The organism is Pseudoalteromonas piscicida (assembly GCF_002744175.1).
In the GTDB taxonomy this organism is placed as follows: domain Bacteria; phylum Pseudomonadota; class Gammaproteobacteria; order Enterobacterales; family Alteromonadaceae; genus Pseudoalteromonas; species Pseudoalteromonas piscicida_B.
In genome coordinates this window covers 1-57671 of the sequence record NZ_NKHF01000060.1, presented here as the reverse complement: position 1 = coordinate 57671, position 57671 = coordinate 1, and the positions used below count along the sequence as shown (strand labels likewise).

The window sequence follows — 57671 nt, the reverse complement described above, 5'->3', positions numbered from 1 at the left end:
CGCGAGCCACCAACACTTAAGAAGCACTGGCTGTATCAAAGTTTACGGATAAAAACCGAGTCCAACACAGCTGTTTTAGCAATAAAGCATAAAGGCGCGGAGGCGGTGGGAAAGCGTTTGCAAAAACTTTGGGTGTTACATCACGCTAAGCAATTACACAGTAAAGCCAATAAGATAGAACAGCTACTCAAACACAGGTATCTGAGTCAAAGTAATCAGCGTCTCGTTCAGTCAGCGAGTCAGGCGTTATGGTATGGTTGGCAACATGTTGCACAAGATGTGGTGCCTGTCCAACTAAAAGGAAAGCTTGCTACTGTGCGTGAGATTGCGCTGTGGGGCGAGAAGGATATCGCTGAATTTCAAGCTGCGTTTGTCGCGCACTATCTAACAAAAGATGCCGCTTACTTCGACAAAGTTGAATCGAACCCATTGACGCCTGCGCAAAGAAAGGCCTGTATTATCCAAGACGATAGACAGCTGTTGCTAGCGGCAGCGGGGACCGGAAAAACCAGCGTGATAAAAGCCAAGGTCGGTTACTTGCTACATCGAAAACTGGCAAGTGCAGAGGAAGTGCTATTGCTCGCATACGGTAACGATGCGGCGGAGGAAATGCGCCAGCGCTGCCATCAGGTTTCCACCACCTTAAATTGTTCAACTTTCCATTCGCTAGGGATGCAGATTATAGAACAAGCAACGGGAACAAGGCCGGCGATTTCTAGCTTGGCAACGGATAAAAAGCAGTTTAAACAGTTTATTACTGACACCATCCACACGCTTAAGCAAGAGCATTACTTTCAACGAGATTTTCAGCAGTTCTTGCAGGTGAACCACTTACAACAAGAAGCGCAGGCAGTTGAGCTGTTGTCACAAGTTTTGCCATTAATGAAACATGCGCAAATTTTGGGTAGATCTGAGCAGCTAACTCTGCAGTTTAGTACTCAAATGAGTGTGGTGTTACCTGTGCTTGCAGAATATCAATTGTATTTAGCAAATGAGGCTAGCGTAGATTTTGATGACATGTTGGAGCGGGCGATTTACTACGTAGAGTGTGGTCAATTTAGTTCACCTTGGCGCTATATTTTAGTGGATGAGTTTCAAGATATTTCTCGGGTTAGGGCCAAGTTAGTGCAAGCATTACTAAAGAGTAAACCCACAAGCCAACTATTTGCAGTAGGAGATGACTGGCAAGCTATCTACCGATTTAGTGGAGGTGATATTCGCCTGACCACTGAGTTTACTAAGTACTTTGGTCAGTCAACGACAACCTATTTGGACAAAACATTCCGTTATCCACAAACGATATTAGATACTGCAAGCGAATTTATTTGCCGCAACCCCGAACAAATCACCAAACACATTCAATCACATGTGGCGGGGGTTGCGGGACAAGGGATCGTCAAAGTACCAACGAGCGATGAATTATCAGAAGCCCAGCAATTATTGAACCTTATTGAGCAGCGTAGCGAAAGGAAAGCGTCGGTTGCATTGCTTGCAAGAAGTCACAAAGCCTTGCCTGATAGAGCGAAAGTAGCTGAGTGGCGGCAGCTTTACCCGCAACTGATGATGACTCTCAATACTTTCCATGGTGCTAAGGGAACAGAAGCTGATTTCACCATTATCTTTGGCCTTGACCAGCGAACTTTTCCGTCGCAAATGAAAACCCCTGAGCTTGTTGATGCTTTATTGCCGCAACAAGGTGGCTTTGCAGACGCTGAAGAGCGAAGGCTTTTTTATGTTGCCTTAACCCGTGCTAAAAAGCAGTGCTTTTTACTTGCGCCCAACGAGGCCCCGTCATATTTTCTAAAGGAGATTGCTTGAGTAATCTGGGTCGCAAAACGCTCTGGATAAATAAGGAAATAATTTAATATGATTTTAAAAATAATAAGTTAGCTCGTTTTTTATCCAAACTTCAGCTTGAATAATACTCGATTAAATTTCACTCGGCCTTGATCTTTGTGCCGCTGACACGCATACCATAAGTAGTGATATAAAATGATTGAGGTAAGGATGAGCACAGATTTACTCAAAGATGCATTGAAAAGGCTTAGTGCAATTGTAGAAAAAACAGGAATTAATCAGTCAACCTACCAAGCGTTAGCCCAGCCACAAAGGACCCTTTCAAGTAATATCTCTATTCGAAGGGATAAAGGCCAATTAGACTACTTTAAGGCGTATCGTTGTCAATATAACGACCTCTTAGGGCCAACCAAAGGCGGTATTCGCTTTCACCAAAGCGCAGATGTTAGTGAAGTACAAGCCCTAGCGTTATGGATGACACTAAAATGTGCCGCAGTGGGGGTGCCGTTCGGCGGTGCTAAAGGCGCTGTGACAGTTGACCCAAAATCACTGAGCCCAATGGAACTTGAACGTTTAGCTCGGGCATATATTCGTGCCAACGCTGATTTTATTGGCCCGGATCAAGACATTCCTGCCCCAGATGTATACACCAATGCGAGGATCATGGGCTGGATGATGGATGAATATGAAAAAATAGCGCGGCGGAAAAGCCCCGCTGTGATCACCGGTAAGCCGCTCATTTTTGGCGGCAGTGCTGGACGAGAGTCAGCGACTGGACGCGGTGCCTTTTTAATGATTGATAGGTTAAGCAAAAAGAATGACTGGGATAAATCCGATAAAACCGTCGCTATCCAAGGCTTTGGTAATGGCGGCTACCACTGCGCCAAGCTATTGCAACAAGCGGGCTTTAAGGTTGTCGCGGTGAGTGATTCAAAAGGCGGAATTTATTGTAAGGACGGCTTAGACATCGAAAGCGTCTATCAAGAAAAACAGCGAAGTAAATCGCTAAAGGCCGTGTATTGCAATGATTCAGTATGCGAAAGTGTCGAGCATCAAGTACTAACTAACGACGAATTATTGGCGTTAAATGTAGATATTCTGGTTCCAGCGGCATTATCCGGCGCCATTACGAGTGAAAATGCGCGCAGTGTATCGGCCAATTATATCGTGGAGATAGCCAATGGTCCGGTAGAAGCTGATGCCGATGCTATTTTGAACGAGCGCGGGGTTACTGTTATTCCAGATATTCTGGCCAATGCTGGTGGTGTGATCGTGAGTTATTTTGAGTGGTGTCAGAACCGTCAAGGTGAATCATGGGAAGAGCAGGTGGTTCACGATAAGCTGGCTAATTATTTGGAGTGTGCGTTTGATGCAGCTTGGCAGTTAAGCATTGACGAAGGGCTAGACATCAGAGATGCAGTTTACAAGCTGGCTTTACAAAGAATAGAGGCCGCGCTAGAAGCTCACGGAACCCAATCATATTTTGAAAATCGTGAATAATTTTTTAGATTGTGTCGATAAAATTTTTTCGCTGTACTGTTCTTGGGGGAGTCCACATAATCGCGCTTTTGTTTAGAGGGCGAAGATGCTTGGGTTTACTTGAGTGTTTTCATACTGGCTAGCTGGCAAGTAACTGCCCTCACACTAAGCTTTTCAAGGGGCAATTTGTATGCGCGGTTGGATCATTTATAAAGACTCTGCCAGTTTATTAAAACCTGAAATCTATGAGATAGACAGGCTAATGGCGGTGGCGAAGGAAGAGGGGATTGACCTTCAAGTTTATTCGCCAGATCAGTTCGATCTGTTGGTTACCAGAGAAGACGAAGAGAGTATCTTAATTGATGGTCAACCTGTGGCTTTGCCTGATTTTGTATTGCCACGTATGGGGGCAGGCACGACATACTTTACACTGGCTATTATTCGTCACCTTGAGCGCTTAGGTGTGCATTGTTTTAATTCCTCGCAGTCGATTGAGACGGTGAAAGATAAGTTATATGCTCAGCAAATTTTAGCAGAGCAAAACTTACCTACGCCAAAAACCATGTTGGTGAAGTTCCCGGTTAATATAGAACTGGTTGAGAAGCAAATCGGTTTTCCTGTGGTAATAAAGACGCTTTCTGGTTCGCAAGGGAGTGGCGTGTTTTTGTCTAAATCGCGCGGCGAATTCGATGACTTAATGCAACTTATTGAAGCCACCAACCCAAAAGCAAATATCATTCTGCAACGCTTTATAAAGTCGAGTCACGGTCGGGATCTGCGAGTACTAACAATCGGTGGCCGTGCTGTGGCTTGCATGGAGCGTAACTCTGGCGGTAAAAACTTTAAAGCCAATGTGAGCTTAGGTGCAACTGGTAGCCCACACCCAATTACACCGGAAATCGAATGGCTTGCAACACAAACGGCTAATATTTTGAACTTAGATGTGGCTGGCATTGATTTGCTGTTTGATGAAGAACATTTTAAGGTTTGTGAAGCCAATTCAAGTCCGGGCTTTGAGGGGTTGGAGCAGGCGGTAGATATTGATGTTGCCAGAGAAATCTTGCACTTTATTCGTATACGATTGGGTATTTTTAACCGTGCAGGGCAACCTAAAAAAAGCACCAACGGCATAAAGGCAGAGCCTGAACAAGCTGAATAATGACGTAAAGGAGCGGATTAGCTCCTTGTTACCGTATGAAAGGCGTAAGTGCGCCTTTTAGTGCTTCTAGTTGAATTGGCTTGGACAAAAAGTCATTCATGCCTGCGTGATAACAAGCCGTTTTGTCGGACTCTGAGGTATTCGCTGTCAATGCTATGATGTGAGGCACCTGTGAGTTGCTGACCGATAGTTTCCGAATGTTTTTGGTGGCTTCAAAGCCATCCATGGTGGGCATTACACAATCCATAAAGACGATATCAAATTGCTTTTCTTGGCACACCTTTACTGCTTGCTTGCCGTCGTATGCTTTATCAATTTGAGTCGCTCCAAATTGTGAGAGTAGCTTCTCCATTACCAGAACATTGATTTGGTTATCATCTACAAGCAAAATTTTACATGACTTTAGTGTGATATGCTGCTCTTCAATAGCAAAACTTGGGCTTTCAGTGGCTTGCTCGGCAAACTCCACGGGAAAGGTCACAATAAATGTGCTGCCTTTATCGGGCTCACTTTGGACCTCTACCTCACCGTTAAGCAGATTACAAAGCTCGAATACAATGGATAACCCAAGACCGGTACCGCCAAAACGACGGCTAACACTGGCATCTCCTTGACTAAAAGGTTGAAAAAGCAGGCTCTGGGTTGCTTTTGCTATGCCAATCCCTGTATCAGAGACACTTAGCTGCAAAGTCGGGGCGGTGTGATTGCCTAAGATCTTTGCGTCAAGGTTGATTTTACCACTTGGGGTGAATTTAATGGCATTGCTGACTAAGTTCGCTAAAATCTGTTTGACCCGAGTTGGGTCGGAATAAAGCCACTGTTTGAGCTGGTTATCAACATCAAAGCAAACTTCAAGACCTTTATCTTGGCATGCCGGACGGTATAACTCTATAACTTGAGCAATAAGCTGGTGAAGGTCAAAAGCAGTATTATCCAATTTTAAGTTGTTGCTGTTAAGTTTACTAAAGTCCAATACGTCATTGATCAGAGTGATCAACATGTCTGCACTGTTGACCGCAACCGTAAGGTTGTCTTTTATTTCAGCGATATCGGTTTCATTTTTACAAGCTTGAAGCATGCCAACTAAGCCGTTTAATGGGGTTCGTAATTCATGGCTTATTTTGGCGATAAAGTCACTACGTGTTTTGAGTAGTTGCTCCGCTTCGGCTCTCTTTTGCTCAAGTGCTAGGCGCATTTTAACTTGTTCATCAATGTCTTGAATTGCACCATATACACGGACACACTCGCCATTTTCATACTCACCTTGACCATGGGATGCTACCCATTTCTCGTTGCCGTTGGCATCAATGATAATAGATTCAATGTCCCATTTTGTTTTTGAGGTAATCGCGTTATCTATTGCTTGCTTGATATTCCCTTGATGAAAGCCTGGTTTATAAAAACTGATTGCATTGTCTAGGGTGGGGATAAAGTCATCCGTTACGCCGTGAATTGCCCGAGTTTGTTGACTCCAATACACTTTGTTCTTTTTGAAGTCGACTTCCCATGACCCGATATCGGCAAGGCGGCTCATGGCGGCTAAGGCTTCAGAGCGATGCTGTAGCTGTTTTAGCGATTTTTGTCGGGAAATTTCTACGCCAATCCATTGCCCCAACAAGCTAACATAGTCGAGGTGTTCTTGAGTAAAATCCTCAGCTTTTGCACCTGATGCCGAAAAGTTAACGGTGCCGTAGCGTTGACCATCGACAATAATGGGCGCGCCAATGTAGCTTTCTAGGGCAAAGTTTTGGTAGCAAGGGTGGGTTGCTATGCTGCTTTTTCCAGCATGAGAAAATGACAACGCACTATCTGCTTGATATGTGTGCCAGCAATAGGTGTCAGTAAAGTTAAATTCAGTACCTGGCAGTAACGCATTATCAGGGGTGATGACATGCTTAACGGTATAAATGTGAGCATGAATTTCAGCCACAATGGCAATATCAAGGGCAAAAACGTCTAAGCCCAGTAAGAGCAGCGCCGTCACTTTTTCATCAAATGTGGTGTCTTGGTTTGTGGTGATCAAATGTAGTCTTTTTAAAATACTCACAAATTTCACATCGGCAACGGATAGTCTATTAACTTTAACTGCTCTTTGCTAACTTGCCAACAATAAATCTCTGAAGTTCGCCTAGATAATTTCCGTTTTTCAACAGATTATGAATAAAATAAGCATTGCGGGATTATCACTACTTTTTAAGGTGAGTACATGAAATATATCAGTCTAGTTTTTCTATTTTTAGCAACGATAGCGAGTGCAAAGACGCTCCGCGTGGCTACATTTAATGTCAGTATGGAAGCGACAAACTATCAACAAAAAGGTGAAGACCTTGATGCCGATAAGTTGAGTAAATTGCTACAAGATGGTCAACATCCACAAATAAAGAATATTGCTGAGATCATTCAGCGCGTACGCCCAGACGTTATTCTGCTTAATGAATTTGATTATATTAGTCGCCCTGAAAAAGGTATTTTGGCGTTTACCAAAAACTACTTAGAGCAAGGACAGTCAGGTCAGAAAGCAATTTATTATCCTTACTATTATACAGCCCCAGTGAATACAGGGTTGCCAACAAAGTATGATCTTGATAACGATGGTAAAAAATCTGGATATGCTGGGGATGCACAGGGGTTTGGTTTATATGAAGGGCACTATGGTATGGTGGTACTTTCTAAATATCCCATAAAAAATGCACAGGTACGTACGTTGCAGTCATTTCTTTGGAAAGATATGCCTAATCACAAAAAGACTGTAGACTCGGTTACCAAACAGCCTTTTTACACTGATCAAGAGTGGCAATCTCTACGCCTCAGTTCTAAGTCTCATTGGGATTTACCCATTGAGGTAAACGGAAAAGTATTTCACTTGTTGGCAATGCATCCAACGCCGCCTGTATTTGATGGCGACGAAGATAGAAATGGCAATAGAAATCATGATGAGATCAAGTTAATGGCAGACTATGTGAACCCAGCTGCAAGCCACTATATTTATGATGATCAAGGCACGAGAGGTGGGCTTGAAAAAGAGACACGGTTTGTGATTGTGGGTGACTTAAACGCTGCAGATAAAGGGGATAAGCACCGCGCTGGAGTGATAGAGCAGTTGCTGAATAGCCCTAAAGTGAACGGAGAAGTTGAACCAACAAGCTTAGGTGGAGCAGAGCATAGTAGCGAGCCATTTAGTCGCAGCTATACCGCACATTGGGGAGCAAGAGTGGATTATGTATTACCTTCTCAGTTTGGTTTTCGGGTTGGTGAAAGTGGTGTATTTTGGCCCAGCAAATCCGATCCGTTATTTCGTTTAGTTGCTAGTCGTCATGCCAGCTCAGACCATCGTTTAGTCTGGGTTGACGTTGAAATAAAATAAGCTGAAATCTCAAGATTACAATTTTTAACAATGACTAACTGAACTAAACTGAAACACTAGTTAACCTGAGGTTTGGATAAGAAATGACCTAACCCATTGTTTTTAAGTTCACATTAACTAATTTTCTTGTCTAGCCAGAGAGTTTTGGGGATAACCAGGCGAATTTACGCACCAATAGCTGGCTATTGGTGCGTAAATTCAACGCAGTTAGCGCTAAAACTGGCTGCTAGAAAGGCATTAATTATCCGAAGCTCAGGTTAGTTACTCTAGCCTCCGATTGAGTGGGAGAGTGTGATGAAAAAAATCGCTGTCAGTATGAGTTTAGTAATGTGGTTGGCAGGATGCGCACATCATGATGATGTGCGTCCATCTACCGGTGGTACACATGAAATTTTGTTATTTGCCAAGCACCGCGATTCGGGAAGTCAGGCTGCAATGAGACAAGCAAAACATTATTGTAAGCAGAAAGGTCTGAGTGTCCATGTGATTAACCTTGATGTTGAATATAAAGGCAGTGAACCCGAAAGTAACTACATTGAGCAAAAAGTAGCGACTCATGCCATGGAAGCCGCTGGCATGGCGATGTGGATTTTTGGAAGAAATAGTGTGGAAGATGTGGGGGCCGCGGTAACACTAGGGAGCGCTATCACCAGCGGGGCAGCATCTAGCGAGCCTTATGACGTAAAGTTAAACTTTAAATGCCACGAGTCTGGTAAAACTAAAACGCACTGATGTGAGTGCGTTACTCTTTGCTTTTATCGTCTTGAGGCGATTCGTGTTTTTTACTAGTCTCTTTATCAAAGGGGGCAGTTTGCTCGTCTATTTTCTTTTTCATTTCAAATTTAGCCGAGTACTTAAGCAGTGCGATATTGCTCCAAATCACACCAAGTACACCCACGATAATTAATATGACCTGCCAAGTCTCTAGTTGATTGCCCATGGCAACTCCTTAAAAAGTTGTATATTTTCAAATTTGTCTTGAAATAGATGAGCATTTTACTCCGACTGTTGATATTATTCACCACCTAGTCATTTCGCGATAATTATGCTGCATATATTTAGATTCTGAGGATAATAGCGCATTCATGGAACAAGTGTTAATTTGGCCTGCCCAGTACCCCATGCTGCTGAAGGGGTTAATCGAACAAAACGGTGCTTATATTCTAGATGCCATAGAGGCATGGCCGAATTGCCAACAAATCAAAGATGAACAGGGGGTTACTACCACTGTTTTACCACCATTATTTTACTTAGCTTGGCTTAGACCGCTCGAGCCATTCGAAGCGTGCTACTTCCAGCATATTGATGATTACGACGACAAGCAGCGTCAATACGTCAGCGGTATTATTCAGCATATTGAAGAAAATGGAACTGATCCAGACGAGCTCATAAAAACACTCATTCAACGCTTAGGACAGTATTCAAATATTCAAATGCAGGTGCAAGATCAAAGTTTGTCCTTTGTTGAGCTACTTTGCGATAAACAGTATGAGCAAACGCTCATCTGGTTGCTAGAAGTTGGAATTCAGTTTAGCGCAAAAGAAATCATATTCTTATGGTGCCACGCTTCTGAAGATATTCACGCAGCCTTGCTTAGCAATATTGATAACTGTTTGCTGGACCGCTCTGCAACCGCAAAACTTGCCACCGATAGTTTACTTGAAGGCGAGCAGACGTTTGAATTACTTTGCGCGATGTGCGACAAAGAGGAAGTTGAGGGACTGTTAGAGCAGGCACTATTGTTTCAGCTCACTCAGCAGCAGGTAAAGCAGTCCGCTATTATCACCTTAGTGACGCAAGGCGCAAAAGGCATAGCCAAAGACATTAACGGTCGCTCTGCAATCATGTTGGCGATTGAAAACGGGTTTGTTAGCGCTGTAGAAACGATGTTACCTCACCATAAAGTCAACGAACTTGATGGATCAGGTCGGAACTTTATGCATTACGCTGCCGCTTCAAATTCTGCAGCTATGGTTGAAATGATTTTTGAGCATGGAGACGATCCCACACTTGCTGATGTACATGGGGATACCCCGTATCGTGTTGCGATGAAAAACCAAGCATTAACTTCAAAGCAAACATTTGAACAACATGGAATTATCGAGCTTTCTAGTGATGCAAAATATCAAAAAATAAAAACCGTACATATGCTTTATGCGCTTGCGGCGATTTTGCTTCCACTTCAGTTGTTTTTGTTTTTTACCGATGAAGTCGACGATAAAACAATTGCAACCTTGGTGACTACCGCAGCATCTATTGGTGTGTTTGCACTAGCAAGAAAAAAGCGTAGCAACCCTTTATATCCCCTTAATTCAACACCTTGGTCTTTACTCGGTGTGAATGCGCTTGCTTGGTTAAGTATTGGTATACAGGTGCTGTTTTCAGTCTTAGTATTAATAGCCGTGTTATCTTTGCGCTAACTTATACCAATCCGCATTAATACACCCTCAAATAGATCACTTAATTAAGCGAATCGGTTTAAATAGAAAAACGCAGTCTTCACTGCGTTTTTCTATTAAGTCACTAAGTGTCTGAGTTACCGCTATTAGGAGTCTTTGTGCTCATGAGCCGCTTTTTCATCAGCGAGATCCTCTTTTAATTTTCGGATCTTCATGCCCAACTCTTGCCCTCTGTGTCTAGCATAGTAGGTACAGCCAATAAACATAGAGGTTGCAAAGCCAATTTCAAGTAATACTAACAATAGCTCATCTGGTGATGTCCACAATAGAGTGAAGCCGTGGATAAAGTAAAACATCACGATAAAGTTCGCCCATGCATAAGTGTAGGGTTTGTCTTGGAGGATCCCTTTTAACGGCAACAATAATGGCAATATGTAAACCACGAAGACAAAGCCTAAGCTGTAGCCCTCTCTTGGCGCGAGTACAAAAAGCCATAGCGGCATCAAGATCAACAGGCCAAAGTAGCCTATCAAAGCAAAGCGCTGAAACCGTTTTGTTATCGGTTTTTTTGCAATTTCGTTCATGTTAACTTTTCCGCGACACGCAGCAGCCGACTTGCCGCTGCACGACATATTTTAATTTCTGTTTGGGTAAGCGTTGTACTATTTTGACTGCCAGCAACATGCGTAGCACCATAAGGTGTACCGCCTTGCTCCGTTGCTAATAATTCGGGCACGTCATAGGGAACGCCCAGTAGCATCATCCCGTGATGTAATAGCGGTAGCGACAGGTTGAGTAATGTTGCTTCGTTACCACCATGCATGCTACTCGAAGAGGAAAAAACACAAGCAGGTTTGTCTATTAGCTCGCCTTTGAGCCAAAGGTCACTTGTGGTTTCCCAAAACGCTTTTGCCTGCGATGCCATCATGCCAAAACGTGTTGGCGTGCCAAACGCCAGGCCGTCACATGTTACTAAATCCTGCTTTGTCACGACGACATCATGATCTTGTCGTTCTTCGAACACTCGCAGAATTGCATTACCACCTTGCGAAACTATTGTTTCGGCAAATTCGTGTGCCATGTTTGCCACAGAGCCGTGACTGGAGTGGTATAAAATAAGGATAGTAGGCATTATAGTATTTCAAGCACTGACTCTGGTGGTCTACCAATCGCTGCTTTATCTCCGTGAACCACAATCGGGCGCTCAATAAGTTTTGGGTTTTCTAGCATCGCTGTACGAAGCGTGGCTTCATCGCTTTCCTTTGACAGGCCAAGCTCTTTGTATAATGTCTCTTTGCTTCGCACCAGTTGATGGGCGGAGTCGAAATTAAGCTTGGTAAGCAAGTTCGATAATGTCTCACCATCAATCGGCGTTTTTAAATATTCAATCACGGTAGGGGTGACGCCATTGGATTCTAGTAGTGCTAGTGTTTCTCGTGACTTTGAACAACGTGGATTATGATAGATTTCTACAGACATGATTATGCTCTATTTTGTACTATGTAATTCACACCGATCATAGCTTAATGTCACGGTGACGAAAAGTAGAGTGGAAAAAAATTGGCTTTAAACGCAGTGTATTAAAACCAATTGTGTCAGGCTAACGCGTAAACACGCGTTATAGTTTAGCGATTTCTTTTTGCATATTACGGTACTGACTAAGCAACGCCTTTAGCCGAGTACGTTTAATATTCTCGTTATCTTCCACATGATTAAGCGCACGTTGCACTTCATCTGCGGCTTTGCTAAAGGCGCCATACTGTGAGTACACGCTGGCTTTTGATTCGTGATACGCGGCTTTGTCATCAAGCGCTTCATATGTTTGTGTGAGTAAGTCTCGCGCCAAGATGTGCTCGGGTTTATCAAGCAAGAAGATTTTCAGTAGTTGCTCCGCAACTTCATATTGCTTTGCCTTAATCGCAGCATTTGCATAATTAAGTGTGATAACTTGATTATTTGGCCTTAGTTGGTGTTGTGCTTGTAATAGCTTCACCGCTTTTTGAGGGGCGTCAGTAGCAATTAGATAGTCGGTATAAACGTCGAGATAAAAAAGATTATTTGGATCTTTTTCCAGTAATTCGTCTAACAGTTCTCCAACTTCTTTGTATTTGTTTTGATCAAGCAGCGTAATTGCCAGCCCATACTTCAATGCCCGCTTATCTAGTTCGGCAGATTGGTTAAGTAGATTTCTGAAAAAGGCTTCTGCAGTGTCATCTGAATAGTAATAACGTGCCAGTACTCTGCTTTTAGCTAAGGCATATGACAAGCTTGAAGGGTAGTGCTTTTTCTCGTACTGTTGGGCTCTGAGCCTAACATCTGACACTCGGCTATCTGGAAGCGGGTGAGTAAGTAAAAAAGCTGGCGGCTTATTTTTGAATCGAATTTGATCCGAGAGCTTAGTTAGAAATTCGCTGGCAGCATTAGGATCAAACCCCGCTTTGTGCAAGGTGTTCATGCCAAAACGGTCAGCCTCTTGCTCGGCTTTTCGGCTATGGGTTAGCTGATTTAGCGACGATTGGGTTTGGCTCGCAGATAAAATAGCGATACCCGCATCAGGTGCCACCACTGTGGCTAGTATGCCAGTGATCAACCCTGCGATTGTCAACGCACTGTTGTCTTTGGCGTTTTGGACGCGTCGAGCTAGGTGACGTTGAGTAACGTGGGCAATTTCGTGTCCAATGACAGAGGCTAGTTGGCTTTCGTTATCTGATTGTGCAATCAACCCCGTATGCACACCAACATGACCTCCATAAAATGCAAAGGCATTAATATCTTTATTATTTATCCAAAAAAAGGTAAACGGAAAACGGACATCGTTAGCATTTGCAACTAGACGGTTGCCCAAGCTGGTAAGGTATTCTTCTAATACAGGGTCGCCGACAACGGGTGAGCGAGAGCGAAGCTGCATCATCATGACTTCGCCAATGGCTTGTTCTTTTTCTATTGGTAACACCTGTAGAGCTGAAGTACCTAGGTCTGGCAATTTCAGCTCAGTTTGCGCAAAGCTCAAGCTAGATGAAACTAGCGCACAGGTCAATACTATTGACTTGAATAGGGGTTTTAACTGCATTTTAATCCCTTCTAAGGTCTTCTCCGAGCATGATCCTAGCTAAATCGACTTCGTCATTGCATGCTCGGGCATCTTTTTCACAAAGTTGGTAAAAATCTTTTATTGAGACCCCATCAACACTGGTGATGTTCAATTCTTTTTGCAAAAAGCTTAGCGTCATGTGCAATACTTTATGTGCGTGAAGAATTAACGCTTTATCGGCGATATCTCCGCGCTCAAAGTAAAATGCGATAAACTTATGAAGTTGGTTGATACGTAGCAGGTTTTTCATGGTATGGGGATCCCATACGCGAAACTCTAAAAATCGATTGTCTTTGACATATGCATCTATTTTTGTACCTTTGGCTACAGGGTAGGCCCATAATTCAAAGCCACGATCTGTAAATGCTTGATGAAGTGCAACGGTTGGCTTGTTTTCACAATGGATAATACCACTGTCATCTTCATAACCATCTAATAATTCTAGATTCCAGTTTCGTTTATCTAGCAAACGTTTTACCGCATTATCGAATCCATGATGCAGCAGGCCCTCACATTCGCTTACTGCGGAAGCAACAAGATGATAAAACGGTGGTAGCTCGCCCCAGTTGATTTGCTTTTTATACCAATTTATTTCTTTTAGTGTTGGATTGGCTGGCAATCGGGCCTTATTATTAACGCCTGGCATTAAGATTCCCAAAAAGTAGAGTATGCTATTAAGAATAAACCATCGACGCCCCGAGGGCTACCGTCTTGAGTGATTTGTATGGAGGTACAGGCGTAAAGTTTATGCATGATTTAAGAGAATTTACGTGTCCCGCTTTGTTTGTACAGTTTAAGTGGCGGTTGAAGCATCATGATTATACTCTTGGTGAGCTAAGGCTGCTGCTGAGTAAAGACCAGAACTTGGTGGATATCAAAAACTACTTGGAGCAGCAAGCGATGAACTACCAGGTTATTGATTTGAAAAAAGAAGAAGTTTGTTTGGAGATCATGGATGTTTGAATTAGTAAAGGCGTGGTATATCAAGAAGTTTTCAGATCCGCACTCTGTAACCTTATTGCTATTACTTGTTGCGACCGTTGCACTACTGTATTTTTTTGGCAGCTATGTTATGCCGGTGCTCGTAGCAATTGTAATCGCATATTTATTGGAGTGGCCGGTAAGTAAGCTAACGCGAATTACGGGGAGTAGATTGCTTTCTGCTATCGTGGTTATGGCGGCATTTGTGGGAATCGCACTTGGCCTTGTGTTCGGTATTGTTCCCGTGCTTTGGCAGCAGTTAAGCAACCTACTTCAAGAGAGCCCCACTATGGTGGAGGAAGGAAAAGACTTCTTATTGCATCTACCAGAATATTACCCGACGTTGATATCAACTACTCAAGTTCAAGCTATCGTAGGTTCAGTCGAAAATAAGGTATTGGAGCTCGGCGAGATCATAGTATCAGCATCACTTACTTCGTTAAAGGATGTAGTGGCTTGGATGATTTATTTGGTGCTTGTCCCATTACTGGCGTTTTTTATGTTGAAAGACAAAAAGGAGCTGACCTCAGGTATTTCTCAGATCATTCCTAAAGATAGAAAGCTGATCTCTCAGGTGTGGCACGAAATGGACCAACAGATCATGAATTACATCCGTGGTAAGGTCTTCGAGATAGTGATTGTTGGTTTGATCAGCTATGTTACGTTTTCGTTTTTGGATTTGCGTTACGCTGCACTGCTAGGCACTTTAGTTGGTTTGTCTGTTTTGATCCCATTCATTGGTGCTGCACTTGTTACCTTACCGGTCGCGGCCGTGGCATTATTTCAATTTGGACTGGCGCCGGAATTTTGGACCATTCTCATTGCCTACGGCATTATACAAGCGTTAGATGGCAACGTATTAGTGCCGCTACTGTTCTCAGAAGCAGTAGACTTAAACCCTGTTTATATTATTGTGGCGGTGTTATTTTTTGGCGGGATCTGGGGGTTCTGGGGAGTGTTCTTTGCTATCCCATTGGCCTCGTTAGTCAAAGCACTCATCAATGCGTGGTCCAGTAACAGCGAAGCGCTATTGGCCAAATAATTAAGGCATGTAAACGCATTACATATTTTGGTGTGCGAATTCAGCAAGGAGGCTCGCCCTTATATTAAGTTACTGGAGCGAGTTTCCTTGCAAGTAGCCAGCAATACCTGACTTTATATTTTACCGGTACTTTCTCTTACCACCATACTGGGTGTGAATACATGACAAATGTCTTTATCATGATTACGATGGCCACGGGTTTTGGAAAACAGAAGTCGTGCTGCATGCTCAGAGATCACATTGTTTGCTTGGTGTGCCGTCGTTAACTTTGGCCAGGTTTGGCGCGAGAAAGGCGAGTCTTCGAAGCCGCTAATTGATAACTGAGCTGGAATTTCAATATTCATCAGGCGTGCCGCAAAGAGTGCTCCTGCTGCAACCTCATCGTTTCCGCCTAGGATCGCGGTAATTTGATTTGGGTTACCGTCAGCAAGTAAGGCTTTTGCACCTTGTACGCCAGACTCGAATGAGTATGTACCTTGATACAGTAGCGCTTCGTCTTGGTTTATATTATGCGCGGCTAGTGCATCTTGGTATCCTGCTAATCGTTCCGCTGTTGATTTATGCTCTTCATCACCTAAAACAAAAGCAATTTTTTTATGCCCTAGGCTAATTAGGTGTTCAGTGATTTCATAGGCTGCCGCATAGTCGTCTACGAAAATACAGTTTTTTGCGCTATTTTCAGCTTCTTGTGCTCGGCCTGAGAGAAGGCGAACATAATGAATACCCAGTTCGTCAAGCAAATCGATAATAGTTTGTTGCTCAGACAAAGGTGGTGTTAACACCAGACCTGCAAGGCGAGAGCGCTTGATCATGGTCACAAATTCTTCAGCCATGTTATCTGCATTTGAGCTACAAGGATGAATAACCAGCTCATAGCCTTCTTCTTTACATCGAGAAAGCACGCCATTTTGCATATCAATCACATAGTAGGCATTGGGATTGTCGTATACTAAACCAATTGCAAAAGAAGAGGTGCCTGCGAGGTTTCTAGCAGCAATATTAGGCTGATAATTTAACTCTTTTACAGCCTGCATCACTTGATCATATGTTTTCTTTCTAACCGAAGGCTCTTTATTGATAACCCGTGATACTGTTTTCATTGATACGCCAGCCAGTTTGGCAACATCGTTAATAGTGACTTTCATGTAGTTGTTCTTCTATTTGCAGGTGTGTATCGATCATTATTAAGCGGATAGGAATAGTAGCGCTTTATTTAGCCATAAGCTAGCGCTCTGTTCCTCTAACTTTTAATCAGGTTAGTAATGCGTATCTTAATAAAAGGATCATCTGTTTTTCTTAGTCTATTTTAGACAAACAGAATTTAGCACTACAATTGACAGAAATAAATGAATGATACCGGTGTCAAAAAGTTTATTTTAGGTTATTATTCGCAATGTAAAATTGAAAAGAAGCTGTTTGACAGCGTTGTCATTTTGGCATAATGTGCTTGTTTAACAATGTTTCTTTGTTGTTACTACCTGAAAAGTAGGGTAACTAACAATCACTTACGTCTTAGGGGAATGTTTAATGGGTGGTCGTGTAGATTTGGATAGTTGGCAAAATCTGAGTGATTCTGCGCAGCGAATAGAGCAGCAGCATCTAAAAACGATGTTTGCAAATGATCCGCAAAGGTTTGACAAGTTCTCTCGTCAAATTCCGGGAGTACTATTTGACTTTTCAAAGCAACGTATCGACGACCAAACATTCTCTGAATTTATGCAGCTTGCAAAAGAATGTGATATTGCCAGCTGGCGCGACAAAATGTTTTCTGGTGAAAAAATAAATATCACTGAAGACAGAGCAGTTCTACATACCGCTTTGCGTAACCGAGCGAACACACCAATTTATGTTGACGGTGTCAATGTAACTGAACAGGTCAATGCAGAATTAGAAAAACTAAAAGCATTTAGTCATCGAGTACGTTCCGGTGAGTGGTTAGGTTATACAGGTAAGGCCGTCAAAGATGTGGTTGCAATAGGGGTGGGTGGTTCTAACCTTGGCCCACAAATGGTTACTGATGCGCTAGCAGCTTATGCAGATGACACATTGAATGTACATTATGTGTCTAATGTTGATGGCGTACAGATAGCGTCGGTATTAAGCGGCTTGGATGCACAAACAACCCTATTTGTTGTGTCATCAAAAACGTTCACAACATCAGAAACCATGACAAACGCAAAAACAGCGGTTGAGTGGTTTTTAAAGTCGGCAAACGATGAAAGCGCAATTGCGAAACACTTTGTTGCGGTTAGCACCAACCTTGAAAAAACGCGAGCGTTTGGCATTAGTGATGAGAATGTCTTCACTATGTGGGACTGGGTTGGCGGTCGTTTTTCGTTGTGGAGCGCGATAGGTTTGCCAATTGCACTTTATCTAGGCTTCGATAAATTTATTGAAGTGCTTGAAGGTGCCTTTGAAGTGGATGAGCATTTTAAAAATGCAAGCGATGAAGATAATATCCCATTACTGATGGCATTGCTAAGTGTTTGGAATACTAGCTTTCTAGGCTATCAAGCTCAAGCTATTCTGCCTTATGATCAAGCCCTGCATATGTTACCTGCATATTTGCAGCAAGGTGAGATGGAAAGCAACGGTAAGCATGTTACCTTCGCAGGTGAACAAGTGAACTACACCACAGTTCCAATTATTTGGGGCATGACCGGCATTAACGGTCAACACGCGTTTTATCAGTGCTTACATCAGGGGAATGTCGTTGTGCCCGCTGACTTTATCGCCTCAGTGACGCCACAACATCAAGTGGGTCAGCATCACGATATTTTACTGTCAAACTTCTTCGCCCAAACTGAGGCGATGATGGCTGGTGTTGATGCCGACCAAGTTCGTATAGATTTAGCAGCTAAAGGCAAGTCGGAAGCTGAAATTGAAAAGCTAATTCCGCACAAAATACACAAAGGTAACCGCCCAACATCTTCGTTTATTTTAGATAAAGTTGATGCCAAATCGGTAGGGCGCTTGATTGCACTATATGAACACAAGATTTTCTGCCAGGGGATCCTTTTGGACGTATGTTCATTTGATCAGTGGGGCGTTGAGTTAGGTAAAGGACTTGCATCGAATATTGAGGCTGAGTTGACTCAAGATGAGGTAAATAACCCTCACGACAGTTCAACCGCTGGACTAATTGCTTACTACAAGCAAAAAAGAACGAATTAATACTTCGAGTGGAACTTGAAGTGAACAGAATACCTTTGAACGGGTAGCGCTGGAGTACTTAGAACCTGTATTTTTGTGAGAGGAAATACAGGTTTCTAAGACTCATTTATACCAATTTTATTAGTGCTCGAGCGGTTTTGTTTCTGTAAATTAGAAACGGTTAACAATGCTCATGCTAGTCTCCTCTTCAAGTTTATTGGAGCGTTAATTTAAGCGGTATTATGCAGTGCAATCGAAATCATCACCCGTCAACAAACTAATTTGGTAGGCTTTGGAGTGGCACCAAATCGAATAAACATTGCATGTAATTAGCATGCAACTAACTTATGAGAGTGAATTATGCTTAATCCTTTTGACATCGTAATTTTTGGTGGGGGGGGTGATTTAGCACTTCGTAAACTCCTACCTGCTTTATATCGTGCTTATCAAGAAGGCAACCTACCTGAAGGCACTCGCATCTTACCAACCGTTCGTGAGCAAAATAAACAACAAGAATTTATCGAAACGGCACATCTTGCATTGCAAACTCACCTTGGCAAAGGCGAATACAATAAAAAAGATTGGACTGCTTTTGCACAGTTCTTAGTGCCAGTGGTTGTGAATGTAACAGAAGAAGATGAACACTGGGATACGCTAAAAAATATCTTGGCTGACGCTGAAGATAGATCTCGCGTATTCTATTTATCACTACCGCCTGCGGTATATGGTCGCTGTTGTGAACTGTTATCAATTAAAGGCTTAATTACCGGACAATCTCGAGTTGTTGTTGAGAAGCCGATTGGATACTGTGGTAAATCAGCAGAAGAGATCAATGCTAAAATTGGTGAATTCTTCACTGAAGAACAAGTGTTCCGTATCGATCACTACTTAGGTAAAGAAACCGTACAAAATCTCATGGCACTTAGGTTCTCAAACGCATTGTTTGAAAACTTGTGGGATGCTAAAACTATCGATAACATCCAGATCAGCATTTCAGAAACAGTTGGCCTTGAGAGCCGTGCAGGCTTTTACGACAAAGCTGGCGCATTGCGTGACATGGTACAAAACCATCTGTTACAGCTACTTTGCTTAGTTGCGATGGAATCTCCACACAAGCTTAATGCAAACAGTATTCGAACTGAAAAGCTCAAAGTGTTAGAAGCACTGCGTCCATTAGTGGGTGAAGATGTGGATAACAATGTAATTCGCGGACAATATGTACCTGGAGATCTAAAAGGTAAGCTAGTACCTGGCTACCTTGAGGAACTGGGTGAGGGGTCTAGCAAAACGGAAACGTTTGTGGCGATCCGTGCCCATATCGACAACTGGCGCTGGTCTGGTGTGCCTTTCTACTTAAGAACGGGTAAGCGAATGAAAGAGCGCTGCGCTGAAATTGTCGTAGAATATAAACCAGTTTCACACAATGTATACGGTGATGCTGCAGGCCCAATTCAACCAAACCGTTTAGTGATTAGGTTACAGCCAGAAGAAAGTATACAACTTACGCTAATGTCTAAACGCTTAGATAGTCTAGAAATGCAATTAGAGCCTGTAACGTTAAATATTTCATTAAGTGAAAAGTATAACAATGGCTATCATTCGGATGCATACAAACGCCTAATGCTAGATGCTGCAGCGAATAACCCAGCCTTGTTTATTCACCGTGATGAAGTACGTCAAGCATGGCAATGGATTGACCCAATTGTTGAGCGTTGGCAGAGCAAAGGCACTCCATCGCTTTATCGCGCAGGCTCTTGGGGACCGGAAGACGCAGATGAATTGCTAGAAGAGAACAAGCATGTGTGGTTTAACGCAGGAGAGCAGGTGTAATGGCGAAGATAACCGAAAGAACTTTTGCGTCGAAAGACGAGATGACTGCGGCACTTGCGCAATTACTGCAATCGAGTCTAAACCAAGGCATTGAGCAAGACGGCGCAGCAACTTTACTGGTATCCGGTGGGTCATCTCCTGAGCCTGCATATAGGTATTTATCTGGTGTTGAGCTTGGTTGGGACAAGATCACCGTTGCTATGGTTGACGAGCGTTGGGTTGCAGGTGACCACGAAAAGTCAAACGAAGCATTTATCAAGTCAACATTATTACAAGATAAAGCGGCAAATACGCAGTTTGTTACAATGAAAAACGATGCTGATACGGCAGAAGAGGGCGCTGAGGCGTGCGAAGCTGCTTATTCTAGCCTGAAAAAGCCATTTGATGTGACAATTTTGGGTATGGGTCCGGATGGTCATACTGCCAGCTTATTTCCAAGTGCAAAGGGTTTAGAGCATGCGCTCACCACATCGAATACAGTGTGCGCTATTAACGCGCACAAAAGTGAAGTGACAGGCGATATCACAGAGCGAATGAGCTTATCGCTTGCTGGGATAGCAAACTCCAAGTCGGTTGTTTTGTTGATTTCTGGTGATAAGAAAAAGGCCGTTTACGAAGTAGCTAAGCAACCTGGTTCTGAAAGTGAAATTCCATTACGAGCGGTGCTAAATCATCCTGATATCAATTTAACCGTTTTCTGGTGCCCATAAAGCTTTAGTGAGCTCGGGTTACAAACTGAGTTTCATTTTTTATTGGCTTAAGTCACATCATCCCGTGGCTTAAGCCGTATAGGGGTTGTTTTGTCAATATGCTGGACTTTAGAACACCTCTATTTTCCTAGCAGTCAATCAGTTCTGATTTATAACCTGGCCTTCGGGATAACCCTTCACCTTTTATCAAACACCAATCTAGTCGTTTATACCCATTTAGGTTTAATACCTGTTCAATTTGAGAGAGTATAGCTGACCCTAACCGCGTTACAAATTTCTTATATTAGAACAACTAAGTAGAAAAATTTTTGCTTTGCCAGCATGGACGCCTGTACCTTGGTGTGAGCAAGATGCAGTAGCGGTGTTATTGACAAGATTTTTCCAATTCATAATCTAGCTTTTATAGCTGTGAATCAATTTGAAGGGTGGATGACTAACTTCTTATCCCCAGTTCAGGTTCAATTGCAAAGCTTTACCTTACCACTCAATTAATTTCACCCTGTTTCAAAACAGATCATTTGCTTACCTTACAAAAGGTATTAGCTAGAGTTTTTGAGTTTTTTCGGAACAGGCACGCAACAATGCCACTCATGCGTTATTCTTATTTGTTCGATTTTTATTAGTTGTTTTTCACTAAAGCGAGTTGAGAATGTCGAAATTGGTGAACTGGCAATTATTCGTTATTTAGTTTTATGCAAAAGCTAGTAGTGACTAACTCAACAATCTAGGTGACATTTGATATTTGTCATAAAAAATTCTATTTAAATGACTAGACATAGATAACCGACAACTCTATAATGACAGCGTTGTCATTGATATTGATTCTCATCTTGAACTTCTGCCCGAGTTTAACCTTGAATCAGAATACATTCCCCTTGAGTGTATTCATTAATGCCTCAGTGTACCCTTTTTATATAATTTCTATCCTAAAAGCCTACAGCAGCAAATTTTTTTGTGTTATCCTTCGGTCGTTTTTGTAACAAATCATATCTCGGTCATGTTTAAATCTATATTTATCAATAGGATATACTCCTATATGAAAATTTTTTGAATAACCGACCAAAAAAATTGTAGCGATAATGTAATTTAGGGTGTATGGTTTGTTATTAGATGACAGCGTTGTCATCATCACTGGGCAGAAGTGATTTAAAAAACCAACAAAATGATTCAAGGGGAATCCTGTGTTAGCTAATAATTTCAAAAAAAGCTTACTTGCAGTTAACGTTAGCATCGCACTAGGTGCGGGCTTTTCAGGCGTTGCAGTTGCAGAAGAAAGTCAAAATAACGTACAAGAAAACGTAGAAGTCATAGAAGTTCGTGGTATTCGTCGCTCATTGGAAGCGTCAATGAACACGAAAAGATTTGCCAACTCTGTTGTCGATGCGGTATCAGCTGAGGATGTAGGTAAGTTTCCTGATAGTGATGTGGGCGAAGCACTTGGCCGGATATCAGGGGTTACAGTGGGCCGTCAATTTGGTCAAGGTCAGCAAATTTCTATTCGCGGTGCTTCTTCTCAGCTAACGCGGACTCTTCTTAATGGTCACACTGTTGCTTCAACAAACTGGTATGATCAACAAAATATAGATCGCAGTTTCAACTACTCATTGATGCCTGCTGAAATGGTCGGCGGTATTGAAGTTTACAAGTCATCGCAAGCTGATTTACCTGAAGGTGGCGTCGGTGGTGTTGTCATCGTAAAAACCAGAAAGCCTCTAGATTTGGATGCAAATACGGTATATGCAAGCGCTAAGTTTGATTACGGTTCAGTTTCTGAACAATGGGACCCAGAAGTTTCAGGTTTATATAGCTGGAAAAATGAAGATGAAAACTTCGGTGCACTGGTAGCGTTATCTCGCAAGAGCACAGACTATCAGCGTGCAGGCACTGAAACAATTCTAAACTGGGGCGGTGCGGTAGCACCTAGTGTATTCAAACAAGAGCGTGAGAGAACAGCTTACAATATTGCATTACAATATGCGCCTACGGATGAATTGGAGTTTGGATTAAACTATACATCTTTGGACCTTCAAGCTGACAACATCAATAGTTCATTGTTTATGTTCTCACAAGGCGCTGATGCTGCCCAGTGGATACCATTTGGAGATGGCACACCTGAAGGGCCGCTTGGAAATAGACCCGAATGTCAACAACAAAATGATACACCAGTTCATAACTGTATTAAAACCACATTAGATGAATTCGCAGGCGGAAGCTGGGGGCAAACATGGGTACGCGATGCCGAAATGGATTCTCAAACGGTAGAGTTTAACGCAAAGTACACCGGCGATACATTTGTTATTGATGGACGTATAGGTACTACAAGTTCGGATGGTGGTACTAATCTTACGGCCGCACAGCGAGCTGGGATTGGTGAAGCTGCTGACTTTGCAGGTGTGTACGATGCAACAGGAAAGACTTATGTTGTTGATACAGCGGTAAAGTCTTGGACAAAAGAAGACTTTGTGGCTGACCTCGACTTACCTGGCTGGTCTATTCGTAGCCAACCAAACACTGACGAAGAAGATTTCGTTCAAGGTAATATCAAGTTTTTTGTTGATTTCGGCGCGATCACAGCAATTAAAACAGGTTTTTCTTATGCTCAACATGAGGTAAGAGAGAGACTTTACTGGCCAAATCCAAGAATTGCTCAAGATGTTAGTGACGGCAATCCAATTAACCTATATAAAGATAGTCAGTTGACACTAGGTCAAGGTTACCTATTCCCTGAAGCTGATTATGATGCTTTACTAGCGAGAGCAAAAACAGGCGCCGGAGATTTAGAGCTACTTCGCTCGGGCTACGGTACACTTGAAGAAGATAACTTTGCTGCATATGTAATGGCAGAGTTTTCTGCTGAGAATATTCGCGGTAATTTTGGCTTGCGTTATATCAGTACAGATGTTTCTTCTGACTACTATGCGGTTGATTTTGATGGTTTAGCAAAGGGGTTATATGCTGAAGGTGGTGTTCGAGAGGGTTACCAAGCATATGAAACAGAATTAACAACTGAGAAAGGCAGTTATAACGATGTTTTACCAAGTGTAAATATTGTTTTTGACTTAAGTGAAGACCTAATCCTTCGTACCTCGGCTTCTCAGGTTATTTCACGAGCTAACTATGCTGATATGTTTGCGCGACAAGAGCAAACTGGTTATAACGACGACCTTGCATTAAACGAGGTGTTGGTAAAAGGTTCACCTGCACTTAAGCCCTTTAAAGCAACGCAGGCAGATTTAAGCTTAGAGTGGTATTATTCACCGAGTGCCTTACTATCTGCGACCTACTTTGTTAAAGATATTGCAACTTTCACAACTGCAACTCAAGTTAGAAATCAAAGTATTGGTATCGTAGATAACTTTGGTAATGATAACTGGACACTCAGCACTAAGAAAAACGCTACAGGCGGTGATATTCGGGGCGTTGAATTCCAGTGGCAAAACTCATTTGATAACGGGTTAGGTTATGTGCTCAACTACACATTCGTTGATGCCGATGCCGATCCAGAAAACTATGCAGATACTGTAGCTGAGTTTTCTGACTCATCTAAACATAGTGTAAACCTTGTTGGTTTCTATGAAGCTGATAATTATACCTTGCGCGCGGCATATAACTGGCGTTCAGAATATATGATCCGAGAAGGTGCAAAATTCTATGGAAATAGAATGCACGATGACTATGGTACGCTTGATCTTACTGCGACGTATACATTTAGTGACAATATCGGGTTTACTTTAGAGGTAGTTAATCTACTCGAGGAAGATAGTATTCAAAACGGTGTTGCACCTTCAGATGCTCAAGTTAAGGAGGATCTGAAAAATGGTTACCCAGCTTGGTCGTTTGAGGGTGAAAGAAGAATTATTGCTGGTGTAAACATCAGATTCTAATTGTTCTAGATTATCACTAGCCCAGCACCCGCTGGGCTTTTTTTATGTTATAAAAGGCATATTGCTTACTATAGTTAAAGTTAAGACATGATAAATAGCTACGTAGTCGTTGGTGGTGGAACAGCAGGGTGGCTTACTGCTTGTATCCTTGCTAAAAAGCTGTCTGAGTATTCAGATAAAACGGTCACATTAATCGAGTCACCTGATATACCCCCCATTGGTGTTGGAGAAGGTACTGTACCTTCAATTAGAGAAACGCTAAAAATGATTGGTATTTCTGAAACTGATTTATTTTCTAAGTGTGATGCTACATTTAAGCAATCAATCAAATTTGAAAGCTGGTTAAAACCGGGGGCAGATAATAGCCAACATTATTATCATCATCTATTCGACTTTCCATTTCCATTTGGAGAGAGCCTCTCACCCCTATGGCAAAATCTAAAACAATCAGGGGTAGACACTCCATCGTTTGCTTCTTTGGCTTCTATTCAGGAATATCAGGCTGAGCTTGGTCGTGCACCCAAGAGGATTACGGATCCAGAATATACAGGCATTTCAGATTATGCTTATCACTTTGATGCATTAAAGTTTGCGAGACTGTTGAAAGAACATGGTACTTCTAACTTAGGTATTCGCCATGTTACTGACAATGTTGTTACCGTGAATAAGAAAAGTGATGGTTCAATTCTTAACTTAAATATGCAATCCGGCATAACTCTTGAGTTTGACTTTTTCGTTGACTGTACAGGTTTCAAAAGTGTTTTGCTTGGAGATGCGCTGGAAGTTCCTTTTATCCCTAAGAGTGATGTCATCCTAACCGATAAAGCATTGACGATCCAAGTTCCGAATCTTAGCGAAGATATACCTCCTTATACCATCTCCAAAGCCCATCGTTGTGGTTGGATCTGGGATATCGCATTGACGAGTCGAAGGGGGGTTGGGTTTGTGTATAGTTCAAAACACTTGTCTGATGATGACGCCATAAATGAGTTTGGCAATTATCTCGGAATGAAACTCAACGCGGATGATGTGCGAGTTGTAGACATGCGAATAGGGTTTCGAGAAAAGTTTTGGTACAAAAACTGTGTAGCAATTGGGTTATCACAAGGGTTTATTGAACCGCTAGAAGCAACAGCTATTCTGCTTTCAGATTTCTCAGCAAATCTATTCTGTAATAAGCTACCTCAAGCTCATGATGACTTAGAGGTGCTATCAGAAAGGTTTAATGAAAGAGTTAGTTCCGCATGGAACAGTGTCGTTGATTTTGTAAAATTACATTACTGCATATCAGACAGAGACGACAGCCAGTTTTGGCTGGACAATAGAAATGACTCTACCATTCCTGACTCTTTGCTAGAGAAGCTGGCATTGTGGAAGTTGCATGGACCAACTAAAGATGACTTTACAAATAACTTTGAGGTGTTCCGTCTTGAAAACTATTTATACGTTTTATTAGGTATGGAATATAGCGCTAAATATAATCCTGTTTCCGAAAATCAGTTAAAGAGGCTTCAAGAGCAAGCTGAACGGGTTAAAAGTACTGCTGAACAAGTGGCGCAGCAGACTCAAAAACAGCTTAAGGTGATCGAGGCTATTAAGCAGTATGGCCTATCAAAATGTTAACTTAGTATTCGGAAAAATGAAGCTATCGTAAGGCGTCCAGTTTCAGGGTTGCGATCTATACTTTTTCCGTTGATATTTGCGCAATGGAGCTGGTTGCTAGGGTACAGCACTAATCTATTGAATTTTGCTGGAATTGAGCAAAGAGTTTCAAACTCTTGATTGTCATCCGATAAATAGCAAGCATGCTTATTTTGGTTGTGGGCACGATCGACCATTTCCTGCATCTTATGTAAGTTATCCGCAGTCACAGTTGCGAGTCCATTATCCTTATATTCATACAAAGAGGTTCCTCCAAAACTGTCATCGCAGAAAAAATGAACGCAGGCAAAATCAGAGCTGTCAATGGAGTCTACATGAGGCACTGTTTGTAAGTAGTTGATTTCATTTTCTTTTAGTGTAATGAGGCTTAGCAGACAACGGTAAATTTCAACTGTATTAGCTAGGCCTGAACTTTCAATTGCTTTGTTTAGGAGGCGCTCATAGGGTTTTGGCATTAACTCCCTTACTCCTGGGTATAGAGTTCCATCTTTTCCTGGGCTTTGGAAGTAAGCATGTTTAGTTGCAAATTCAACTACGGCTTCTGGATTGGTAATTACATCATCAATAATATAGACATAAAAATTATGCTTTTCTATGTACAGTTTTTTTACTTTTAGTTTTGGATTGAGTTCAAGCTTCATGAGACTATAAACTTTCTTAGTTAACCTTATGAAATATAGCCACAAAAAAATTATGAAAGCAACGATTTCAAAGGGTGGATGAGATAAAATGGGTGATGGGAAGGAGAAATAAATATTTAACTTCCAATTTGCCACGAAAACCGCTAGCCTTAGGGGCAATAAATAAAGTAACAAATACGTAAAATAATGGAGCAGTATTATGGCAGAACAACAAGTGCAGCCTTTACACAACGAAAAGCACGCTAACATCAAAGTTCAAAATGGCGTAAACGTTGATTTCCTTAAAACACAGCACTTAATGCCTGTAGTAGCGCATGAGTTCGCGCGTGTAGCAACAGAATTCCCAATGGCGTTTGTAAAAAATACAGAATCAGGCCAATTCCAAGCGGTTGCTATGTTTGGTCTTCAGCCTGGCGAAAACTTGTTTGTAGATGGTGACAAGTGGACTGGTAGCTTTGTACCAATGGCTGCAGCGCGTTATCCGTTTGGTTTGGTTAAGCACCCTGAGCAAGATCAGTTTGGTATCGTTATTGATGAAGCAAGTCCGTTAGTGGGCGAAGAAGAAGGTAACGCGCTTTTTGAAGATGGTAAAGAAACAGAGTATCTAGGCCGTCGTAAAGAAGCGCTAGTTAACTATGTTGAGTTTGCTCGCGTAACGGAAGCCTTTACTCAGTATCTTGCTGACAAAGAGCTTTTAGTTCAACAAACTCTAACAGTAGAAATCCGTGGTGAGAAAAAAGACATCAATGGCATCTACCTTGTGGATGAGCGTAAGCTAAACGAACTAGGTGACGAAGATTTCCTAGAGCTACGTAAACGTGGCTATTTAGCACCAATTTTCGCATTCTTAACTTCTACACATCAAGTAGCACGCCTTGCTCGCATGAAGGCACAACGCGAAGCAAGCTAATCGTTTCTAATAGAGTAGAATGATTCGATAAAAGCGCTTCCAGAGGGAAGCGCTTTTTTGTGGATGCGACTCATGGGTTTCTATCAACTACGACGTAAGTAAGTTGGGCTTACAATTTTAACGCGAAAGCTTGCATCGTTCTAAAATTCACCTCATGCTGAAGTTTAACAACGAACCAAGGTATAAAAATGAAAAAAACCTCTTTGCTAGCTGCCTTATTTGCCGTGGCGACGACCGCCGTTGCCACCGAAGAAAAAGTAACGCCATTCGCTATCGCTATCCATGGTGGTGCAGGTACTATAGAACGAAGCCAGTTTACTCCAGAAAAAGAAAAACAATATAAAGCAAAACTTAAAGAAGCTGTTGAAGCAGGGTATAAGGTACTAGAACAAGGTGGAGAAAGCCTTGATGCGGTCACGGCAGCTATTAACATTCTTGAAGATTCTCCTTTTTTTAATGCTGGTAAGGGCGCCGTGTACACTTATGACGAGGGCCATGAGTTGGATGCCTCAATTATGGATGGCCGTAATCGCCAAGCCGGTGCGGTAGCAGGGGTTCAGCATATCAAAAATCCAATTAACTTGGCTAAAGCGGTTATGCAGCACTCTGTACACGTTATGCTAAGCGGTGAAGGAGCCGAAGACTTTGCCAAAAAGCGAGGGTTTACTTTTGTAGAAAACAGTTACTTCGATACCGATGCCCGTTATCAGTCTCTGTTAAAAGCTAAAAAGCGACTGCAGATGAGAGAGGCCGCCACAAAAGACTATCAAGCCGCGCACCAGACCCTGGACAGTCACTACAAAATGGGCACCGTTGGTGCTGTGGCACTTGATAAGCATGGTAATTTAGCAGCAGGCACTTCAACTGGTGGCATGACGGCCAAGCGCTTTGGTCGGATAGGTGACTCTCCGGTTATTGGGGCTGGCACGTTTGCAGACAACCGCTCGTGTGCCGTGTCAGCAACAGGGCATGGCGAATATTTTATTAGGTATAATGTCGCGGCTGATATCTGCGCACGCGTTGCTTATCAGAACAAATCGATTGAAAAAGCTGGGAAAGAAGTGATTTTTGATACCTTGTATCCAATCGGTGGTACTGGTGGCGTTATCATCGTAGATCCAAAAGGAAATATTAGCATGCCATTTAATACCGCGGGGATGTATCGTGCGAGCAAGTCGTCAACAACACAGACCTATGTTGGTATTTATAGCGACTAAAACAATATTTCATCGAGATTAAGCAAGTTTATTAAACGCCAGCTACTATTAATATGATAGCTGGCGTTTTTAATGGAGATGAGCAATGCAATCAATAAAAGTCGCAGACTACTTAAATCATCGCCCTGTAACATTTAATCAAGATATGCGCGTGGAATCAGCAGTAGAAAAACTGCTCCAAAGTGGTCAGTCGGGAGGCCCTGTTTTAGATGAAACACGGCGGGTAATTGGTTTTTTATCGGAGCAAGATTGTCTCAAAAAAATGTTAGAGGCAACATACCAAAATGAGTCACATAGCGTGGTATCTGACGTTATGACTCGGGAGCCGTTATGTGTTAAGTGTGAGGATAGTATTGTACAAATTGCAGACATGATGAGCTGCAATAAGCCTAAGATTTACCCGGTAGTAGACGATGATGGTCGCCTGCTCGGGGTGATCAGTAGGGCAAACGTGCTGCTTGCAATTGATAAACATTTGCATGATGCCTATACCTCTGGTCATAGGTATGTTTAAGGGAGTTACTTGTTTCAGAGCTTATGATGGAATTGTAAAACAGCGTAGCGATACTGCAAAAATCGTTGCTCTTGACCAAATTTAGTTGGGTTAGCTCTATTTGATTTGGTAAACTACACGGCGTTTTATGTAATCACAAGGTGTCGTGTAGTGCAGGTTGACTCGCTGTTCAAAGAGCTAAATTCATGTCTTAAAAAGGATCACTTCCTCCTCAAAAAGCGCCTTCATGGCGCGAAGAAAATTACCGATCAAGAAAAGCAATTGCAGGTGGTTAAAAAAATAGCCGCTGCAATAGCTAAAAGCCAAGCGCTCAAGGTAAGGCGAAGTGAGAATATCCCTGTAGTCGAATATCCCGAGCAGCTTCCAGTCAGCCAAAAGAAAAACGATATAAAAGACGCTATCGCAAATAACCAAGTGGTCATCGTTGCGGGGGAAACCGGTTCTGGTAAAACCACTCAGTTACCTAAAATTTGCTTAGAATTAGGTCGAGGTGTTGATGGGTATATTGGGCATACACAGCCGAGAAGATTAGCCGCGAGAAGTGTTTCGACGCGAATTGCAGAGGAAATTGGCTGTGAGCTTGGGCAAGAAGTAGGATTTAAAATTCGTTTCTCTGACCAAGTATCGGACAATACGTACGTAAAGCTAATGACCGATGGTATTTTACTCTCGGAAATTCAGCAGGATAGATTCCTTAACCAATACGATACTATCATTATCGATGAGGCCCATGAGCGAAGCCTTAACATCGACTTTATTTTAGGGTATCTAAAGCAGCTGTTACCAAAGCGTCCAGATTTAAAGGTTATTATTACTTCAGCAACCATTGACCCTGAACGCTTTTCGAAACACTTCAATAATGCCCCTATCATAGAAGTGTCAGGCAGAACATATCCTGTTGAAGTGAGATATCGCCCTGTTGAAGATATTGACTCGCAAAATAGCGAAGCCGAAAACGATCAGCTACAGGGTATTTTTGACGCAGTTGATGAGTTATGTGCGCAAGGACCAGGAGATATTCTGATCTTCATGAATGGTGAGCGTGAAATACGAGATACTGCCGATGCACTGGCAAAGCGCAACTTAAAAGGGGTTGAAATTTTACCACTGTACGCGCGGCTTTCTAATGCAGAACAAAACCGTATTTTCGCAGCTCATAGCCAGCGACGCATAGTACTCTCTACAAATGTGGCAGAAACGTCGTTAACCGTGCCCGGGATCCGTTATGTAATCGATCCAGGTACTGCGAGGATCAGCAGATATAGTTATCGAACTAAGGTACAGCGTTTACCGATCGAAGCCGTTTCGCAGGCGAGTGCCAATCAACGAAAAGGGCGGTGTGGACGTGTAGCATCAGGTATTTGTATTCGCTTGTACTCTGAAGAAGATTTCCTTGGCCGTCCTGAATTTACCGACCCTGAAATTTTAAGAACAAACCTAGCCTCAGTCATTTTGCAAATGCTTGCGCTTGGACTTGGGGATATCGGCCAGTTTCCATTTGTACAGGCGCCAGATAGCCGTAATATTAAAGATGGTATGACACTGCTAGAAGAGCTAGAAGCGATAATTCCCACGCAGCGCCGAGAAAAAGCCAAACTAACCGAGTCGGGTCGCAAACTTAGCCGCTTGCCGATAGATCCAAGACTTGCAAAAATGGTGATGTCAGGAGCGCAAAATAGCGCGCTTTGGGAAGTAATAGTCATTACAGCGGCGCTGTCGATTCAAGACCCAAGAGAGCGCCCCCAAGACAAGCGTGCTGCTGCCGATGAAAAGCACGGTCGGTTCGATAGTGAACATTCTGATTTTGTTGCTTATCTTAATCTTTGGAATTACATCGAAGCACAACAACAAGCATTGACTCGCAATCAATTTAGAAAGCAGTGCCAAAAAGACTTTTTAGCATATATGCGTGTACGTGAATGGCAAGATATTGTGTATCAGCTGACTACAGTATGCGAAGAGTTGGGCTTTAAGGTGAATAATACCCCAGCTTCCGATGAAGCCATCCATCAATCTCTATTGAGTGGGATGCTGAGCCATATCGGTGTGAAGGATGAGAAGCAAAAACAGGTTTTCAAAGGTACTCGCAATAGCCAGTTTCATATCTTCCCAGGCTCTAGCTTATTTAAGAAAAGTCCAAAATGGTTGATGTCGGCGGAGCTTGTAGAAACCAGCAAACTCTATGCGAGAGTCAATGCAAAAATTGATGTAAATTGGATTGCACCTTTAGCCACACACTTAGTTAATAGAAGCTACAGTGAGCCGCACTGGGAAAAAAAGGCCGGTGCGGTGATCGCCTATGAGCAACAAACTTTGTATGGCCTGATCATCGTTGGCAGAAAGCGCACTGTGTATAGCGATATTGACCCAATTATTAGCCGCGAGATCTTTATTCGTGAAGCTCTGGCAAATGCGCAACTGGGTCAAAGTGAAGGCTTTTTGACAGCGAACCAAAAGCTGGTAGAAGAAGTACAGGCACTCGAAGATAAAGCCAGACGTCGCGACATCTTAGTTGATGAAGAAGATGTAGTTGCGTTTTACAACGAGCGAATTCCACAAGATGTTAACAATCGTGCAGCATTCAACAAATGGTGGCGGGTGAAGAAGCAAAAGGAAAAACGTTTCTTACATATGACTCGTGAGTTGCTAATGAAGCATGAGGCTGAACACATCACTGAAGCACACTATCCAGATACGTGGCAACAGGGTAACCTAATCTTACCGCTTAGCTATCATTTTGACCCGGGACAGGCATTAGATGGTGTGGCGGTCAATATTCCTCTTGCGTTGTTAAATCAGGTGCAGGATGAAGGGTTTGACTGGCATATTCCTGCGCTCAGACATGAACTTATTTGCGGGTTAATTAAGTCATTACCTAAAACATTAAGACGAAACTTTGTTCCGGCACCAAACTATGCCGATGCTGTGCTTGCATCCATAGATGTGATGCAGGGTTCATTCTTAGAAGCGTTAGCAAATCGTCTCCTGCGAATGACAGGTGTAAAAGTTGCGGAGTCTGATTGGGACTTAACATCACTCGAACCTCATTTAAAAATGCAGTTTCAGGTAGTAGATGACAAGGGTAAAGTGATCGCACACGGTGTTGATCTGCTTGCGTTAAAGGCGAAACTACAGGGACAAGTCACCGAAACACTTTCACAGGTTGCAGAGCAAGGGATTGAACAGGTTGATATCCAAGAGTGGGATTTTGGTAAATTGCCCGAGCAATACACCAAAAAGCAAGGAAACTATGAGATCAAAGCGTTTCCTGCATTGGTTGATAAAAAGCACAGTGCTGCCATCGAGCTATTTGATAATGAGATAAAAGCCCAAACTGCTCATCAGTCAGGGCTGCGCCGCTTGGTATTATTGAATGTGCCATCGCCAGTTAAATATTTGCAACAGCACTTGCCAAATAAAGCTAAACTTGGACTGTATTTTAATCCGTTTGGAAAAGTACAGGATTTGGTAAATGATTGTACCGAGGCTGGAGTAGACAGGTTACTACGTGAGTTTGGTGAAATCCGAGATGATAAAGCATTCGAAGAAGCGAAAGAGCATGTTCGAGCCGAACTCGGTGATACGGTTGTGGAGATCGCAAAACAGGTTGAAGCGGTTCTCAGCATAGCGCATGCCATTAATAAAAGGATGAAGGGTAGAGTTGATTTAACGATGATCACCGCTCATGGTGACATTAAATCTCAGTTATCCGGTCTTATATTTAAAGGCTTTGTTACCGAGCATGGCGCACAAAAAATGCCAGATATTTTGCGTTATATGAAAGCGATAGAGAAAAGGCTTGAAAAACTTGCTGTGGATCCAAATCGAGATAGGCTGTGTGTACTAGAATTAGAAAAAGTGGCTACGGCTTACCAAGAAAAGTTAGCAAAGATCCCGTCAGGTTTGCCGGTTCCTGAATCGCTAATAAATATTTTTTGGATGCAACAGGAACTTAGGGTATCTTTGTTTGCTCAAACATTAGGCACTGCTTACCCAATTTCGGCTAAGCGCGTTCTTAACGCTATTAAAGAGTGTGAAATTTAAACTTGCTTTTTAGAGTACGACAGTTACTTTAATATATGAGGAAGTACAGTTTTGGATTGTGAGAAGGAAGCGGCATTGACAATGTCCACACGAGAGAGAAGGAAAAATGCACCGCACCTGCTAGTGGTTGACGACGAGTATTTTAATTATGAAATGCTGGAAGTTGCACTATCGGGCGCGTTTGAGCTGAGCTACGCTAACTCCGGCACGAGTTGCTTGTCGAATGCAATTGCTGATCCTCCAGACGCAATTTTACTGGATGTTTGTATGCCGGGGCTTGACGGCTACGACACCTGTCGAATGCTGAAAAATACACCAGAGACTAAGGATATTCCTGTGTTGATGGTGTCAGGTTTAGAATCTGAAAAAGAACAAAAAGCCGGGTTTGATGCAGGATGTGATGCCTATGTAGTCAAACCGTTTTCTATGCAGTCGCTATTAGAAAAAATAAAATCAATGGTGTAGGAGCAGACATGATCAATGAAGATAAACGTCGCTTTATGCGGATGTCGGTAGATGCTGTAGCAAAATTAACCGAGTTAGAGACTGGAAGAACACATCAAGGCGTTTGTCATGATTTAAGTGCAACTGGATTGTCCGTGACAATCAGCGACCCAATTGAAGCAAATACCATAGTGGATATCTTCATTGACTCAAGTGGGGATATGATCCAACCGCTGAGTGCCCACGCCAATGTCATCCGTTGTAGTCAAGAGCAGGACAATCAATGGATTGTTGGACTTGAAATAACACAATTTAATTAAGTTGATTTACTAGAGTATGCGTGACTTAAAGCATGCTAAGGTGGAGCCGTAGTTTACACTTCCCAAAATAGAGCGAACTGTAAGGTTCTATTCGTTAAAAGTGACCTCATTGTCGTTCTAGTAGGCCTAACTACCTGCACTGTTTGGGCGGGTATAAGTCGCCTTTTGACCGTGAGTTTGTTCAATTTGAAGGAGTCGCCTTGACTCTAATTGTGTAGTACTTCTTGCTCAATACCACTATGCAGCAATGTCTTTCTTACCTACGCATATTAGTGATAGCAGGGGTTGAAAGCGAAGTCTTGCGCTCATACCCTGCTTTTAAATTGTGCGTTTATTTACTATGCTTATATTTACTACGCATAGTTATCTGCTTTTTTGAGTCTGATCCTTTAATAAACCTTACAGATCAGACCTTTCAGGTAAAAGCCTTCAGGGTAATTGCCGGCGATAGGGTGGTCGGCAGCTTGATTGAGTCTTTCCATAATTAACAACTCTTTGCCTGCATCAAGCGCAGCGTCGGCAACTACTTTTTGGAATAAGTTTTGTTCCATTAAGCCGGAACAAGAAAATGTAAGTAATGTTCCGCCTGGTTTTAGTATTTGCATGGCAATCATATTAATATCTTTGTAGCCACGGCATGCGCCGTTTAGTTGAGCTTTACTCTCTGCAAACTTAGGCGGATCCATAACAATAGTATCAAACTGACGACCTTCATCACGATACTGTCTCAGCAGCTTAAATACATCTTGTTTTACAAACTCCGCTTTTGAAAGGTCAAGACCATTGTGTTCAACGTTACGCTTTGCGGTGTCCAAAGCGGGCTGGGATACATCAACGTTGATGACTTTATTACAACCACCTCGTAATGCATATAGGCCGAAAGTACCCGTATAACAGAAGCAGTTGAGTACTTCTTTGTCTTTCACAAAACGCTCTAATGCGGCGCGGCTATCACGTTGGTCTAAATAAAACCCAGTTTTGTGACCTGAGATGATATCGACTTCAATTTTTAATCCGTTTTCACTGATCAATACCGGCTCTGTTGGTGCATCACCTGATAGAGGACCTGTGATTTTATCTAGACCTTCTTTTTTGCGTACATCAACATCCGAGCGTTCATATACGGCACACTCAGGGAATAGCGACTTAAGCGCCATGACGATTTCACCTTTGTGACGTTCTGCACCTGCACTTAATAGCTGGCACACTAGATAATTATCGAATTTATCAATGGTGACGCCAGGAAGACCATCAGACTCGGCGGCGCACAAACGAAAACCAGTTAGAGCGCCCTCAGCAATGACGTATTCTCTTGCCTCAAATGCCTGAGCAAGCTTTTGCTCAAAAAAGGCTTGGTCGATTTGTTGAGACTCATCGAATGTCCAAATTCGGGCTCTTATTTGTGAGTCAGGGCTGTAAGCTGCCGTCGCAAGATATTTGCCATCGTTGCTATAGATTTTGACGGTATCACCCAATGCAGGTTTACCCTTCACTTTTTTAATCGCTTTTGAAAAAACCCAAGGGTGTTTTCTGTTAAGGGATTTTTTTCTTCCAGGTTGCAGATATAGCGCGCAAGTCATATATTTTCTCTAATCTTTCTTGATAGCTGCCATTTTAGTGAAGGGTGTGGCAACATACAATCAGTAATGCCAACTCGGTTTGTAAAGTGTGCTAAATGTTGGCAGTTATCGGTTAAGTTGCGCGATCAAAAATCGTTAGAGCAACGGTTTTACTACAGTAGACATAATTAAAAGTTGAGCTCAATGACATTACCAATGCATGAATTAGAAAAAGCATGTGAAGAATTCATGCTATCGACTCCTTGTGCTGATACAGCACACGACCTTTCTCATATTAAAAGAGTTGTTAAGGTCGCCAAGTCTCTCTGCGAAGCTGAAAGTGCAGATCCTGCCGTTGTGATCCCTGCTGCTTGGTTACATGATTGTGTAGCCGTTGCAAAAAATCATCCCGATAGACCGATTGCATCAAAGTTGGCGGCAGACAAAGCGGTGTCGTTCTTAACGGCATTAAACTATGATACTTCAAAGCTAGAAGCTATCCATCATGCTATTGTCGCGCATAGCTTTAGCGCTGGCGTGACGCCGACTACGCTTGAAGCCAAAATAGTACAAGACGCAGATCGAATGGATGCGTTAGGTGCAATTGGGGTGAGCCGGTGTATGAAAGTCGGTGGTGCGATTGCTAGAAATTTATACCATGTTGATGACCCGTTTTGTGAACATAGAATAGCTGACGATACAAAATACACGTTAGATCATTTCTTTATTAAGCTACTGCATATAAAAGATAATATGCATACCGTCGCGGCTCGCGAAGAAGCAGAGCGTCGGACACAGTACATGGTCGACTTCTTAGCACAATTAAAGTCAGAAATAGCCAACTAATGTTCGCCATATCAACTTCTTGTAGCCCAGCTATTGGAAGTTGATCTATTTTGCTGACTTTGAGTGTGGACAACACAGGGCCTTGTTATCGAGTCATTTGCTTTACAAAAACTACGACAAATAACGCAAGAGAAAAGCTTCCTGTAAATGCTTCTATGGCGGCTATCAGCCTAGAGATCCCCACTGGGGTTATGTCTCCGTATCCTAACGTGGTAAAAGTAACCACACTAAAATAGAAGCTATTGAGCAATGCCATCACGTTTTCAGACAGGCTATTGCTAAAGTCCAACTGCATAATCTGGTCTTGGAAAGAGACGCCAAATAAAAAATAACAAAACGCACAGGTAATGATCATACCTAGGCTAAAGCGAATGACATTTTCAGGTTTCTCACCATATCCACAGAGCAAATCGACAAAACTTGAAATAAGGTGACGCTTTGAGAAACGAGGGTACTGAGCATGGCGCATTCGCAGCTCTTTGTACGTAAAGCGGCCCACCATTTCAAATAAGCCTTGATTTTCGGCACCTTTTCTTAATAAGCGGTATATTTCTTCAGATTGAAGGAATAGATCTTCGGCTTCTTCCTGCGCTTTATTTTTGCGGGCTTCAACGGCTTGCTGCTCTTGTAACAGTTGCTCACCGAGCTCCATGTTATCAATGCGAGTGTTTTCAAGCTTGATACCGAGTAAATTGGTATTCTCAAGGTCGCAACAGTGGAGGCTGGCTTCTCTTAAATCAGCTTTCATTAACGAAGCATTTTTAATGGTGTTATTAAAGAGGTGTGCACCTTTTAAATTTGCGCGATAAAAGTTGCTATAGGACAAATCATAGCCATGATGGTTTTCATAATTAACTAGGTTGAGCCCTTCAAGGTTGGCACGCTTTAACTCTAAGCCTTGCAGCAGCCCGCCACGCTTGGCATAGCGTTCAAGCTTTTGGCTGAGCTCTAAGCCGCCTTTATCAAATTTATTGTCATGCCAAAAGCAGTAACCTGAGCCCATATCAATTTCACTGCATTTTTTTCCCTCAGGTGACACGTATTGGCAAGTTGGTTTATCCGCCATGAGTTGCCTAATTCAAAATGCCTTTTTTACTAAGCGTAGCAGCAAAAAAAATAAATACGGTGATTTAACTAAAAAAACTTTCTAAATTAGAAAGTGTTAGAAAGCAAAGCCTAAGTATATACTATGTGACTAGGCGTAAAGCCCCACGTCTATGTTTGTGTTGGGGAGTGACTCGAGAATTTACCTCGTACATAATGGCAGCTTTAGCATCAAGAATTTTTTACTTTGCAATATCAATTAAAGAAGAGCCAAAAACGTAAAAGCGTTGCGATAAAAATAAAGTCTGGACAAGTATTTGTGTACGCGCCAGAGCAAATCTGTGAGCGCTGGCTCCACAGTTGGGTTGAAAGTAAATCTGATTGGATCAGATCTAAGCTCGAACTGAAGGTGGTTGAGGTTGCTCAGCGTCCATTAGACACAGGTACAGTTCAGATTTTTGGAGAAACCTTTGTTATCCAACGGACGGACTCAGGTGTTTCATCCATTGATTTTCTCAATAAATACGTAACGTTGCGCCAATCCTCAAACGAGTGGGAAGAGCTTATCAACATATTAAAGAGAATTCTGATTAACTATCTAGAGGTAGTCATCGCAAAATACCAGCCAGCTATTCAGGCGCGATTCGACACTCTCAAAGTGAGGATTTACAAAAGCCGTTGGGGAAGTTTTTCATCAAAAGGGGTATTGGCATTTAACACATTGTTGGTGGGCGCACCTAAATGGGTAATAGATTATGTGGTAGTACACGAACTTTGTCATTACCACGTTATGGCCCACAACCATGCTTTTTGGAACTTGGTAACTAAACACTATGGAGCAGGGCACCAAAGGGCGCGCAGTTATCTGCGAGAGCATGGCCGTCGCTTAATGATAGAAAAATAATACAAGCAACTACTTGTTCGGCCTCACTTTACTTGCACGCTTTAATAGCTTTTGAAAAGTAGGGCACTCAAAGTGGCTAGGCGCTGGGCATTTTGCAGCATGGTATAGACCGTCTCGCATCGCGGTTAAATGCCTTATGGTATCGTTTAATTCATCCGCTTTGGATTGTAGCTTATTTCGATCAATCTCGGCCGAGCTATTTGATGTGAACATGGTCGCGATTTCATCTAACGAGAACCCCGCATTTCTTCCTAATGAAATTAACGCGAGTCTTTCTAAAATTGAAGGCGGAAAAACTCGCTTAAGGCCTTGTCGTCCAATCGAGCGGATCAACCCCTTTTCTTCATAATACCTGAGTGTAGAAGCTGGTAGCCCTGATTTTTTAGCAACAGTACTGATATCCATAGCATAGTTACCTATTACGTAAAGTTAACTGTCAGGATAACCTTAATTGGCAAAGATGAGGAGTTATCATGGTAAAAATTTTTAGTGAGACGAACGTACTTTACACGGTTTATCGGGTTTGTAGCTATAGAATGGCTATGATTTCAACAACAGGTTTACGGCATCGTTTTTACAGCAAGCTCTAACCGCTTATGCAAAATAGTGAGATGGTGCAAAATGGTGGAGGGAGCTGGATTCGAACCAGCGAAGGCTGAGCCGTCAGATTTACAGTCTGATCCCTTTGGCCGCTCGGGAACCCCTCCATATTTTGGAAAGTTGTGCTTTAAAGATGGTGGAGGGAGCTGGATTCGAACCAGCGAAGGCAGAGCCGTCAGATTTACAGTCTGATCCCTTTGGCCGCTCGGGAACCCCTCCAAAACAACGGCGCTGATAATAACAAAGTTTTTTCCGAAGTAAAGAAAACTACTAAAGTTTTTCCGAAAAATGTCGATAAATTCTGAAACAGTAGAATAATCGGTTGGAATACATGCAAATTGATGGCGTTTTAATCAGTGAGTCGCAATTAGGGTCTGCGTTAAATATTAGCGTTCATGAGACTCGATCTGCTGACTTTGCAATGCTGCTATCTATGCTGTCTACAGATGCATTAGATTTTAGCCAATTCCATCTGCCGAAATCTGAACAAATAGCAAAAGATAACTCCGAAGCGGCTTTAAAAAAGCAGTTTGAGGTTGGTCCACAAAAACCCCTCGCTCCTGAAGAATACAATATGCTGATCGGACAGCATAATGCACAACTGGTTGCAATGGGGGCGATGACCACCTTAAAACTAAAAGAAAGTCTCAACCCTGAGCCTTTTGCTCCACGTAACGATAAAAAACATATTCCACTGGAAGTTGTTGAGAATCTAGAACCCGCGGCTAAAAAGCGTCTCGCCAAGACTCAGGGGAAGTTAGAGCTTGTTGCCGACAAGCAAATGGATGCGGCGGGTTTTTATGACCAAATTGCAGCAGGAGACATGCAAAGCATGTTACGAGTAAGCGCCTAGCTTTTATTAATCTTCATCAAAACTTTTTGACTTAAGCTGCGCATTCGTAGCATCAATAATACTAAATGTATTAAGTAAATGCGCTATTTGAAGCGCAGAAATAGCTAGGCAAAAATTCTGCTATTTAACTGCTCTAGTTGAGGTGCTTAGGATGCACCATGACATTTCTTATATTTTTTATTGCTGTTGCAGGGGCATAAGTCATTCCGGCCTAGTTTCACAATAGGTGTGTCATATAACTCGCCATCGAGGTAGCGCCACAGACTTTCTTCGGTAATGAAGTTAGATCTTTCATGTAAAACATAATGACAGTTGTCTGCGATGTAATGGGCCTTAAACTCCACGATCCCTGATGTTGCTTCTATTACTTCATCGATCACTTCAAGTTTTATAAATCGAGCATAAGCAGCAAACGCAGCTATATCCTCAATGCTATTCTCCGCTTGTTTAGCCTTAGCATAGGTTTTAAAAATGTATTCAGCTTCACTCCTGCAATAAGCACTGTAGCGAGAGCGCATTAATTTTTGCGGACTCTCAGCAGTTTTAGTGCCTTTTACATAAGGCTCACAACACTGTGAATAAGGAAGAGAGGAGTTGCAATAACAAGACATAACAGGCGTATCTTCTGAATTTAAATTTATATCATGCCATTGTAACTTTTTAAGCACGCTGAAAACAGTGGATCGCAACATCAGAGACTGGCAATTCCATTTTGTTGATCCCTTCTACATTTGCGATATCTGTCCAAAGCACGACAGCGGCAAAGTTGCCGTTAATAATTGCGCTCTTTAATACGTACTCTAAGTCATAAATATGTTTTTGTCTGATCACCAGTAGTTTGCTTGCATCAACTGAATTGCTTTCCAGTAGAGATTTGTTTGGTACGTTATCTGGGGCTATAAGCAACGTCCAACCATGCTTATGTTGACATTTATGTAAAACTTTCAGTAACTCCAAGCTTGCGACAATTTCGTCTTCAACATGCACAGCGTTAATCTTGTTTAATGTGCAGTAGGTTGGGCTTTTGGTGGTTAAAAGTGCATTGTTATGTAACATAGTCATCTCACTGGTTATCTATACAGTACACGTATACAGTAGTTTATACAGTGTTTTAATGCAAGAAAAATTGATAACTTTTTGAACAAATTTAGCTTTTAGAATTTGATCTTATATAAAAACATAGTAAAAACAGTGTTTTGTATTTTTTTGGTAAAGCACTAGGTTGATTACGCTTTGCTTAGCAAAGGCATAAGCTAAATGACACTGTTTATTTGTACAGTGCTTTGGTTTGAGCGAAGTAACGTATATCAGTGAGTATGATATAGGCAGCGCTTAGTAGACTTGAAATGAACGGGGCTTTATTGACTAATATGCTGAAGCTGGTGAATTTGCTCGTATAAGGTTGCAGCATAGCACTGGGCGTCGCGAAAGCGTTTTGTGGTTAAAAAGCGTCTGACATCTAGGAGTACTTGCTCTGCGCCTTTGTGACCTTGACTACTGGCTAAACTTAACCAAGCGGCAGCATGAAAAGGGCTTGGAGGCACGCCTTGTCCTTTCATAAATAACAGGCCCAAAAAGAACTGTGCTTTAAGATCTCCAGACATTGCGGCCAACCTCAACCATTTTGCCGCAAGTGGAAATGACTTCTCTTTTAGGTAGTAGAGGCCTTTTTTGAGTGCTTGCGTGTTGTCGTTTAAATCTGGGAACTTTGCGTCTGCTTTTAATGGTGATGTAACAAATTCAAGCACATTCAGCAGTTGCTGTTCTAAATCATGATTTGCTGAGTTGTCAGTGCTATTTTGATCCATATCTTTATTCGCAATAATGTTGATAAGCAGAGTGTAGCTGAATTTTAACTAATTTGTCCGAGTTTTAAAGTGATTCGTGTTAAAATCCAACTACTTGTTCCTTAAATTTGTAATTTTTACTATGCTCGAGCGCTTATTTTCACTGCAAGCTATGCACACTAACGTAAAAACTGAGGTGATTGCTGGCTTAACGACATTTGTTACTATGGTTTACATTGTTTTTGTAAACCCTGCAATGCTAGCTGAAGCTGGCATGGATCATGGGGCAGCATTTGTTGCAACTTGTATAGCGGCCGCTATTGGTTGCTTTATTATGGGATTGTGGGCTAATTATCCACTCGCGCTCGCGCCTGGCATGGGTCTAAATGCCTTTTTTACATATGGTGTTGTACTCGGAATGGGATATTCTTGGCAAAGTGCGCTGGGAGCTGTGTTTATGTCTGGCTGCCTGTTTTTAATTCTCAGTGTGTTCAAAATACGAGAGTGGGTGATCCAGGCGATTCCTTTAGTATTAAAACGCGCAATTGCTGCAGGTATAGGTGCATTTTTAGCGTTAATCGCGTTGAAAAATGCAAAATTGTAGTAGCTAGTAAAGCAACCTTAGTTCAACTTGGTGATATCACATCTCCAGGGCCACTATTGGCAATAGCCAGCTTCTTTGTTATTGCCGCTTTGATGTATAGAGAGGTTAAAAGTGGTGTGTTGATCAGTATTTTGATGGTCACAGGTATTGCTTGGGGTCTAGGGCTCGTCGATTACCATGGGGTAGTGGATATGCCACCCAGTATTGCACCTACCTATATGCAATTAGACTTGAGCGGTATTTTTGAACTTTCGATGCTGAGTGTTGTGTTCGCTTTTCTTTTTGTTGATCTATTCGATACCAGTGGCACGCTAGTGGCTGTAACTCAAAAAGCAGGGTTATCTGATGACCATGGCCGTATGCCTCGGCTTGGGAGAGCGCTGTCGGCTGATAGTACGGCAACCATAGCAGGCTCGGTGCTTGGTACTTCGACAACGACCTCTTATATTGAGTCTGTGTCAGGTGTGTCTGTTGGAGGACGCACAGGCTTGACCGCAGTGGTTGTGGGTATTTGTTTCTTGTTGATGATGTTTTTTGCGCCTTTAGCACAGATGGTTCCAGCGTATGCGACCGCTGGTGCAATCTTATATGTTTCTGTGTTAATGCTACAGAATTTAAAACTTATCAATTGGGATGAAATGAGTGATGCGATCCCCGTCAGTGTTGTGTTGCTAATGACTCCGCTCACTTTTTCCATTGCTCATGGTATTGCACTCGGATTTATCTCTTATACAGCGGTGAAATTAATGTGTAACAAGGCGAATGAGATAAGCATCAGCGTTTGGGTGTTAACCTTGCTCTTTATTGTAAAGTTTGCTTTTGGATAACGTGAGTACGTTCAGCTGTAGCGTTTTCTTGCTAGACGGTGAATGCTACAAAACGCATTAAGGCTTATGAATTAGGAATAGCAACTCGCTTCTTAGCGCCTGTTATTCCTTTCGGTGTTATATCAATTGCATTAATCTTCCAATCAATTTGAAAGATGAAATACTATCTGGACTAGCGTAGGGGAAGGGAGTATTTGAACGAAGGTCGTATTGATGGGCACAAATAGGATAAAAAAGGCTGAACTCTCAGCCTTTAAAATGATTGATTTAGTGAAAAACCTTGTAGCGTTACCACTTCTTTTTGGGGGCGAATAGTACGTCCAAGTCGTCTTTCTCTTGCTCTGCTTTTTTCTTCACCGCAGAAGCATTTGAGGCGCGCAGCTCGCTACTAATTTCTTCTAGGTAGACTTCAAGTTGTGCCTTCTTTTCTTTAACGTATTCATCCGTATAAGACACCGCGCAAATGGTTGCATAAGCTTTTTCAAAGTACTGACGTGCGGAACCTACCATGTTGGCAGTCCGTGCTGAGAGGCCTCGCTTTATCTGGCTTTCAACATTTATTCTTAGTTGAAAGTGCTCTAACCTACGGTCTTCGTTAACGAATAATTGTGTGTCAACTTTGCCTTTACTGTGCTCTGAACGCAGTAGCTGACGAAGTTTCTTAATGCCTTGCACCAAAGAAATCAGTTGTTTGTCATTGTCTGGTAATGCAATAGAGTCGGTATCTGCGGTTTTCTCTGGTGCCGTATTTAATCGCTCTTGAGACTCATTCAAGCGGCTCTTAAGCTCACGAGATGTAGGTGATAGCTCAACCATGATCGCCAAAGCATCATGCACTCGGCGTTGAATGATTCTAATCATGGCCTCAGACATCGGAATATTACTGCTATTCATAATGACGTCTTCAGCTTCTTCGATAACTCGCTTTTGTTTCGTAAGTTCTTTACGTCTTTCTGCTTCTTGTTTCTCTTTATGTTGTTGGATCGCGCTCACCCATACAGCAATAACGATAAGTGCAACAATCAACATTATTATAATAGAAACAAACATACTGAAATCTCTTTCATGTAACCACCTGTGTAATGTTTTTATCTTACATGAATTCACGCTATTCTGAACAGGTTTACGACAATAACCTGTAAAAAAGATAGATAATTCATTATTTTTTAGTATAGCTGATGACAGAATGAGCGGTTAGTTTTAATCAGACATAATCCCTTTAAGGTGCTTGGTGGCACAGGTGTTGTCCAGATAAAGTTAGCGGGTGAGCAAAAATGGCGTGGTATTAGTACCTAGCAGCTACCTCATTTTTGCCAAATGTGCTAGCCTACAAGATGTGTCGTGTCGGGCAGTATTAACCGCTTTGCGCTAAACTCGCTAATATAGGCGGCTTCGCTATGAGCTGATGCTCAATATCAAGAGATCATAAGAATAAAAGCAATATGAAATTACAACAATTGAGATATATCGTCGAAGTGTTGAATCACAACCTGAATGTGTCAGCGACGGCGGAAAACTTATATACCTCGCAACCTGGTATTTCGAAACAGGTTCGTATGCTTGAAGACGAGTTAGGGGTGCAAATTTTTGGTCGTAGCGGTAAGCACTTAACGCACGTTACCGGCGCGGGCAATGAGATTATTAATATTGCACGTGAAATACTGAGTAAAGTCGAAGGGATTAAAGCGGTAGCAAATGAGCATACTTTGCCAGACCAAGGCAAGCTCAATATTGCAACTACACATACCCAAGCTCGCTATGCTTTGCCGCCAGTTATCCAAGGGTTTATGAAAAAATACCCTGCGGTTTCTTTACACATGCATCAAGGCACTCCACAACAGATTTCAGACGCCGCAGCGCGCGGTGATGCAGATTTTGCTATTGCGACGGAAGCACTTCATTTGTATAGCGATTTAGTGATGCTGCCTTGTTACCACTGGAATCGTAGTATTGTTGTAGCCAAAGATCACCCGTTGGCACAAAAGGGTAGCGCATTGACGGTACAAGATGTTGCTAAATACCCATTAATCACCTACGTTTTTGGCTTTACGGGCCGCTCGGAATTAGACAAGGCATTTAATGCTCACGGACTAGAGCCGCATATTGTATTTACCGCCACGGATGCTGACGTCATAAAAACCTACGTTCGTTTAGGGTTAGGTGTTGGCGTATTGGCGTCGATGGCCTTGGACGAAAAAACAGACAGCGATCTGGTGTGTATCGATGCAAGTCACCTATTTGAAGCGAGTACTACAAAAATTGGTTTTAGAAAAGGCAGCTTCCTGAGAGGTTACATGTATGATTTTATCGAGAGGTTTGCGCCACATTTGACGAAAGACGTTGTTGAACGAGCGAGTTTACTGCGTAATCAAGACGATATTGATAAGCTATTTGAAGGGGTTACGCTCCCGGTAAAATAATACCAATCCGCATTAAGGCCTGCTCAATTTAAGGGAGTACACTTGGTGCTAACGACGTTAAAAATTTATTTTTTAGAACAACTAAATCGCAAAATTTTTGCTGTGCCTACCTGGATGTAGGTATCTTGGCGATAGCAAGGGGCGGTAGCGGTGTTACCGACAAAATTTCCTTGCCTCAAATAGACCACTTAGTTAAGTAACTTGGTATAAGCACAATAAAAAAGGCCGATGCCGGCCTTTTTTATTGCGTGTATTATTCGTAAGGTAATGGGTCTGTCGCGTTATTCAGCTCAAACGCCTCTAAGCGTTCTTGACAAGCGCCGCACTTACCACAAGCCTTTTCACGGCCATTGTAACATGTCCAAGTGTCTGAATAATCTAATCCCATCCTTAAACCATCGGTAAGAATATCAATCTTGGAGTTGTTAAGGTAAGGGCTTACGATTTCAACAGCATCATAATTGGCGATCCTGCACACATCGTCCATTTTTCTCACGAACTCAGGTCGACAGTCTGGGTAGATTGCATGATCGCCAGAGTGGGCACCATAAAATACCTTGTTTGCTTTGAGTGATACAGCATAACCAACGGCCAGAGAAAGTAAGATCATATTTCGATTTGGCACAATGGTGCTTTTCATGCTTTCTTCTTCGTAATGGCCTTCCGGTACATCAATGTCGTCGGTTAAGCTCGACCCTGCCAATAACTGATTAATTGCGGAAATATCGACAACCTTATGAGCGACACCGAGTTTTTCGCATACATTTGCTGCGACCTGTAACTCTTTTACATGCCGTTGACCATAGTTGAAAGATAACGCATAAACTTCATGTCCTTCGTTAATGGCCTTGTTTAATACGGTGTAAGAATCCATTCCGCCGGAATAGATGACGACAACTTTTTCGCTCATAGGTGTTTTGCCTCGATTTTGATAGAGGTTTACTTCAGGGCGCGATATACTACACGGCCGCAGGATAAATGACAATTTTCTCGCGGTATTTTTCGACAACTTTATCTAAAAACACGGGGCCATTTTGTACAAGGTTAACGAAATATTTGAAACAATTCAGGGTGAGGCTAGCTTCACGGGGACACCATCGATCTTTTTACGTTTGCAAGGTTGTCCAGTAGGTTGCGCTTGGTGTGACACAAAACAAACGTGGGAAACGAAAGACACTTTTATTGTTTCATTAGATAACACTGTTGAAAAAAAAGCTGATTCAGAATGGTGGGCTAATGCTAGTGCAGAAGAAATTCTGGCGATTTTTGAGGCACGTGGCTACCAAGCGAAACATGTGGTTATTACAGGAGGCGAACCTTGTATGTTTGATTTGGTGCCACTGTGTAATCTGTTACACGCAAAAGGGTTTAGCACACAAATCGAGACCAGTGGCACGTTCGAAATTCTGGCACCTAAAGAAACTTGGGTGACCGTATCGCCAAAAATTAATATGCGTGGTGGCTACAAGGTATTGCCGTCTGCGATGGCACGAGCCGATGAAATAAAGCATCCGGTGGCAATGCAAAAACATATTGAAGAGTTAGAAGCGCTATTTGCAGAAACGGGTGTTCAGCCTAAACTTGTATACCTTCAGCCAATTAGCCAAAAGGCCAAAGCAACTAAATTGGCGATCGATAATTGCAAGGCTAAAAATTGGCGTTTATCGGTGCAAGTACACAAATATCTTGGGATAAACTAAATTCAAAACGTTGAGAGCAGGCGCTCTCAACCGGAATAAGGCTATTGCAAAGCATGTCTAGCTGCTGAATATCCGTGCTTAGTAACATTCGTTACTTACCATCTCTATCATTCTCTTTGTTTCGCCACTATTTTCAAACTGGTACAAATTACGGTTGATGTCTTGCAGTAAATCACGCCAGTAGGGTTTCTGCTTACTTAATGCAAAATAAAGATGGTTGTATTTAATGGGGGGAGAGACATTTTCAATGCCCCTCAGTAATTCTATTTTTTCAGATCTGGGTAAGTTAGAGTAATTAACGGTAAACCGAAGCACTTTGGGGTCACCAATGACCAGGTTGACTCGTTTACCCACAAGCAACTTAACGAGTTGCAAGTCATCGACGGCTTCTACAGTTACAAACTCTCCATTATCCATCATCGCATCAAACTCTGGAGTATTTTGATAACCTCTTACCACGCCAATAACTTCGTTCTTTACTGAGTTCAAATTCCCGTCAAAGCGGTCTTCTTCACCTCGACGTTTTAAAAAGCCAATTTCTCCACCCGGAAAGGCGTTTGAAAGGGCAAGTAGTTCTCTGCGAGTTTTGTTTTTATGGTTGTCTGATGGGGCTGAATCTTCAATGTAATATTCGGGAAATAGGATATCAGCTTTACCGGTCTCTACCGCTCTTACAGCACGTGCCCAAGGTAAGAATTCAACATAGACTTGATAATCTAGATCGGTTAACAAAGCCACGGCGAACTGGAAAGCCCAGCCCTTATTACAGAGATTAGCGCCAATATAAGGGGGCCAATCTAAAGTGGCAATATGAATTAGTTGCTTGTTGCCTTTCTTGTTGTAGAGGTAACCACCTTGGTACTTTTCGCCAGCCACAAGATGAAACTCGCCCCCCTTAAAATAGGCAACATTTAAGTTCTCTGCGTAGGCTTTACCGCTGAGTATGATGACTAGCGCTACTAATAGGGCTTTAAAGATCATAAGGTTCAGAGTATGTGGCGAATAAATTAAAGTGTAGTGAAGGGAGATGAAATTAAAAGGAATAATTGAAAAAAACAAAGGAGCATTATCGCTCCTTTGTTAATTATGCTTGTATGACAGAGTATTTACTGAACTAATTCTTGCTCAGAAAAGGTCTCTGCGAAAAGTGGACTAGTTAAATAACGCTCAGCTGCACTTGGCAGGATCACAACGATATTTTTATCGGCATTCTCAGGTTTTTCAGCAATACGTTTTGCTGCAACTAAAGCTGCACCTGAAGAAATACCAACGAGAATACCTTCGTCTTTCATCAACTGGTGTGCCATTGCAATTGCATCATCATTAGACACTAGCTCAACGCCATCGATAAGATCTAAGTCTAAGTTACCAGGAATGAAGCCTGCACCAATACCTTGGATTTTATGTGGACCTGGCTTCACTTCATCTCCGGCTAATGTTTGTGTGATAACGGGAGAGTCGACAGGCTCGACAGCTATTGACTTAACGTCAACGCCTTTTTCATTTTTCAAATAGCGAGAAACCCCTGTAATTGTACCGCCGGTACCCACACCTGCAACAAAGTAGTCTACTTTACCTTCTAGTGCATCAAAGATCTCTGGACCTGTTGTTTCGAAGTGGATCTTAGGGTTTGCAGGGTTTTCAAACTGTTGAAGTAGAATATATTTATCTGGGTTGCTTGCTTGAATCTCGTTTGCTTTTTCAATTGCACCTTTCATGCCTTTAGCACCTTCAGTAAGGACTAAATTTGCGCCCAGTGCTTTAAGCAATTTACGACGCTCTAAACTCATCGTATTTGGCATGGTCAGTGTTAGTTTGTAGCCGCGTGAAGCTGCAACAAAAGCAAGTGCAATACCTGTATTGCCAGAAGTCGGCTCAATTAGCTCCTTACCTTCGGTTAACAAGCCAGCCTTTTCGGCTTCCCAGATCATAGACGCACCAATACGGCATTTGACGCTGAAGCTTGGATTACGCGCTTCAACTTTTGCGTAAACGTTACCGCCAGAAACGCGATTGATTTTCACCAGAGGTGTATTACCAATAGTAAGGCTGTTGTCTGCATATACTTTAGTCATTTGTGTTCCCTAATCTAGGTTTACTTTTATTCCATCACTTTACTGCGCATTTCGCAAAACGAAAGGAAAGATTGGCTATAAGATATATCAAATTTGCTTATAGCTAATGGTTATTTAAACTATCTAATTTAAATCAACCAGGCATAACTAAACTTCATAAAAACGGTTTTATCATCTTTAGTAACCTTCGATAAATCATCATCTTGATAACCGTGGTCCGAGTAACCTGCAAAAAATACGGTTTGAGGATTGAGTTTATATGAGTATAGCAACTGTGTGCTGATACTCCTGTAGGTACTGTCAACTTCATCGAGATAATTGCTCTGGTTTCTTGAGATGTCTGTATTGATGATAGCCAATCGTAAGTAACTATTTATATTAAACTGATAAGTGAACCTGATGTCGGTTAAGTTCGCCGTGTATACATCAGCCCCTTGAGCTTTCATTTTTTCATAAGTGTGTCTAAATCTGACCTCAAAGTGTTTGCCTAAATTGACATTAATCACAGGACGGGCAAAGTAGAGATCGCCAAGTCGGTTATTTGCCAAGTCAACTCGGTTACTTTTGCTTAAATTTAGGCCAGCGAACACCCCTGAAAGCGGCTTAAACTCCATATAGGTCCACTGCGAGTTTTCTGTGAATAGGTTAGTGTTACCGTCAATAGCTAGATTTGCTTCGTTGTGTCGCAACCCAGTGCGTTTTCTGTGTTCAACACCAAAATCAATAAAGCTTTGCAGCGGCCCATCAAGCGAAAAGTTAGTTTGCACTTCTTTTTCTAGTAACTCGCCGTTTTCATTATGTGAAATATCCCAATCAGCATACCAACGAGCACGGTTCCACCAGGTATCCGCATCACCATACCAACGGTATTCTCCGCCGAATAGGAACTTATTAAAATCAACCTGAGTCATGAATCCCATGTCGGTTCTTAATGCCGCATCGCGGGCTTGGTAACTCGTAAATGCCTTCCAGTGTTTGCGGTTATGTTCGTAATTTAGATAATAACCAACGCCCCGTTTATCTTCGCCAATAACGCGTAGAACACTTTCTGTTAAATCGCACTCTGACAACGTGCTATCACACAAAGACTCTGCAAACCTTTCGTCATATTCAGTATCGGAACCTGCCACTTGTAATTCGAATGTATCGTTTTTAGTCGGTTTGTACTTAGCATCAATACTGGCAACTTGGTTTTGGTAGTCTTCACTTTGTCTATTGGTGGACGTTACGCCAATGGAAAGAGACTTATTCACGTCACGGCGATATCTGAGCGCCATGTTTTCACTTTTACGCTCAAGTGTCACCACATTCGACCCTAAGTTGCCAGGAATTACAACATTGAGTCTTTCGTCATTGGTAATGAAGCCCGCAAAGGTGTGACCGTTTTTGTTTCCTGTTAACTTTACGCCATAATCCGGTGCGGAAATATTGCGAGTGTGGATAAGGTTTAGGTGTGACGAAAAATAGTCTGAGTTATCCAAAAAGAACGCGCGCTTTTCAGGGAAGAATAAACTAAAGCTATTATTTACACTTAGTTGACCCGTATCGGCTTCTACTTGAGAAAAGTCAGGGTTTAGGGTTGCGTTAAGTGTGGTATCGGGTGTGATGGCCCATTTGATGTCTAAGCCAGGTTCCATATTGTTATCGTTTTGCCAAGGTTGCGGCTTACCTTTTTCAATCTCTCGAGTTTCTTGGCGATTGACTACTAAGGTAGGGATAACGGCAAGGTCGCTTCCTTGCTCAGCTTTAGCGAATCCTTGGTATTCTGGCATCTGACAAATCCAACAGGTGTTGGCATGTTGCAATTGCATGCTAGAGATCCTCAGGCGTTCGTTCCTTGGAAGAAAGCGTAAGAACTCCATTGACATGGTTTTACTATCGCTAGAGTCATTAAAGTTGAGCACTCGAAGGGGGATTTCGACCTCGACGATGTAACCTTCATCGGTTATTTTTCCCACACTGTCCCAAATACCATTCCATGAGCTGTTTTCGCTTTTTGTTAACTCGTTTTCAATCGAGTCTTGCTGAACTCCCAGAGGGTTAATAAAAAATTGATAGGCGCTTTGGGCGTTGTTAAATGAGTCAATTTTAATACCGACTAAATCGTCTTCCCATGCTCTATCTCTGTCTCGATAAAATGCGCGGATAGATTCAGGAGTTGACTCCTTTGCATCAAAGGCGACAAATAGAGAGCGTCCATTTTCATAAATGTAGGCTTTGGTTTTTACAGGGCTTATCTTGTTTTCATATGGCCAGGTGACATTATCAATATCAATTTCTAGGGCATGTTGCCAAATCGCCGCTTCAATAACGCCATCAATTTTTGCGGAACGTTCGATAAAGGGGATCTTATTGGGGGCTAAGGCTAGTGCTTGAGTTGACAATAATATTGTTGTGAAAGAGCAGGTTAGAGCTTTTAGCATAAAGGTGAATATAGGTTACAGAGACTTTGTACTATTTATTAGATTATACGCAATAACGAGAAACAATTTGTTTTCGTTGGGTTGCAATTATTTACGTTAGATGACCAGTAAGTATACATAAAATGTACAAATAGATTTATCTCTATCGAATTAATAGCAAAACGGGTCAAAAACATGTTAAAACAACGCCTTTAAAAAATCAGCTAGGAAGTAGTTATGTCTCTTATATTGAAGCTGGTGGCGGGTATCGTTGCCGGTATGTTGGCTGGGCTCTATATGCCAACGGTGTTTGTTGAGCTATTGTATACCTTTAAAGTGATCATTGGGCAATTGATTAGCTTCACCATTCCTCTGATAATCCTGCTTTTTATCGCTTCTGGCATAGCAGGTTTACCAAAGGGATCGGGTCATTTACTCGGTAAAACGGTCGGTTTTGCTTACGGTTCTACGATTATTGCCGGAACCTTGGCATTTCTACTCGTCAATGCCTTTATTCCGTTTTTTGACGGTGGTGTTGCATATCAAGCGGTTGAAGAGTCTAAGCTGAGTAGTTTTATCAATATTGAAATTCCACCATTAATGGGTGTAATGACTGCACTGGCGACGGCATTTATATTTGGTATTGGTATGAGTCAATGTGGCTTGACTAAACTTAAGGGCGTTACCGACGAAGCAAGAGATGTGATCGATGCCTTATTGGCTAAGGTGATCATCCCTGTATTGCCTTTATATATTGCTGGTGTTTTTGCAGAAATGGCGGTTGCAGGCACGGTGTTTGATACGTTAAGTACATTTGGCGTAGTGTTACTGGCCGCAGTGATTATGCATTGGTTGTGGTTAAGTACTCTGTTTATTGTGAGTGGATTACTCCTAGGTAGAAACCCAATTGAATTAATAAAAAATATGCTACCTGCTTATTTTACAGCGATCGGTACGATGTCTAGTGCAGCAACTATTCCTGTTTCTTTGCGTGCGAGTAAAGCGAACAATGTAAACGAAGAAGTGGCTAACTTTACTGTGCCACTGTGCGCCACAATTCACCTTTCTGGCTCTACGATCACTATCGTAACTTGTGCAATGGCTGTAATGTTATTGTCTCCAGAGATGGTGGTGCCATCACTTGGCGAAATGTTACCTTTCATCTTTATGTTGGGCATTGTCATGATTGCGGCACCAGGTGCACCGGGTGGCGCGGTAATGTCGGCGCTTGGTTTGTTGACAAGCATGCTTGGTTTCAACGAGGGAGCCGTGGCGTTAATGATTGCACTATATTTGGCTCAAGATAGCTTTGGTACCGCATGTAATGTAACAGGCGATGGTGTTATCGCGCTTTGGGTTGATAAATTCTCAAAACAAAGTTAACTACTAGGGCCCGTTGAGTTTTCAAGTTTTTTTGTAGCAGTTTGATTGGTATTTATATAAGGCGGAGCCTGCGTAGCATAGTTATTCTATGTGAGTCAGGCGATAAAGACTTTGTGCTCCTGCAAAGTCACCTTACCCCACATCCTTGTGGGGCAACACAGAAGAAATGCCAATCAAGCGCTGCCCTTCGGGTTCACCTGAGTGTGGTTTGTTCATTGTTGCTCAACTTTTGCTTAGATTACTAGGCGGCAAGTCGAGCGCCGCGACCAAAGCATACTCAGGGAAACAAAAATCAAACAGTAAAGGGCAACAGGACCTAAATGGCCTCGGCGTATTCTTAGTGATGCCGTGGCCATATTTAAGTATTCTGAATAAATAATGACCAGTAATATCTAGAATAAATTAACAATTTAGTTAATTCATATCAAAATTGTATTTTTCTCTTGTTTCTGTCGTTATGCTTTTAAAGAATATGTGGTAATCTCAAGCCTCTGGAAGTAAGGCTATTGGTTGCTTTGCTCCGTTTACCAAATATATGTAGAGGGTGTGCCATTGATTAATGTGCTTTTAGTTGATGATCATGAACTTGTCAGGACTGGCATTAAACGCATTTTGGATGACGTGCGTGGCTTTAAAGTCGTCGGAGAAGCGAAAACCGGTGAAGAAGCGGTTACTTTTTGTCGTCAAAGCGAGCCTGATATTGTTTTGATGGACATGAACATGCCTGGTATTGGTGGATTGGAAGCGACTAAAAAGATTTGCCGTTACTGCCCTGATGTTAAAGTCATTGTGCTTACGGTGCATTGTGAAGACCCATTCCCAAGCAAAGTAATGCAAATTGGTGCCCATGGTTACCTCACTAAAGGGGCGGGCCCAGATGAAATGATTAATGCAATTCGAGCGGTAAATTCTGGACAGCGCTATATCGCACCAGAAATTGCGCAGCAAATTGCCCTGGCGCAATTTAGTGGCCGTAATGATGAGAATCCATTCCAATCTCTATCAGAAAGAGAGCTTCAGATCATGCTAATGATCACCAAAGGTGAAAAAGCGCAAAATATCGCTGATAGACTAAATCTGAGCTCTAAAACCGTAAACAGCTATCGCTATCGAATGTTTGAGAAGCTAAATGTTAGTGGCGATGTAGAACTAACCCATTTGGCTATTCGCCACAAAATGATCGATATTGATAGCAGTCATTAAGCTCTTTTTTAAATGACTGAATTTGATTATAAGCCTTTTCTAAAAACGTTAACGACAGAGCCTGGTGTGTACCGCATGTATGATGTGGATGACCAGGTTATCTATGTTGGCAAAGCCAAAAATCTCAAAAAGCGCGTTTCAAGTTACTTTCGAACAAATATTACCGACAGTAAAACAAGAGTGTTAGTCAGTAATATAGATCACATTGAAGTGACTTTGACGAACACCGAAACCGAAGCGCTACTCCTAGAAAACAATCTGATAAAAAAATACCAGCCCAGATATAATATTCTTTTAAGGGATGATAAAAGCTATCCATATATTTTCTTGAGTGCGCATCAGCATCCAAGGTTGGCGTTTCATCGAGGAAGTCGAAAGCAAAAAGGAGAATACTTCGGGCCGTTTCCAAGTAGTGCCGCGGTTTCAGAAAGTCTCCGTTTAATGCAGAAGATTTTCCCTGTAAGGCAGTGTGAAGATGCTTACTACCGAGCACGCAGCCGGCCTTGCTTACAGTATCAACTTAAAAGATGTTCTGGTCCGTGTGTTGGTAAAGTGGCGGACGATGAATATCAAGAGCAAGTAGCAATGGTTCGTCAGTTTCTTGCTGGGCGTTCGCAGGAGGTAATTGCAACGCTGGTGGAAAAAATGGAGCAAGCTAGCCTTTTACTCGACTTTGAGAAGGCGGCCAAGTACCGCGACCAGATAGCCTTACTCAGACAAATGCAAGAGCAGCAATCTATAGCTGGAAATTTCGTGGAATTAGATGTGATAGGCTATGAGCAAAGAAATGGATTGGTTGCAATTCACGTATTGATGATCCGAGAGCACAAAGTATTGGGGACAAAAACACACTTTCCAAAAGTGCCAAAAGATACTTGTGCGGACGAAGTGCTGACTTCTTTTTTAGGTCAATACTATATTTCTACTGGTAATCACTCTCGAATAGCAAAAGAAATCGTTCTGCCCTTTGAGATTGAAGAGAGTGAAGCATTAGAAGAAGCTCTAAGCCAAGTATCCAAACGCAAAGTGAGCTTGAAATCTAATGTCCGAGGTGAGCGTGCTCAATACCTTGCGTTGGCAAATAAAAACGCACAGAACAGTATTGAAGTAAAACAAAGTGCACAAGACTCAATTACCAAACGATACGCTAAGCTTAAAGCGGTACTGGGGCTATCTGATATTCAAAGAATGGAGTGTTTTGATATCAGCCATACGATGGGAGAGAATACAGTTGCCTCTTGCGTTGTTTTTGATGGACAAGGACCAAATAACCGAGAGTACCGAAGATATAATGTAACTGGGATAACACCTGGGGACGATTATGCGGCGATGGACTTTGCTTTAAACAAGCGTTACGGAAAAATGTCGGATGAAGCAAAAGTGCCTGACATTATTTTTATCGACGGCGGTAAAGGTCAGCTAGGCAGGGCTGAATCTTTCTTCGCGGACTGGCAATTGAATAAAATGCCAATTTTGATTGGTGTTGCAAAAGGAACAAGTCGTAAACCAGGCTTGGAGACATTGCTGATTGACGGTGGACGCAAAACGGTAAACGTTGAAAGTGACTCACCTGCACTTCACCTGATCCAACATATTCGAGATGAGTCTCATCGATTCGCAATTGCAGGTCATCGAAATAAGAGACAAAAGCAAAGGACGCAGTCAGTACTTGAAGAAATCGAAGGGGTAGGGCAAAAGCGACGTCAGGCGCTACTTAAATTTTTAGGCGGTATGCAGGGGGTTAAGTCTGCAAATATACATCAATTAAAGCAAGTTCCTGGGATCAGCCCTGAAATGGCTGAAAAGATATTTAATCATTTGCATGACAAAGCTTAAGCAATCATGCGAACATAGAAAAAAAGACAATACCAAGTAGTTATGTGGAATATTCCAAATACGCTCACAACATTTAGATTGCTACTCATACCTGTGTTTGCGGTCGTTTTTTATTTACCTTATTCATGGGCGTTCTTTGCCGCCGCTTTTATTTTTTGGCTAGCTTCTGTTACAGATATCTTAGACGGTTATCTTGCCCGTAAGCTTGAACAATCAACACCATTTGGTGCTTTCCTAGATCCTGTAGCTGATAAAGTTATGGTCAGTGTTGCGCTGGTGATCCTAGCGACACATTATAACGATTACTTTATTACGATTGCGACACTGGTCATTATTAGTAGAGAAATAGTCATTTCGGCATTACGTGAATGGATGGCTGAGCAAGGTAAAAGAGGCCGTGTTGCCGTATCTTGGCTTGGCAAGTTTAAAACCGCTGCACAGATGCTCGCTATTATAGGACTCATTTGGCAGTTTTCGGATTGGATGACCTTACTAAGTTATGCACTTCTTGCTATCGCAACCTTGCTGACTTTGGTTTCTATGATCCAGTATCTATATGCTGCGAAAGGAGAATTGACTAATTCTTGACTTGTTTAGTCTATAAACTCAGCGGTTTAGATAAAAAATGAGCAAACGGTTAAAAACATTCATTTTTTATGTTGACGCGTTCAAGAACTTCTGTAGAATGCGTCCGTGTTGAGAGGGCAGTATGTCATCTAAATGAAATTTAGAAGGCACTAACCTAGCAAATAAATGTTTAACTTTTGCATGACAAGTCAAGCAGAGTTTAAACATTGGAACGCGAGTATAGCTCAGCTGGTAGAGCGCGACCTTGCCAAGGTCGAGGTCACGAGTTCGAACCTCGTTACTCGCTCCAAATTTGCGGCGGAATGGCAGAGTGGCCATGCAGCGGATTGCAAATCCGTCTACCTCGGTTCGACTCCGGGTTCCGCCTCCATTTCTCAACACTCCACATGCGAAAGCAAG

48 protein-coding genes, 4 tRNA genes and 1 pseudogene (1 of these 53 running past the window's edge) are annotated in these 57671 nt (G+C 42.3%); 31 read left to right on the top strand and 22 right to left on the bottom strand.

Translation table 11 applies throughout. The features are described from left to right. The 3 genes from CEX98_RS13380 to CEX98_RS13370 form a co-directional block, all read left to right on the top strand. Positions 1-1818, top strand: the 3' portion of a protein-coding gene (locus tag CEX98_RS13380; protein ID WP_099642569.1) for a UvrD-helicase domain-containing protein. 156 nt of this gene lie to the left of the window's left edge; only the last 1818 of its 1974 coding nucleotides appear in the window; the start codon falls outside the window, past its left edge; its stop codon occupies positions 1816-1818. A gap of 189 nt (positions 1819-2007) precedes the next feature. Further along, complete coding sequence (locus tag CEX98_RS13375; RefSeq protein WP_099642558.1) at positions 2008-3297, top strand: Glu/Leu/Phe/Val family dehydrogenase; 1290 nt, start codon at positions 2008-2010, stop codon at positions 3295-3297. Positions 3298-3466: 169 nt separating this feature from the next. Next, positions 3467-4435 (top strand): ATP-grasp domain-containing protein, encoded by a 969-nt coding sequence (locus CEX98_RS13370; RefSeq protein WP_099642557.1) that lies wholly within the window; start codon positions 3467-3469, stop codon positions 4433-4435. A gap of 28 nt (positions 4436-4463) precedes the next feature. Here CEX98_RS13370 and CEX98_RS13365 read toward each other — a convergent pair whose 3' ends face one another. Continuing rightward, the gene (locus CEX98_RS13365) at positions 4464-6482 is read right to left on the bottom strand and encodes a response regulator (RefSeq protein ID WP_099642568.1); all 2019 of its coding nucleotides are present in this window, start codon (positions 6480-6482) and stop codon (positions 4464-4466) included. A 159-nt stretch (positions 6483-6641) separates the two neighbouring features. On the opposite strand from CEX98_RS13365, the gene CEX98_RS13360 reads away from it, so the two are divergent. Beyond that, positions 6642-7799, top strand: a complete 1158-nt coding sequence (locus tag CEX98_RS13360; RefSeq protein ID WP_099642556.1) for an endonuclease/exonuclease/phosphatase family protein — start codon at positions 6642-6644, stop codon at positions 7797-7799. Positions 7800-8093: 294 nt separating this feature from the next. Beyond that, positions 8094-8531 carry a hypothetical protein gene (locus tag CEX98_RS13355; protein WP_099642555.1) on the top strand — a complete coding sequence of 146 codons (438 nt, stop codon included), beginning with the start codon at positions 8094-8096 and terminating at the stop codon, positions 8529-8531. Between the two features lie 10 nt (positions 8532-8541). Here the strand turns inward: CEX98_RS13355 and CEX98_RS13350 are convergent, their stop codons facing one another. Then, complete coding sequence (locus tag CEX98_RS13350) at positions 8542-8739, bottom strand: DUF2897 family protein (protein ID WP_099642554.1); 198 nt, start codon at positions 8737-8739, stop codon at positions 8542-8544. A gap of 145 nt (positions 8740-8884) precedes the next feature. Between CEX98_RS13350 and CEX98_RS13345 the strand changes: the two genes are divergently transcribed. After that, complete coding sequence (locus CEX98_RS13345) at positions 8885-10219, top strand: ankyrin repeat domain-containing protein (protein ID WP_099642553.1); 1335 nt, start codon at positions 8885-8887, stop codon at positions 10217-10219. Between the two features lie 125 nt (positions 10220-10344). On the opposite strand, the gene CEX98_RS13340 is transcribed toward CEX98_RS13345, so the two are convergent. The 5 genes from CEX98_RS13340 to CEX98_RS13320 all read right to left on the bottom strand — a co-directional run bounded on the left by CEX98_RS13340 (position 10345) and on the right by CEX98_RS13320 (position 13935). After that, on the bottom strand, positions 10345-10782 hold the full coding sequence (locus CEX98_RS13340) for a DUF2069 domain-containing protein (RefSeq protein WP_099642552.1): 438 nt from the start codon (positions 10780-10782) through the stop codon (positions 10345-10347). Continuing rightward, entirely contained in the window at positions 10779-11330 is a 552-nt protein-coding gene (gene wrbA, locus CEX98_RS13335) for an NAD(P)H:quinone oxidoreductase (RefSeq protein ID WP_099642551.1), read from the bottom strand. Before wrbA ends, CEX98_RS13340 begins: the two co-directional genes overlap by 4 nt. Continuing rightward, on the bottom strand, positions 11330-11677 hold the full coding sequence (gene arsC, locus CEX98_RS13330) for an arsenate reductase (glutaredoxin) (RefSeq protein ID WP_099642550.1): 348 nt from the start codon (positions 11675-11677) through the stop codon (positions 11330-11332). The genes wrbA and arsC overlap by 1 nt, the downstream gene beginning before the upstream one ends. 139 nt (positions 11678-11816) lie before the next feature. Next, the gene (locus CEX98_RS13325; RefSeq protein ID WP_099642549.1) at positions 11817-13268 is read right to left on the bottom strand and encodes a beta-barrel assembly-enhancing protease; all 1452 of its coding nucleotides are present in this window, start codon (positions 13266-13268) and stop codon (positions 11817-11819) included. Between the two features lies 1 nt (position 13269). Continuing rightward, a complete protein-coding gene (locus CEX98_RS13320; RefSeq protein WP_099642548.1) occupies positions 13270-13935 on the bottom strand; it encodes a hypothetical protein in 666 nt (221 codons plus the stop codon). Between the two features lie 101 nt (positions 13936-14036). On the opposite strand from CEX98_RS13320, the gene CEX98_RS13315 reads away from it, so the two are divergent. Together CEX98_RS13315 and CEX98_RS13310 are read left to right on the top strand one after the other, a co-directional pair. Further along, entirely contained in the window at positions 14037-14252 is a 216-nt protein-coding gene (locus CEX98_RS13315; RefSeq protein WP_242441698.1) for a hypothetical protein, read from the top strand. Continuing rightward, positions 14245-15312 carry an AI-2E family transporter gene (locus tag CEX98_RS13310; protein WP_099642546.1) on the top strand — a complete coding sequence of 356 codons (1068 nt, stop codon included), beginning with the start codon at positions 14245-14247 and terminating at the stop codon, positions 15310-15312. The genes CEX98_RS13315 and CEX98_RS13310 overlap by 8 nt, the downstream gene beginning before the upstream one ends. Before the next feature lie 113 nt (positions 15313-15425). Here the strand turns inward: CEX98_RS13310 and CEX98_RS13305 are convergent, their stop codons facing one another. Beyond that, positions 15426-16457 (bottom strand): LacI family DNA-binding transcriptional regulator, encoded by a 1032-nt coding sequence (locus CEX98_RS13305; protein WP_099642545.1) that lies wholly within the window; start codon positions 16455-16457, stop codon positions 15426-15428. 382 nt (positions 16458-16839) lie between these two features. Between CEX98_RS13305 and pgi the strand changes: the two genes are divergently transcribed. The 5 genes from pgi (at position 16840) to CEX98_RS13280 (ending at position 26512) form a co-directional block, all read left to right on the top strand. After that, entirely contained in the window at positions 16840-18486 is a 1647-nt protein-coding gene (pgi, locus tag CEX98_RS13300) for a glucose-6-phosphate isomerase (protein WP_099642544.1), read from the top strand. Between the two features lie 339 nt (positions 18487-18825). Next, the gene (gene zwf, locus CEX98_RS13295) at positions 18826-20295 is read left to right on the top strand and encodes a glucose-6-phosphate dehydrogenase (protein ID WP_099642543.1); all 1470 of its coding nucleotides are present in this window, start codon (positions 18826-18828) and stop codon (positions 20293-20295) included. Beyond that, on the top strand, positions 20295-21005 hold the full coding sequence (gene pgl, locus CEX98_RS13290) for a 6-phosphogluconolactonase (RefSeq protein ID WP_099642542.1): 711 nt from the start codon (positions 20295-20297) through the stop codon (positions 21003-21005). The genes zwf and pgl overlap by 1 nt, the downstream gene beginning before the upstream one ends. Positions 21006-22186: 1181 nt before the next feature. Continuing rightward, positions 22187-24889, top strand: a complete 2703-nt coding sequence (locus tag CEX98_RS13285; protein WP_099642541.1) for a TonB-dependent receptor — start codon at positions 22187-22189, stop codon at positions 24887-24889. Positions 24890-24976: 87 nt separating this feature from the next. Further along, positions 24977-26512, top strand: coding sequence for a tryptophan halogenase family protein (locus CEX98_RS13280; RefSeq protein WP_099642540.1), 1536 nt, complete (start codon positions 24977-24979; stop codon positions 26510-26512). Here CEX98_RS13280 and CEX98_RS13275 read toward each other — a convergent pair. After that, positions 26509-27192: a DUF6445 family protein gene (locus CEX98_RS13275; protein ID WP_099642539.1), complete on the bottom strand. Its 684-nt coding sequence runs from the start codon at positions 27190-27192 to the stop codon at positions 26509-26511. The genes CEX98_RS13280 and CEX98_RS13275 overlap by 4 nt on opposite strands. A gap of 199 nt (positions 27193-27391) precedes the next feature. Here CEX98_RS13275 and CEX98_RS13270 point away from each other — a divergent pair, with 199 nt between their 5' ends. The 6 genes from CEX98_RS13270 to CEX98_RS13245 all read left to right on the top strand — a co-directional run bounded on the left by CEX98_RS13270 (position 27392) and on the right by CEX98_RS13245 (position 34641). Continuing rightward, positions 27392-28102, top strand: a complete 711-nt coding sequence (locus CEX98_RS13270) for a SapC family protein (protein WP_099642538.1) — start codon at positions 27392-27394, stop codon at positions 28100-28102. Between the two features lie 188 nt (positions 28103-28290). Continuing rightward, on the top strand, positions 28291-29319 hold the full coding sequence (locus CEX98_RS13265) for an isoaspartyl peptidase/L-asparaginase family protein (protein ID WP_099642537.1): 1029 nt from the start codon (positions 28291-28293) through the stop codon (positions 29317-29319). Between the two features lie 85 nt (positions 29320-29404). Further along, on the top strand, positions 29405-29833 hold the full coding sequence (locus tag CEX98_RS13260) for a CBS domain-containing protein (protein ID WP_099642536.1): 429 nt from the start codon (positions 29405-29407) through the stop codon (positions 29831-29833). Between the two features lie 150 nt (positions 29834-29983). Then, a complete protein-coding gene (gene hrpA / locus CEX98_RS13255) occupies positions 29984-33877 on the top strand; it encodes an ATP-dependent RNA helicase HrpA (RefSeq protein WP_099642535.1) in 3894 nt (1297 codons plus the stop codon). 81 nt (positions 33878-33958) lie between these two features. After that, positions 33959-34342: a response regulator gene (locus CEX98_RS13250; RefSeq protein ID WP_099642534.1), complete on the top strand. Its 384-nt coding sequence runs from the start codon at positions 33959-33961 to the stop codon at positions 34340-34342. A gap of 8 nt (positions 34343-34350) precedes the next feature. Next, complete coding sequence (locus tag CEX98_RS13245; protein WP_099642533.1) at positions 34351-34641, top strand: PilZ domain-containing protein; 291 nt, start codon at positions 34351-34353, stop codon at positions 34639-34641. 389 nt (positions 34642-35030) lie between these two features. On the opposite strand, the gene CEX98_RS13240 is transcribed toward CEX98_RS13245, so the two are convergent. Further along, positions 35031-36221, bottom strand: a complete 1191-nt coding sequence (locus CEX98_RS13240; RefSeq protein WP_099642532.1) for a class I SAM-dependent methyltransferase — start codon at positions 36219-36221, stop codon at positions 35031-35033. A gap of 183 nt (positions 36222-36404) precedes the next feature. Between CEX98_RS13240 and CEX98_RS13235 the strand changes: the two genes are divergently transcribed. Next, positions 36405-37046, top strand: a complete 642-nt coding sequence (locus CEX98_RS13235) for an HD domain-containing protein (protein ID WP_099642531.1) — start codon at positions 36405-36407, stop codon at positions 37044-37046. An 85-nt stretch (positions 37047-37131) separates the two neighbouring features. On the opposite strand, the gene CEX98_RS13230 is transcribed toward CEX98_RS13235, so the two are convergent. Beyond that, positions 37132-38112 carry an ion channel gene (locus CEX98_RS13230; RefSeq protein ID WP_099642530.1) on the bottom strand — a complete coding sequence of 327 codons (981 nt, stop codon included), beginning with the start codon at positions 38110-38112 and terminating at the stop codon, positions 37132-37134. A gap of 225 nt (positions 38113-38337) precedes the next feature. Between CEX98_RS13230 and CEX98_RS13225 the strand changes: the two genes are divergently transcribed. Further along, positions 38338-38994, top strand: coding sequence for a M48 family metallopeptidase (locus tag CEX98_RS13225; protein WP_099642529.1), 657 nt, complete (start codon positions 38338-38340; stop codon positions 38992-38994). 9 nt (positions 38995-39003) lie between these two features. Here CEX98_RS13225 and CEX98_RS13220 read toward each other — a convergent pair whose 3' ends face one another. The 3 genes from CEX98_RS13220 to CEX98_RS13210 all read right to left on the bottom strand — a co-directional run bounded on the left by CEX98_RS13220 (position 39004) and on the right by CEX98_RS13210 (position 39813). Further along, the gene (locus tag CEX98_RS13220) at positions 39004-39399 is read right to left on the bottom strand and encodes a helix-turn-helix domain-containing protein (RefSeq protein WP_099642528.1); all 396 of its coding nucleotides are present in this window, start codon (positions 39397-39399) and stop codon (positions 39004-39006) included. A gap of 217 nt (positions 39400-39616) precedes the next feature. After that, positions 39617-39701: transfer RNA gene (locus CEX98_RS13215), tRNA-Tyr, on the bottom strand. A 27-nt stretch (positions 39702-39728) separates the two neighbouring features. Then, positions 39729-39813 (bottom strand) — tRNA-Tyr (locus CEX98_RS13210). 112 nt (positions 39814-39925) lie between these two features. Between CEX98_RS13210 and CEX98_RS13205 the strand changes: the two genes are divergently transcribed. Then, entirely contained in the window at positions 39926-40447 is a 522-nt protein-coding gene (locus CEX98_RS13205; protein WP_099642527.1) for a VC2046/SO_2500 family protein, read from the top strand. A gap of 146 nt (positions 40448-40593) precedes the next feature. On the opposite strand, the gene CEX98_RS13200 is transcribed toward CEX98_RS13205, so the two are convergent. The 3 genes from CEX98_RS13200 to CEX98_RS13190 all read right to left on the bottom strand — a co-directional run bounded on the left by CEX98_RS13200 (position 40594) and on the right by CEX98_RS13190 (position 42255). Then, a complete protein-coding gene (locus CEX98_RS13200; protein ID WP_347337906.1) occupies positions 40594-41115 on the bottom strand; it encodes a YchJ family protein in 522 nt (173 codons plus the stop codon). Continuing rightward, entirely contained in the window at positions 41108-41503 is a 396-nt protein-coding gene (locus tag CEX98_RS13195; protein WP_099642525.1) for a hypothetical protein, read from the bottom strand. The genes CEX98_RS13200 and CEX98_RS13195 overlap by 8 nt, the downstream gene beginning before the upstream one ends. Before the next feature lie 302 nt (positions 41504-41805). Continuing rightward, entirely contained in the window at positions 41806-42255 is a 450-nt protein-coding gene (locus tag CEX98_RS13190) for a tetratricopeptide repeat protein (protein WP_099642524.1), read from the bottom strand. A 121-nt stretch (positions 42256-42376) separates the two neighbouring features. On the opposite strand from CEX98_RS13190, the pseudogene CEX98_RS13185 reads away from it, so the two are divergent. Further along, positions 42377-43665, top strand: a pseudogene (locus CEX98_RS13185) (NCS2 family permease). Between the two features lie 288 nt (positions 43666-43953). Here the strand turns inward: CEX98_RS13185 and CEX98_RS13180 are convergent. Next, positions 43954-44715, bottom strand: a complete 762-nt coding sequence (locus CEX98_RS13180) for a hypothetical protein (protein ID WP_099642523.1) — start codon at positions 44713-44715, stop codon at positions 43954-43956. 392 nt (positions 44716-45107) lie between these two features. Between CEX98_RS13180 and cysB the strand changes: the two genes are divergently transcribed. Beyond that, positions 45108-46085 carry an HTH-type transcriptional regulator CysB gene (gene cysB / locus CEX98_RS13175; protein ID WP_099642522.1) on the top strand — a complete coding sequence of 326 codons (978 nt, stop codon included), beginning with the start codon at positions 45108-45110 and terminating at the stop codon, positions 46083-46085. 253 nt (positions 46086-46338) lie between these two features. Here cysB and queC read toward each other — a convergent pair whose 3' ends face one another. Beyond that, entirely contained in the window at positions 46339-46995 is a 657-nt protein-coding gene (gene queC, locus CEX98_RS13170) for a 7-cyano-7-deazaguanine synthase QueC (RefSeq protein WP_099642521.1), read from the bottom strand. A gap of 124 nt (positions 46996-47119) precedes the next feature. On the opposite strand from queC, the gene queE reads away from it, so the two are divergent. Then, positions 47120-47785 (top strand): 7-carboxy-7-deazaguanine synthase QueE, encoded by a 666-nt coding sequence (queE, locus tag CEX98_RS13165; protein ID WP_099642520.1) that lies wholly within the window; start codon positions 47120-47122, stop codon positions 47783-47785. Positions 47786-47863: 78 nt separating this feature from the next. On the opposite strand, the gene CEX98_RS13160 is transcribed toward queE, so the two are convergent. The 3 genes from CEX98_RS13160 to CEX98_RS13150 all read right to left on the bottom strand — a co-directional run bounded on the left by CEX98_RS13160 (position 47864) and on the right by CEX98_RS13150 (position 52283). After that, positions 47864-48766: a substrate-binding periplasmic protein gene (locus CEX98_RS13160; protein ID WP_099642519.1), complete on the bottom strand. Its 903-nt coding sequence runs from the start codon at positions 48764-48766 to the stop codon at positions 47864-47866. Between the two features lie 125 nt (positions 48767-48891). Then, on the bottom strand, positions 48892-49860 hold the full coding sequence (cysK, locus tag CEX98_RS13155) for a cysteine synthase A (RefSeq protein WP_099642518.1): 969 nt from the start codon (positions 49858-49860) through the stop codon (positions 48892-48894). A gap of 128 nt (positions 49861-49988) precedes the next feature. Then, positions 49989-52283 (bottom strand): carbohydrate binding family 9 domain-containing protein, encoded by a 2295-nt coding sequence (locus CEX98_RS13150; RefSeq protein ID WP_099642517.1) that lies wholly within the window; start codon positions 52281-52283, stop codon positions 49989-49991. 216 nt (positions 52284-52499) lie between these two features. Here CEX98_RS13150 and CEX98_RS13145 point away from each other — a divergent pair, with 216 nt between their 5' ends. The 6 genes from CEX98_RS13145 to CEX98_RS13115 all read left to right on the top strand — a co-directional run bounded on the left by CEX98_RS13145 (position 52500) and on the right by CEX98_RS13115 (position 57642). Beyond that, positions 52500-53645, top strand: a complete 1146-nt coding sequence (locus CEX98_RS13145; protein ID WP_099642516.1) for a dicarboxylate/amino acid:cation symporter — start codon at positions 52500-52502, stop codon at positions 53643-53645. Positions 53646-54197: 552 nt separating this feature from the next. Further along, a complete protein-coding gene (gene uvrY / locus CEX98_RS13135) occupies positions 54198-54848 on the top strand; it encodes a UvrY/SirA/GacA family response regulator transcription factor (protein WP_099642514.1) in 651 nt (216 codons plus the stop codon). Between the two features lie 12 nt (positions 54849-54860). Next, complete coding sequence (uvrC, locus tag CEX98_RS13130; RefSeq protein ID WP_099642513.1) at positions 54861-56684, top strand: excinuclease ABC subunit UvrC; 1824 nt, start codon at positions 54861-54863, stop codon at positions 56682-56684. A gap of 42 nt (positions 56685-56726) precedes the next feature. Continuing rightward, positions 56727-57272: a CDP-diacylglycerol--glycerol-3-phosphate 3-phosphatidyltransferase gene (gene pgsA / locus CEX98_RS13125; protein WP_099642512.1), complete on the top strand. Its 546-nt coding sequence runs from the start codon at positions 56727-56729 to the stop codon at positions 57270-57272. A gap of 213 nt (positions 57273-57485) precedes the next feature. Further along, positions 57486-57561 (top strand) — tRNA-Gly (locus CEX98_RS13120). Positions 57562-57568: 7 nt separating this feature from the next. After that, a tRNA-Cys gene (locus tag CEX98_RS13115) sits at positions 57569-57642 on the top strand. The last annotated feature ends 29 nt before the right edge of the window (positions 57643-57671 follow it).

Bases quoted from the DNA above. Each gene is read 5' to 3' on its own strand.
- CEX98_RS13375 (WP_099642558.1), top strand. From the start codon at position 2,008: ATGAGCACAGATTTACTCAAAGATGCATTGAAAAGGCTTAGTGCAATT.
- CEX98_RS13370 (WP_099642557.1), top strand. From the start codon at position 3,467: ATGCGCGGTTGGATCATTTATAAAGACTCTGCCAGTTTATTAAAACCT.
- CEX98_RS13360 (WP_099642556.1), top strand. From the start codon at position 6,642: ATGAAATATATCAGTCTAGTTTTTCTATTTTTAGCAACGATAGCGAGT.
- CEX98_RS13355 (WP_099642555.1), top strand. From the start codon at position 8,094: ATGAAAAAAATCGCTGTCAGTATGAGTTTAGTAATGTGGTTGGCAGGA.
- CEX98_RS13350 (WP_099642554.1), bottom strand. From the start codon at position 8,739: ATGGGCAATCAACTAGAGACTTGGCAGGTCATATTAATTATCGTGGGT.
- CEX98_RS13345 (WP_099642553.1), top strand. From the start codon at position 8,885: ATGGAACAAGTGTTAATTTGGCCTGCCCAGTACCCCATGCTGCTGAAG.
- CEX98_RS13340 (WP_099642552.1), bottom strand. From the start codon at position 10,782: ATGAACGAAATTGCAAAAAAACCGATAACAAAACGGTTTCAGCGCTTT.
- wrbA (WP_099642551.1), bottom strand. From the start codon at position 11,330: ATGCCTACTATCCTTATTTTATACCACTCCAGTCACGGCTCTGTGGCA.
- arsC (WP_099642550.1), bottom strand. From the start codon at position 11,677: ATGTCTGTAGAAATCTATCATAATCCACGTTGTTCAAAGTCACGAGAA.
- CEX98_RS13325 (WP_099642549.1), bottom strand. From the start codon at position 13,268: ATGCAGTTAAAACCCCTATTCAAGTCAATAGTATTGACCTGTGCGCTA.
- CEX98_RS13320 (WP_099642548.1), bottom strand. From the start codon at position 13,935: ATGCCAGGCGTTAATAATAAGGCCCGATTGCCAGCCAATCCAACACTA.
- CEX98_RS13315 (WP_242441698.1), top strand. From the start codon at position 14,037: ATGCATGATTTAAGAGAATTTACGTGTCCCGCTTTGTTTGTACAGTTT.
- CEX98_RS13310 (WP_099642546.1), top strand. From the start codon at position 14,245: ATGTTTGAATTAGTAAAGGCGTGGTATATCAAGAAGTTTTCAGATCCG.
- CEX98_RS13305 (WP_099642545.1), bottom strand. From the start codon at position 16,457: ATGAAAGTCACTATTAACGATGTTGCCAAACTGGCTGGCGTATCAATG.
- pgi (WP_099642544.1), top strand. From the start codon at position 16,840: ATGGGTGGTCGTGTAGATTTGGATAGTTGGCAAAATCTGAGTGATTCT.
- zwf (WP_099642543.1), top strand. From the start codon at position 18,826: ATGCTTAATCCTTTTGACATCGTAATTTTTGGTGGGGGGGGTGATTTA.
- pgl (WP_099642542.1), top strand. From the start codon at position 20,295: ATGGCGAAGATAACCGAAAGAACTTTTGCGTCGAAAGACGAGATGACT.
- CEX98_RS13280 (WP_099642540.1), top strand. From the start codon at position 24,977: ATGATAAATAGCTACGTAGTCGTTGGTGGTGGAACAGCAGGGTGGCTT.
- CEX98_RS13275 (WP_099642539.1), bottom strand. From the start codon at position 27,192: ATGAAGCTTGAACTCAATCCAAAACTAAAAGTAAAAAAACTGTACATA.
- CEX98_RS13270 (WP_099642538.1), top strand. From the start codon at position 27,392: ATGGCAGAACAACAAGTGCAGCCTTTACACAACGAAAAGCACGCTAAC.
- CEX98_RS13265 (WP_099642537.1), top strand. From the start codon at position 28,291: ATGAAAAAAACCTCTTTGCTAGCTGCCTTATTTGCCGTGGCGACGACC.
- CEX98_RS13260 (WP_099642536.1), top strand. From the start codon at position 29,405: ATGCAATCAATAAAAGTCGCAGACTACTTAAATCATCGCCCTGTAACA.
- CEX98_RS13250 (WP_099642534.1), top strand. From the start codon at position 33,959: ATGTCCACACGAGAGAGAAGGAAAAATGCACCGCACCTGCTAGTGGTT.
- CEX98_RS13245 (WP_099642533.1), top strand. From the start codon at position 34,351: ATGATCAATGAAGATAAACGTCGCTTTATGCGGATGTCGGTAGATGCT.
- CEX98_RS13240 (WP_099642532.1), bottom strand. From the start codon at position 36,221: ATGACTTGCGCGCTATATCTGCAACCTGGAAGAAAAAAATCCCTTAAC.
- CEX98_RS13235 (WP_099642531.1), top strand. From the start codon at position 36,405: ATGACATTACCAATGCATGAATTAGAAAAAGCATGTGAAGAATTCATG.
- CEX98_RS13230 (WP_099642530.1), bottom strand. From the start codon at position 38,112: ATGGCGGATAAACCAACTTGCCAATACGTGTCACCTGAGGGAAAAAAA.
- CEX98_RS13220 (WP_099642528.1), bottom strand. From the start codon at position 39,399: ATGGATATCAGTACTGTTGCTAAAAAATCAGGGCTACCAGCTTCTACA.
- CEX98_RS13205 (WP_099642527.1), top strand. From the start codon at position 39,926: ATGCAAATTGATGGCGTTTTAATCAGTGAGTCGCAATTAGGGTCTGCG.
- CEX98_RS13195 (WP_099642525.1), bottom strand. From the start codon at position 41,503: ATGTTACATAACAATGCACTTTTAACCACCAAAAGCCCAACCTACTGC.
- CEX98_RS13190 (WP_099642524.1), bottom strand. From the start codon at position 42,255: ATGGATCAAAATAGCACTGACAACTCAGCAAATCATGATTTAGAACAG.
- CEX98_RS13180 (WP_099642523.1), bottom strand. From the start codon at position 44,715: ATGTTTGTTTCTATTATAATAATGTTGATTGTTGCACTTATCGTTATT.
- cysB (WP_099642522.1), top strand. From the start codon at position 45,108: ATGAAATTACAACAATTGAGATATATCGTCGAAGTGTTGAATCACAAC.
- queC (WP_099642521.1), bottom strand. From the start codon at position 46,995: ATGAGCGAAAAAGTTGTCGTCATCTATTCCGGCGGAATGGATTCTTAC.
- CEX98_RS13160 (WP_099642519.1), bottom strand. From the start codon at position 48,766: ATGATCTTTAAAGCCCTATTAGTAGCGCTAGTCATCATACTCAGCGGT.
- cysK (WP_099642518.1), bottom strand. From the start codon at position 49,860: ATGACTAAAGTATATGCAGACAACAGCCTTACTATTGGTAATACACCT.
- CEX98_RS13150 (WP_099642517.1), bottom strand. From the start codon at position 52,283: ATGCTAAAAGCTCTAACCTGCTCTTTCACAACAATATTATTGTCAACT.
- CEX98_RS13145 (WP_099642516.1), top strand. From the start codon at position 52,500: ATGTCTCTTATATTGAAGCTGGTGGCGGGTATCGTTGCCGGTATGTTG.
- uvrC (WP_099642513.1), top strand. From the start codon at position 54,861: ATGACTGAATTTGATTATAAGCCTTTTCTAAAAACGTTAACGACAGAG.
- pgsA (WP_099642512.1), top strand. From the start codon at position 56,727: ATGTGGAATATTCCAAATACGCTCACAACATTTAGATTGCTACTCATA.